The 57671-nt window shown below is 68.1% G+C and carries 47 protein-coding genes, 1 tRNA gene and 4 pseudogenes; 24 read left to right on the top strand and 28 right to left on the bottom strand.

Translation table 11 applies throughout. The annotated features are described in order from the left end of the window. Nucleotides 1-138 precede the first annotated feature (138 nt). The 6 genes from ACGFSA_RS16245 to ACGFSA_RS16220 form a co-directional block, all read right to left on the bottom strand. Nucleotides 139-1587: a hypothetical protein gene (locus ACGFSA_RS16245; protein WP_393304624.1), complete on the bottom strand. Its 1449-nt coding sequence runs from the start codon at nt 1585-1587 to the stop codon at nt 139-141. A 209-nt stretch (nt 1588-1796) separates the two neighbouring features. Beyond that, on the bottom strand, nt 1797-3467 hold the full coding sequence (locus ACGFSA_RS16240) for a DUF6119 family protein (protein WP_393304621.1): 1671 nt from the start codon (nt 3465-3467) through the stop codon (nt 1797-1799). A gap of 41 nt (nt 3468-3508) precedes the next feature. Further along, nucleotides 3509-4117 carry a hypothetical protein gene (locus ACGFSA_RS16235; RefSeq protein ID WP_393304619.1) on the bottom strand — a complete coding sequence of 203 codons (609 nt, stop codon included), beginning with the start codon at nt 4115-4117 and terminating at the stop codon, nt 3509-3511. Nucleotides 4118-4496: 379 nt separating this feature from the next. After that, nucleotides 4497-4820, bottom strand: a complete 324-nt coding sequence (locus ACGFSA_RS16230) for a hypothetical protein (protein ID WP_393304617.1) — start codon at nt 4818-4820, stop codon at nt 4497-4499. Between the two features lie 92 nt (nt 4821-4912). Then, on the bottom strand, nt 4913-5476 hold the full coding sequence (locus ACGFSA_RS16225; RefSeq protein WP_393304615.1) for a hypothetical protein: 564 nt from the start codon (nt 5474-5476) through the stop codon (nt 4913-4915). A gap of 94 nt (nt 5477-5570) precedes the next feature. Further along, on the bottom strand, nt 5571-6797 hold the full coding sequence (locus tag ACGFSA_RS16220) for a DNA sulfur modification protein DndB (RefSeq protein WP_393304613.1): 1227 nt from the start codon (nt 6795-6797) through the stop codon (nt 5571-5573). 216 nt (nt 6798-7013) lie between these two features. Between ACGFSA_RS16220 and ACGFSA_RS16215 the strand changes: the two genes are divergently transcribed. The 5 genes from ACGFSA_RS16215 (at nt 7014) to ACGFSA_RS16195 (ending at nt 16479) form a co-directional block, all read left to right on the top strand. Beyond that, nucleotides 7014-9164 (top strand): N-6 DNA methylase, encoded by a 2151-nt coding sequence (locus ACGFSA_RS16215; RefSeq protein ID WP_393304610.1) that lies wholly within the window; start codon nt 7014-7016, stop codon nt 9162-9164. A 78-nt stretch (nt 9165-9242) separates the two neighbouring features. Further along, the gene (locus ACGFSA_RS16210) at nt 9243-11252 is read left to right on the top strand and encodes an N-6 DNA methylase (RefSeq protein ID WP_393304608.1); all 2010 of its coding nucleotides are present in this window, start codon (nt 9243-9245) and stop codon (nt 11250-11252) included. Continuing rightward, nucleotides 11249-12448, top strand: coding sequence for a hypothetical protein (locus tag ACGFSA_RS16205; protein ID WP_393304606.1), 1200 nt, complete (start codon nt 11249-11251; stop codon nt 12446-12448). Before ACGFSA_RS16210 ends, ACGFSA_RS16205 begins: the two co-directional genes overlap by 4 nt. 2 nt (nt 12449-12450) lie before the next feature. Further along, the gene (locus tag ACGFSA_RS16200) at nt 12451-15648 is read left to right on the top strand and encodes a type I restriction endonuclease subunit R (protein WP_393304604.1); all 3198 of its coding nucleotides are present in this window, start codon (nt 12451-12453) and stop codon (nt 15646-15648) included. Nucleotides 15649-15810: 162 nt separating this feature from the next. Then, nucleotides 15811-16479 (top strand): hypothetical protein, encoded by a 669-nt coding sequence (locus ACGFSA_RS16195; protein ID WP_393304602.1) that lies wholly within the window; start codon nt 15811-15813, stop codon nt 16477-16479. A 162-nt stretch (nt 16480-16641) separates the two neighbouring features. Here ACGFSA_RS16195 and ACGFSA_RS16190 read toward each other — a convergent pair whose 3' ends face one another. Further along, on the bottom strand, nt 16642-16854 hold the full coding sequence (locus ACGFSA_RS16190; protein ID WP_393304600.1) for a DUF397 domain-containing protein: 213 nt from the start codon (nt 16852-16854) through the stop codon (nt 16642-16644). Further along, complete coding sequence (locus ACGFSA_RS16185; RefSeq protein ID WP_393304598.1) at nt 16851-17717, bottom strand: helix-turn-helix domain-containing protein; 867 nt, start codon at nt 17715-17717, stop codon at nt 16851-16853. Before ACGFSA_RS16185 ends, ACGFSA_RS16190 begins: the two co-directional genes overlap by 4 nt. Nucleotides 17718-18052: 335 nt before the next feature. Here ACGFSA_RS16185 and ACGFSA_RS16180 point away from each other — a divergent pair, with 335 nt between their 5' ends. Beyond that, complete coding sequence (locus ACGFSA_RS16180) at nt 18053-18409, top strand: hypothetical protein (protein ID WP_393304596.1); 357 nt, start codon at nt 18053-18055, stop codon at nt 18407-18409. A gap of 343 nt (nt 18410-18752) precedes the next feature. Here ACGFSA_RS16180 and ACGFSA_RS16175 read toward each other — a convergent pair whose 3' ends face one another. Together ACGFSA_RS16175 and ACGFSA_RS16170 are read right to left on the bottom strand one after the other, a co-directional pair. After that, on the bottom strand, nt 18753-18980 hold the full coding sequence (locus ACGFSA_RS16175) for a DUF397 domain-containing protein (RefSeq protein WP_393304594.1): 228 nt from the start codon (nt 18978-18980) through the stop codon (nt 18753-18755). Then, nucleotides 18977-19849 (bottom strand): helix-turn-helix domain-containing protein, encoded by an 873-nt coding sequence (locus ACGFSA_RS16170; RefSeq protein ID WP_393304592.1) that lies wholly within the window; start codon nt 19847-19849, stop codon nt 18977-18979. Before ACGFSA_RS16170 ends, ACGFSA_RS16175 begins: the two co-directional genes overlap by 4 nt. Before the next feature lie 148 nt (nt 19850-19997). Here ACGFSA_RS16170 and ACGFSA_RS16165 point away from each other — a divergent pair, with 148 nt between their 5' ends. Further along, nucleotides 19998-20468 carry an ATP-binding protein gene (locus ACGFSA_RS16165; protein ID WP_393304590.1) on the top strand — a complete coding sequence of 157 codons (471 nt, stop codon included), beginning with the start codon at nt 19998-20000 and terminating at the stop codon, nt 20466-20468. Nucleotides 20469-20480: 12 nt separating this feature from the next. Here ACGFSA_RS16165 and ACGFSA_RS16160 read toward each other — a convergent pair whose 3' ends face one another. From ACGFSA_RS16160 to ACGFSA_RS16145, 4 genes are all read right to left on the bottom strand, one after another. Next, the gene (locus tag ACGFSA_RS16160) at nt 20481-21329 is read right to left on the bottom strand and encodes an SDR family NAD(P)-dependent oxidoreductase (RefSeq protein WP_393304588.1); all 849 of its coding nucleotides are present in this window, start codon (nt 21327-21329) and stop codon (nt 20481-20483) included. A gap of 35 nt (nt 21330-21364) precedes the next feature. Beyond that, nucleotides 21365-22750: a hypothetical protein gene (locus ACGFSA_RS16155; protein WP_393304586.1), complete on the bottom strand. Its 1386-nt coding sequence runs from the start codon at nt 22748-22750 to the stop codon at nt 21365-21367. Nucleotides 22751-22876: 126 nt separating this feature from the next. Continuing rightward, nucleotides 22877-23521, bottom strand: coding sequence for a guanylate kinase (locus ACGFSA_RS16150; RefSeq protein ID WP_393304584.1), 645 nt, complete (start codon nt 23519-23521; stop codon nt 22877-22879). Next, nucleotides 23518-24120 carry an AAA family ATPase gene (locus tag ACGFSA_RS16145; protein WP_393304582.1) on the bottom strand — a complete coding sequence of 201 codons (603 nt, stop codon included), beginning with the start codon at nt 24118-24120 and terminating at the stop codon, nt 23518-23520. The genes ACGFSA_RS16150 and ACGFSA_RS16145 overlap by 4 nt, the downstream gene beginning before the upstream one ends. A 319-nt stretch (nt 24121-24439) precedes the next feature. Between ACGFSA_RS16145 and ACGFSA_RS16140 the strand changes: the two genes are divergently transcribed. From ACGFSA_RS16140 to ACGFSA_RS16125, 4 genes are all read left to right on the top strand, one after another. Next, entirely contained in the window at nt 24440-26029 is a 1590-nt protein-coding gene (locus ACGFSA_RS16140; RefSeq protein ID WP_393304580.1) for a protein kinase, read from the top strand. A gap of 68 nt (nt 26030-26097) precedes the next feature. Beyond that, nucleotides 26098-28230 carry a UvrD-helicase domain-containing protein gene (locus ACGFSA_RS16135; protein WP_393304578.1) on the top strand — a complete coding sequence of 711 codons (2133 nt, stop codon included), beginning with the start codon at nt 26098-26100 and terminating at the stop codon, nt 28228-28230. A 114-nt stretch (nt 28231-28344) separates the two neighbouring features. Next, nucleotides 28345-28617 carry a type II toxin-antitoxin system Phd/YefM family antitoxin gene (locus ACGFSA_RS16130; protein WP_393304576.1) on the top strand — a complete coding sequence of 91 codons (273 nt, stop codon included), beginning with the start codon at nt 28345-28347 and terminating at the stop codon, nt 28615-28617. Further along, entirely contained in the window at nt 28610-29062 is a 453-nt protein-coding gene (locus tag ACGFSA_RS16125) for a PIN domain-containing protein (protein ID WP_393304574.1), read from the top strand. Before ACGFSA_RS16130 ends, ACGFSA_RS16125 begins: the two co-directional genes overlap by 8 nt. Nucleotides 29063-29130: 68 nt before the next feature. Here the strand turns inward: ACGFSA_RS16125 and ACGFSA_RS16120 are convergent, their stop codons facing one another. Continuing rightward, nucleotides 29131-29286: a hypothetical protein gene (locus ACGFSA_RS16120; protein ID WP_393304572.1), complete on the bottom strand. Its 156-nt coding sequence runs from the start codon at nt 29284-29286 to the stop codon at nt 29131-29133. Nucleotides 29287-29615: 329 nt separating this feature from the next. Here ACGFSA_RS16120 and ACGFSA_RS16115 point away from each other — a divergent pair, with 329 nt between their 5' ends. After that, complete coding sequence (locus tag ACGFSA_RS16115) at nt 29616-30089, top strand: hypothetical protein (RefSeq protein WP_393304570.1); 474 nt, start codon at nt 29616-29618, stop codon at nt 30087-30089. A gap of 107 nt (nt 30090-30196) precedes the next feature. Here the strand turns inward: ACGFSA_RS16115 and ACGFSA_RS16110 are convergent, their stop codons facing one another. The 3 genes from ACGFSA_RS16110 to ACGFSA_RS16100 form a co-directional block, all read right to left on the bottom strand. Further along, nucleotides 30197-32278, bottom strand: a complete 2082-nt coding sequence (locus ACGFSA_RS16110; protein ID WP_393304568.1) for a hypothetical protein — start codon at nt 32276-32278, stop codon at nt 30197-30199. Nucleotides 32279-32572: 294 nt separating this feature from the next. Then, complete coding sequence (locus tag ACGFSA_RS16105) at nt 32573-34651, bottom strand: PQQ-dependent sugar dehydrogenase (protein WP_393304566.1); 2079 nt, start codon at nt 34649-34651, stop codon at nt 32573-32575. 102 nt (nt 34652-34753) lie between these two features. Next, nucleotides 34754-35716 carry a hypothetical protein gene (locus ACGFSA_RS16100; protein WP_393304564.1) on the bottom strand — a complete coding sequence of 321 codons (963 nt, stop codon included), beginning with the start codon at nt 35714-35716 and terminating at the stop codon, nt 34754-34756. Between the two features lie 352 nt (nt 35717-36068). Here ACGFSA_RS16100 and ACGFSA_RS16095 point away from each other — a divergent pair, with 352 nt between their 5' ends. The 5 genes and pseudogenes from ACGFSA_RS16095 to ACGFSA_RS16075 all read left to right on the top strand — a co-directional run. Further along, on the top strand, nt 36069-36797 hold the full coding sequence (locus ACGFSA_RS16095; protein ID WP_393304562.1) for a response regulator transcription factor: 729 nt from the start codon (nt 36069-36071) through the stop codon (nt 36795-36797). Next, nucleotides 36790-38766, top strand: coding sequence for a sensor histidine kinase (locus ACGFSA_RS16090; RefSeq protein WP_393304560.1), 1977 nt, complete (start codon nt 36790-36792; stop codon nt 38764-38766). The genes ACGFSA_RS16095 and ACGFSA_RS16090 overlap by 8 nt, the downstream gene beginning before the upstream one ends. 123 nt (nt 38767-38889) lie before the next feature. Beyond that, nucleotides 38890-39330: an LPXTG cell wall anchor domain-containing protein gene (locus tag ACGFSA_RS16085; RefSeq protein WP_393304558.1), complete on the top strand. Its 441-nt coding sequence runs from the start codon at nt 38890-38892 to the stop codon at nt 39328-39330. A gap of 78 nt (nt 39331-39408) precedes the next feature. After that, nucleotides 39409-40020, top strand: coding sequence for a class F sortase (locus tag ACGFSA_RS16080; RefSeq protein ID WP_393304556.1), 612 nt, complete (start codon nt 39409-39411; stop codon nt 40018-40020). Between the two features lie 323 nt (nt 40021-40343). Next, nucleotides 40344-40847: pseudogene (locus tag ACGFSA_RS16075) on the top strand (sphingomyelin phosphodiesterase); the annotation flags it as partial. Between the two features lie 139 nt (nt 40848-40986). Here the strand turns inward: ACGFSA_RS16075 and ACGFSA_RS16070 are convergent. Then, nucleotides 40987-41814, bottom strand: coding sequence for an SAM-dependent methyltransferase (locus ACGFSA_RS16070; RefSeq protein ID WP_393304554.1), 828 nt, complete (start codon nt 41812-41814; stop codon nt 40987-40989). 322 nt (nt 41815-42136) lie between these two features. On the opposite strand from ACGFSA_RS16070, the pseudogene ACGFSA_RS16065 reads away from it, so the two are divergent. The 3 genes and pseudogenes from ACGFSA_RS16065 to ACGFSA_RS16055 form a co-directional block, all read left to right on the top strand. Then, nucleotides 42137-42274, top strand: a pseudogene (locus ACGFSA_RS16065) (polyisoprenoid-binding protein); the annotation flags it as partial. Between the two features lie 9 nt (nt 42275-42283). Next, a pseudogene (locus tag ACGFSA_RS16060) lies at nt 42284-42392 on the top strand (DNA helicase); the annotation flags it as partial. A 156-nt stretch (nt 42393-42548) separates the two neighbouring features. Continuing rightward, nucleotides 42549-43787 (top strand): IS701 family transposase, encoded by a 1239-nt coding sequence (locus tag ACGFSA_RS16055; RefSeq protein ID WP_393304757.1) that lies wholly within the window; start codon nt 42549-42551, stop codon nt 43785-43787. Nucleotides 43788-43870: 83 nt separating this feature from the next. On the opposite strand, the gene ACGFSA_RS16050 is transcribed toward ACGFSA_RS16055, so the two are convergent. The 7 genes from ACGFSA_RS16050 to ACGFSA_RS16020 form a co-directional block, all read right to left on the bottom strand. Continuing rightward, nucleotides 43871-44632, bottom strand: coding sequence for an inositol monophosphatase family protein (locus ACGFSA_RS16050; RefSeq protein ID WP_393304552.1), 762 nt, complete (start codon nt 44630-44632; stop codon nt 43871-43873). Then, the gene (locus ACGFSA_RS16045) at nt 44629-45255 is read right to left on the bottom strand and encodes a 2'-5' RNA ligase family protein (protein ID WP_393304550.1); all 627 of its coding nucleotides are present in this window, start codon (nt 45253-45255) and stop codon (nt 44629-44631) included. Before ACGFSA_RS16045 ends, ACGFSA_RS16050 begins: the two co-directional genes overlap by 4 nt. Then, nucleotides 45252-46109 (bottom strand): carbohydrate kinase family protein, encoded by an 858-nt coding sequence (locus ACGFSA_RS16040; RefSeq protein WP_393304548.1) that lies wholly within the window; start codon nt 46107-46109, stop codon nt 45252-45254. The genes ACGFSA_RS16045 and ACGFSA_RS16040 overlap by 4 nt, the downstream gene beginning before the upstream one ends. Continuing rightward, nucleotides 46106-47371 (bottom strand): DUF4145 domain-containing protein, encoded by a 1266-nt coding sequence (locus ACGFSA_RS16035; protein WP_393304546.1) that lies wholly within the window; start codon nt 47369-47371, stop codon nt 46106-46108. The genes ACGFSA_RS16040 and ACGFSA_RS16035 overlap by 4 nt, the downstream gene beginning before the upstream one ends. A 71-nt stretch (nt 47372-47442) precedes the next feature. Beyond that, on the bottom strand, nt 47443-48711 hold the full coding sequence (locus ACGFSA_RS16030) for a hypothetical protein (protein ID WP_393304544.1): 1269 nt from the start codon (nt 48709-48711) through the stop codon (nt 47443-47445). A 217-nt stretch (nt 48712-48928) separates the two neighbouring features. Beyond that, complete coding sequence (locus ACGFSA_RS16025; RefSeq protein WP_393304542.1) at nt 48929-49474, bottom strand: hypothetical protein; 546 nt, start codon at nt 49472-49474, stop codon at nt 48929-48931. After that, nucleotides 49471-50637 (bottom strand): helix-turn-helix domain-containing protein, encoded by a 1167-nt coding sequence (locus ACGFSA_RS16020; protein ID WP_393304540.1) that lies wholly within the window; start codon nt 50635-50637, stop codon nt 49471-49473. Before ACGFSA_RS16020 ends, ACGFSA_RS16025 begins: the two co-directional genes overlap by 4 nt. Before the next feature lie 347 nt (nt 50638-50984). Between ACGFSA_RS16020 and ACGFSA_RS16015 the strand changes: the two genes are divergently transcribed. The 4 genes from ACGFSA_RS16015 (at nt 50985) to ACGFSA_RS16000 (ending at nt 56713) form a co-directional block, all read left to right on the top strand. Then, nucleotides 50985-52445, top strand: a complete 1461-nt coding sequence (locus ACGFSA_RS16015; protein ID WP_393304538.1) for an amino acid permease — start codon at nt 50985-50987, stop codon at nt 52443-52445. Between the two features lie 155 nt (nt 52446-52600). Next, nucleotides 52601-52723, top strand: a complete 123-nt coding sequence (locus tag ACGFSA_RS16010) for a hypothetical protein (RefSeq protein WP_393304536.1) — start codon at nt 52601-52603, stop codon at nt 52721-52723. 623 nt (nt 52724-53346) lie between these two features. Beyond that, nucleotides 53347-54981 (top strand): ribosomal protection-like ABC-F family protein, encoded by a 1635-nt coding sequence (gene abc-f / locus ACGFSA_RS16005; RefSeq protein WP_393304534.1) that lies wholly within the window; start codon nt 53347-53349, stop codon nt 54979-54981. A gap of 79 nt (nt 54982-55060) precedes the next feature. Beyond that, nucleotides 55061-56713, top strand: a complete 1653-nt coding sequence (locus tag ACGFSA_RS16000; RefSeq protein WP_393304532.1) for an ABC-F family ATP-binding cassette domain-containing protein — start codon at nt 55061-55063, stop codon at nt 56711-56713. A gap of 382 nt (nt 56714-57095) precedes the next feature. On the opposite strand, the gene ACGFSA_RS15995 is transcribed toward ACGFSA_RS16000, so the two are convergent. Continuing rightward, a tRNA-Leu gene (locus tag ACGFSA_RS15995) sits at nt 57096-57180 on the bottom strand. Nucleotides 57181-57306: 126 nt separating this feature from the next. Further along, nucleotides 57307-57671, bottom strand: a pseudogene (locus ACGFSA_RS15990) (IS701 family transposase); the annotation flags it as partial.

Genomic DNA, 57671 nt, shown 5'->3' with positions numbered 1-57671 from the left:
GTGGTCGGCCGCGAGCCTGTCCCGGGTTCGCTGCCAATCGGCCAGTTCGCGCTCGTATGCCTGCTGAGCACTTCGGAGCGCTGCCCGGCGACGGCGCGCGTCGGCCTCCTGACGTGCCGCTCGGACACGGGCCGCACGCTACTCGGCGGCCATCCGTGCGTTCTCCCGCCGACGGGCCCACCACGCGATGACCGCTCTGCGCCGCCGCCACAACAGAAGTCCGCCGAGAACCAGGACCAGCACGACGCCGGCCGTCCGCAGCAGGGCGTTGCGGATCTGTGCGGTGGTCCAGTCGTCCGAGACGTGGACGGTGAGATCCGTGTGGTTGACGTTGCCGTGGGCATCGGTAAGCCGGGCAATCAGCCTGTGGTTACCGGGCGCCGCGTGCCAGCGGAACGTCCGGCGCTCCGCACCCAGGGTGACGGTCCGCTTCTCGCCCGCGCCGGACAGCGCCAGGCGGGCGCCCCGCTCGCCGGTCACGGTGAGGACTACGTCGCCGTACTTGGCACGTTCGGCGTCGTACTCAAGCTTCAGTGCTGGTGGAATGGTGTCCACTGTGAAGGTGCCGGAGCTCCCGGTGCCCGCGCGTCCGAAGGAGTCATTCAGGTTCACCAGCACACGGTGGGAACCGTCGTCGACCGAAATGGACACAGCGGCGCGCCCGTCGCTGTCGAGCCGCACGGGCTCGGACTCGCCTTCGGTGGAAACGATACCTGCCGCACCGGGCGGCCCAGTGACCTCGACCTGCGTCGTTCCTCCGCCGACCGGAGGCTGGACACGCACCTGGGGCCGGAGCTCTTCCAGCGACACGGTGGCGGCAGCCTCGGTACGCGTCCGGTTGCCCACGGCGTCCCTCACCACGGCAGTGAGCCGGTACGAACCGTTGGGGAGCCAGAGCGAGCCCCGCACCATACCGTCGTCACCGACCGTGCCGCTGAGCTGTTCCTTGCGGCCCTCGACACTCACTTCGTACCGTGCGCCCGCTTCGGCCTCGAAGGAGACCTGGACCGCACCCGTCACCGCGTCGGCCGCAGTCACGACCGGCTTGCCCGCCTCGGGCCGGCTCGCGTCGACGGTTACGGAAAACTCCTCGCTCGCCTCGCTCGCATTGTCGGCCGAATCGACGGCCACAACGGAGTAGGTGTGGTCACCGTCCTTCGCGTTGAAGGTGACTGTCTGCGCTGAGCCGGTGGCCGTGGCTCTGCTCACGACCGAGTCCTCGGCGTCCCGCACCTCGATCCGCGATCCCTTCTCGGCGGTCACGATGACAGTGACGCGGCCACCGGCCACGGCCTTCGCGCTCTTGGTCCTCGGCCGGTCCGGCGCCTCGATGTCGTCGGCTTCCTCGTCTTCGGCTCCGGAGCCGGAGCCGGAGCCGGAGCTCGGCAGAGAGCTGTAGCCGCAAGAGGTGAAGTACCCAAGGTCCCCACAGACGTAGGACCCGGTGTCGGACGGACAGGAGTGCCAGCGGTGGCACCCGTCCCGGTGCGCCGCCGCGGGCAGCGCACCGAACCAGAGGACGGTCGACGCGATGAGTAGCGCGAGTACGGCGTTAAGGGCACGACGAAGGCAGGTACGTATCTGCACGTGGCTGGTCCCCCCAGCTCAGCGACGGCTCAATGCACGCCGGATGCGGGATGATGTCAGACAATGTGAAGAAACTGCAAGTTGCTTGTGGAGAAGGTCGGCTGGCTGATCCGGTCATGCAGGCGGCGGTTTTGGACGGTGTTGCACAAATGCCGGGATTCCGGCCGAACCAACAGCCCGGACGCGGCTCCCGCCGCGTCGCCCCACCGTCAGCGCCGGATCGCGACAATCTCCACCCGGGCGTTCATCGCACGCAGTTGATGGACTGCCTGGAGCAGCGACACCTGAGCGAAGGCGAAGAGCGAGTTGACGGTGATGTCCTGACCGTCCTTCAGCAGGATCGCGTAGACAAGGGTGACGGCACCCAGGTCCTCCTGGACGGGATGGTTGGGGTTGTGCTCGGCAAGGGCGGCAAGGAACTTGGCCCGCACCTGTGGATCGTTGCGCAGCACCTCGACAGCCACCCGGCCCTGCGCGAAGAGGTGGTTGAGTGGGGCAGTTTTGTCCTTTGCCTGCTTGACGCAGATGAGCTGGTTCCGTGGCCCAAGGACGTCACAGATCTCCAGGCCGCCACCGCGGAACTTCGGGGTGACGATGCTCTTCTTGTCGAAGAGGGTGTAGCCCTTCTGCTCGGCAACGTCGATGTTGTAGGCGCCCTCGTCTCCCTTGGACCACGGGGGCATCGTGACGCTCGGCTGACGATCGAACAGTTCGGTGAGCTCCTCCTCGATGGACGTGAGGTAGTCGGCGCCGATCTCGTACCAGCGGCCCTGGCAGTAGAAGTAGCGCCCCGCACCCATGGGCACATCGGCAATCAGCCAGCGATGGCCTGAGGTCTTGCCGCTGGCGGGCAGCTCGCCATCCGCGTCGCTGAACATCTGCACCTGGACGTCCTTGAGTGCCTTCAGTCGGTTCCCCGCAGGACGCTCATGCACGAGGGCCAGGAGGTCCTTCAGTTCCAAGTCCGGTGTCTGCTCGGAACGGGCGCCCTTGGTGATCCGATAGGTCTGCGCGCCCGCATAGTCGTCCAGGCACTCACTGGGAACGCTGACAGCAAGACGAGGGCTCGAGGTGTCTGCAAGAAGCTCCTCCAGGCGGGCCTCCAACCGCTGCACTACCTCGTGCTTCCCCTTCAGCGCACGTATGCGGTCAATGAAGTCGAGCTCGGGCAAGGGGTCCGGCCGGGCACACACTTCCTCGATCGCGTGCAGGTCCTTGAGGAAGTTCGCCGGACTGGTACCCAGCGGAAGTTGGATGGTGCTGTCGCTGCTGACCACACGCACGGTGCGGCGCTTCTCACCATCGAGGTACGTCAGGGGCAGTGTCGATACCATCCCGCTGATCTTGGTGATGATGGCTCCGACCCGCTCGATACCGAAGTCGCCGATGCGTTCACCGCGAGAAGTCGCGTTCTCGTCGGTGCGTCCGCGGGCGTCCATGATCTGCCGGCGCACAAGGAGAATGTGGTCGTCGTCGAGGCAGCGTGTGGCGAACTCGAGTCCGAAATCGGAGTCGAGACGGAACGGGTCGATCATGTGGTGGCCCACTCCGTAGGTAAGGGCGTACACCGCTCGCTCCGTGCGCACGAGTACCAGGCCCGCTGCGGCGTGGTTCGCCTCCTGTACGGAGATGCCCGTCAGCCTTTCCACTACGGCGCACCAGTCGGCTCGGCCTCGTGTGATGGTGCCGGACACGACAAGCCCTTCGATGCCATCGTGCTCGAAGGTGTGGGTGCTGTACCCCTCGCGCTGCAGGTGGTGTTCCAGGACGAGTTCACGGAGATCGAGTCCCGGGCCTTCCGGGGTCTTGAGCCGGTACAGGGAGCACTTGCGGGTATCGGGAACGGGCTTCTCGGCCTGCGGCTTCCGCGGCGACGCCATAGATGTTGCCTTTCACGCTGAGGAATCGGTGCATGGTCGGATCAGCTGCCGAGGGTGAGGGCAATGTCGCCTCCGCGCAGGTCGGCTTCGGTCTTGGTGATGGCTCCGCGGTGGGAGACTTCGATACGGAAGAGCTTGGAGCCGGCCGGTATGTCGTGGACGGTGAACTTGAACATGCAGGTCTCGCCCACGACCTCGCCCAGGGCGAGGCTGTCGGCGGCCACCACGGAGCCCGAAGCATCGGTGACGGTGACTTCGGTTCCGGCCTTCAAGTCCTGGTAGCCGCCCTTGCCCATGCACTTCTTGCCGCCGGAGAGGAATCCGTCGGAGTCGGCGAGGAAGATGCTGCCGGTGGTACTGAAGGTGCGGGGGCCGCCGAGGTCGACCGCGGTGAGCGTCCATGCGAGGCCGACCAGCGCGGCGCCTGCGGCAGCACCGACCGCGAGAGCGGGGACGGCTCGCAGGGTCCGAATCCGGGTAGCCAGGGTGCGGCGTGAACCCGGCTGCACGGTTGATCGCGTCGCGGCGGATGCGTGCACGGTCCCCGGCACCGTCTGGTCATCGGATGACTCGGTCCCCGCCGGTTCGGACGCGATCGGGAGCTCACCACTGCTGTCCGGTGAGGGAGAGACGACTGTGCGGTCGGGCATGGTGGTGATTCCTCTCGCGGTGCTTGCTCACGGGTGTCGTACAGAAGGTGCGGACAGCCGACACACAGCCAGGGGGCGCTGGTGGTCGGCGAGGGCGCGCCGATGGCCCCCAGGGGCACCAGGCGCGGAAGTTCAGTGCGCGGGACGGTGCCGCATACGCAGCGCAGACCGAGCTCGGCCAGCGAGTCGGCGGCTTCGTTCAGCGGGTGGCCGACGTGCGCCTTCTCGTGGACGAAGGTCAGGCCTGGGGTGTACTCGGCAAACAACTGCAGCTGGAAGAGGCTGGGCTTGCGGCCCTGGGAGCGCAAATGAGTGTCGTACCCCGCGGGCATATCCATCCCGCCTCCCTGGCCATACGGGCGGTACTGCGGGTGATTGGTCAGCCTGTGGTGCCGGCCTGGATTCGGGCGTACAGGGTGAGGAAGAGTTCGAGCTTCTCGGCCTCCTCCCCGGTCACCTGTCCGGTGGCAAGACTGTCGCGGGCGTCGTGGTGGGCGCGGCGCAGGTGGCCGGTGTGCTCCAGGTGGTGCCAGAGGAGGCGGAAGGTCTGCTGGTGGTCGTAGAGGCTGGTCTCGTACGACCGGGTGGTGATGTGCCGGGCCTGGGCCATCAGGGCCTGGAAGCTCTCCCGGTCGTTACCCTTGAGCAGCTGTGTCAGGTGGCGGTGATACACAGCCAGTTCCGGCTCACCAGTCGTGTCCAAGCGGTCCCTCCCCTTGCCGATGCGTCGTCTCTTCGCTTGTCGCGGCAGCGATGGTCATGCGGAAGCGACGGTGGAGGTGATGCGCCGGCCGGTCAGCCGACCTTCTTCCACTCCTGGCAGCGCTGGGTCTGGAAGTACTCGCCCTTGTTGAGCGTTACCCGGCCCGGGCCCTCCAGGTTGTTGTTGGCGATGATCGCGTCGAACTCTCCGCTGGCGTCCTTGAGCCGGGCCCAGTAGCAGCCGAATGAACCGTCCGAGCCCGCGGTCTTGTACGTCCCTGCCTTGATGTCCTCGCCGACCAGGTACTCACCATCACCGCTGAAGCTGGTGGCCGGACCGGGCTCCTGGGTCTTTTTCGGCGCCTTCGGCTTGGCGGTCACCGTCTTGGTCACGGTCGGCGCAGGACCGGCCTCGGCGGTCTTGGTCGCGGTCACCGTCGGCCCGGGCTTCGCGGAGGCGCCGGCCTTGGTTTCCGCGTCGGCGTCCCCGCTGGAACCGATGCCCGTGCCGATGAGGAGGGCGACGCAGGCAACAGCGCCGTGCGTAAGCCATGCCTTGCCGCGCGAGTGCTTGTCCGGCGAGGGAATCGGCGGGACCGGGACGGCGGGCTGGAGTGTGTTGTACGGTCCGGGGCCCTGATACTGCGGAGTGTTCATGGCGTGCTCCAAGTAGGCGTGATGCCAGGTTGGTTTGGGATACCGGGCGCGCCGGAACGGCGGGCCCGGTTGATGCTGTGTGTGAGATCCGGTGCTACTGACCGCGGATCCTGCGGCCCGCCTCGGTGGCGGGGTAGAGGATCGCGTCGGCGACGCGACCGCCGGAGTCCTTGACGCCGCCGCTGAAGTTGAGGCGTCCCGTGGCGCTCGCCTTGGCCGCGACGCCGTCCCAGTAGCGGGCCTCGCGGTCCCACTGGATGTCGGCCAGGAGCCGGTGCAGTTCCTCGGCGCCCAGCGCGTTCATCGGGTCGGACCACGGGGTGGCCTGGTGCACGGCGATGCCGAGGCCCGCGAGTACGGCCGGCGCGGTGATGGCGCTGCGCGAGGCGAAGTGCGGGAAGTGGTCGGAGATCAGCCGGGCCAGCAGCGGGACGACGCTCCCCTCCACCCGCTCGGAGTTCGTCCCTGCGGGAAGCTCGTCCTCGTGGACGGTCTCCGCCGAGCGGGACAGTCCGGCCCGCCCGTAGATCGCGGTGATGACGAGGGCGCGCAGCGCAGAAAGGGTGACGACCTCCGGGTCGGTCTTGCCGACCTGCCGCTTGCTGGCGTTGACAAGCTTCGTGAACGGTACGAGCTTGTCGTCGACATCGACCTTCACAGCATCGGCGAGACGGTGCGCGAGCCGGGTCGCGAAGTCCCGCTGGTCCATGGACATGGCCAGGTTCTTGGCGACGACGACGCCCTGCACGTTGCGGTCGTAGAAGATCTGCCGCGCGTCGGCGACGGACAGGTCCACGTACAGCTCGAAGGGGACCCGCACCTGGGCGAGTTCGGCGTACGTGAGTCCGTACCTCTCGGGGTCGTCGTAGAGCTCGTGCCAGGCCGTCGTCTGCGTCTCGCCGTCGATGGCGACCACGCACGTGCCGGGCGTGATGGTCAGGGTCCGCAGTCCGGTGCCGGGCAGCAGCTCGTCGCTGAGAGCGGCGAGCGGTCCGGCGTGCCAGAACGTGATCGGCGGCGTGGACCAGCCGGCACCCAGCTCACCCTTCACGCCGTCGGCGATGTACTCGGCGTACGAGCCGACGTTCTTCCCCTTCTGCGTGGACTTCAGCGCCCGCTGCACCAGGGCCCGCAGCTCGGCATGGCGGCGTACCGCACCGGCCGCGGCCTTGAGTGTCTTGGTGTCTTCCTCGCGGCGGGGCGAGGGGACGAGCTGGACGAGTGTCGGCACGGACATGGTCCCGATCACGGCGTCCGCACGGAACGGCATGACGGTGAGCTGGATTCCTTCGACGACCGTGGTCGGCAGGGTGATGTGCATGGTGTGTCCCCCCTCGGGATCAGAAGCGCGGTGCACGTCTCGGCACCGCGCTACCGGCAGGGCAGCGAGCACGCCACGGGCTCATGCCGTGACGAGTGCTGCCAACCGGAAGCTCAACCAGATAAGAATCACCATGAAAGCACTGTCAAACAGCTTGACGGATTTGACGCCCGCTGTAGGGTGTTTACTGTTCGCTCTCGAGAGGCCCAGGAACCCATGCCACAGCCATCAGCCCAGGTGACCGCCGCCGAAATCTCCCGTATCGCGGGTGTCACGCGCGCCACCGTCAGCAACTGGCGCCGTCGGCACGAAGACTTCCCGGCCCCGTCCGGCGGCACCGACACCAGTCCGCTCTACGACCTGGAGGCGGTACGGGGATGGCTGGAGGCGCGCGGGCAGTCGTCCGCCGCCACACCGTCCGAGGAGCTGCGTACCGTGCTGCGGCTCCACGGGGCGGGGTCCGGCGTCGCGGCACGCCTGTTCCCGCTCGTCCTTGCGGCTTCACGGCGCAGCGCGGACGAGCTCACCGCTCTTGATGAACTGCCGGACTCCGACGTCATCGCCCAGGCCGACAGCGCGACAGCGGAGCTGGCCGGCTCGGTCCCGGAGGCGGAGGCCGTTCACTTCCGTACTGACGACGTCGGCGCTCTCCGTGCCTTGATCCGCTGCGTACGCGATGAGGGCCCCCAGAGCACTCTCGACGTCCTCGCCGAACGTGAACTGGACGACACGGCTTCCAGCGGTACGTATCAGACACCTCTGGGGCTCGCAGACCTCATGGCACGGCTCCTGCCGGGTCGCACGGCACGTGTCCTCGATCCGGCGTGCGGCAGTGGCACTCTGCTCGCGGCAGCGGCCCGGCAAGGCGCGACCGAGCTGTACGGCCAGGACTCGCTGCCCGTACAGGCTCAACGCAGCGCCGTACGCCTGCTGCTGTCAGCGCCCGCTGCGCGGGTCACCGTGCGCGCGGGAGACACCCTGCGTGCCGATGCCTTCCCGGAGCTGAGGGTCGGCGGCGTGCTCTGCAATCCGCCGTACGGCGATCGCGACTGGGGGCACGAGGAGCTCGCGTACGACCAGCGGTGGGCCTACGGTGTGCCGCCGCGGATCGAGTCGGAGCTGGCCTGGACGCAACACGCGCTGGCGCACCTTGAGTCCGGCGGCTATGCGGTGATGGTACTTCCGCCGGCCACAGCCGCCCGTGCCTCCGGCCGCCGTATTCGCACCGAACTCGTACGCAGCGGCGCGCTGCGCGCCGTCGTCGGCCTGCCCATCGGCGCCTCCGCGCCCCTGCACATCGGCATGCACGTATGGGTCCTCCAGCGCCCCGAGCCGGGTGGCACGGACAGCAAGTCCGTGCTGTTCGTGGACGTGAGCGGAGACCAGCGCGAAGGCCCGCCGAGCTCACCGCGGGACGCGTACTCCCGGCTGCGGCACCGTCGCACGGGCGTGGACTGGAACACACTGTCCGACGAGGTCCTCGGCCACTGGACCACGTACACGGACGACCCGGAGTCCTTCACCGACGCACCCGGCATCGCGCGCGCCGTTCCGACCATTGACCTGGTCGACGATCTAGTCGACCTCACTCCGGCCCGGCAGGTGCGTGCCGCACCCGTCGACATCGATCCGGCAGAGGTGGCACAGCGCACGGAAGAACGGCGCAAACTGCTCGCCGCTTCCCTCAACGTCCTGGAGAGCGCCGCAGGTTACGGGCCGTGGAAGGCAGCCGCGGAGTCCTCGCGGGCGTGGCGTACGGCTACCGTCTCGGATCTCGCCCGAGGAGGTGCACTCTCCTTGCTGCGGGCGGCAGTCCCTGCCGGCCGCGGGGATTCCCGAACCGGGAGCCCGGACACGGACACCACGGAACGCCCGGTGCTCACCGCGTCCGACATCGGCAGTGGCGCACGCCCGTCGGGCACGGCGGAGGACCTGCGTACCGATGCGGCGCATACCGTCGTCGCAGGTGATGTGCTCGTACGCGGCATCGCCGGCGACAACGGCATCATGGTCCGCGTCGCGGATGAGGCGGACGCCGAAGCCCTGCTCGGCCACCACATTCACCTGCTGCGGCCGGACCCGGCACGGCTCGACCCATGGTTCCTCGCGGGGTTCCTCGGCGCCAAGGACAACATCGCCGGAGCCTCCACGGGCAGCACCATCCTGCATGTCTCGCCGGGCAGGCTCCGTGTACCGCTGCTGCCGCTGGAGGAGCAGCGGCGGTACGGGGCGGCGTTCCGCCGCGCCTACGAACTGCGTACCGCCGCGCGCCGGGCGGCTGAGCTGGCCGAGGAGACGGCGCAGGCGCTGCTCACCGGCCTGACCGCCGGGGCGCTACTCCCGCCGTCCGAGAGCCCGTTGGCCTGAACGGCAACACCGCCTTCACATATCGACCACACTGGATCCCAGCCGCCACCAGCCGGGCGGGCCATCGAAGGGAACGCGTTGAACAGCAGTAAGCACACGGAGCTGGCGAACCATGCCTGGTCCGTCGCCGATCTCCTGCGCGGTGACTACAAGCAGTCCGACTACGGCAAGGTCATCCTGCCGCTCACGGTGCTGCGCCGCCTGGAGTGCGTCCTGGAGCCGACGCGCGACAAGGTCGTCGAGACCGTCGCCAAATTCGCGGGCCAGGAGATCGACACCGACCACTTCCTGCGCAAGGCCTCGGGCCACTCCTTCTACAACAAGAGCGAGCTCACGCTCAAGAAGATCGCGGCCGACCCACAGAACGCGGCGAAGAACCTGCAGATCTACGTCGGCGCCTTCTCCGAGAACGCCCGCGAGGTCCTCGACAAGTACGAGTTCAACCAGCAGGTCAGGAAGCTCGACAGCGCGAACCTGCTCTACCAGGTCATCGGCAGGTTCACCGACCTCGACCTGCACCCCGATGTCGTGCCCAACCACAACATGGGCTACATCTTCGAGGAGTTGATCCGCCGCTTCTCCGAGCAGTCGAACGAGACCGCGGGTGAGCACTTCACCCCGCGCGAGGTCATCAAGCTGATGGTCAACCTGCTGGTGGCGCCCGACGCGGACGCCCTCAGCCTGCCCGGTGTCGTCCGCACGGTCATGGACCCGGCCTGCGGCACGGGCGGCATGCTCAGCGCCGCCGACGACCGCATCAAGGCCCTCAACCCGGACGCGACGGTCGAGGTGTACGGGCAGGAACTCAACCCCGAGTCCTGGGCGATCTGCCGCTCCGACCTCATGATCAAGGGCCAGGACCCGGAGAACATCCGCTTCGGCAACTCCTTCTCCGACGACGGCCACGCCCGCCGCACGTTCGACTACATCCTCGCCAACCCGCCGTTCGGCGTGGAGTGGAAGAAGGTCAAGGAGGAGGTCGAGTACGAGCACAAGTCGCTCGGCGACGCCGGCCGCTTCGGCGCGGGCCTGCCACGCATCAACGACGGCTCGCTGCTCTTCCTCCAGCACATGATCTCGAAGATGAAGCCGGTGGACGTCAACGGCGGAGGCGGCTCCCGCATCGCCATCGTCTTCAACGGCTCCCCGCTCTTCACGGGCGCGGCCGAGTCCGGCGAGTCCAACATCCGCCGCTGGATCCTGGAGAACGACTGGCTGGAGGCGATCGTCGCCCTCCCGGACCAGCTCTTCTACAACACCGGCATCTCCACGTACTTCTGGATCCTCACCAACCGCAAGGACGCCGACCACAAGGGCAAGGTCGTCCTGCTCGACGCGCGCGACCAGTGGCAGAAGATGCGCAAGTCGCTCGGCGACAAGCGCAAGGAGCTCGGCGACGGGACGAACGGCCGTCCCGACCACATCGCCGACATCACCCGGCTGTACGCGGAGGCCGTGCACGTCGCGAAGGACCCCGAGCACCCGCTGCACGGCAAGGTGAAGCTCTTCGCCAACGAGGCTTTCGGCTACCAGCGCATCACCGTGGAGCGGCCGTTGAAGCTGCGGTTCGAGGTAACGGAGGAGACGTTGGCGGCGCTGGCGGAGGCCAAGCCGGTGGCGAGGCTGGAGGGGAGCGAGGAGTTCGTGGCGGCGGTGCGCACGCTGCTCGGCTCGTCCTGGGCGACGAAGTCCGAGGCGTTCATCGCGCTCAAGGACGCGGTGGTCGCGGCCGGTCTGACGTGGCCTGCGGGCGCGCCGTTCGCGAAGGCGGTACGGGAGGCGGTCGGGGTACGGCACCCGGAGGGTGAGGTCCAGAGGGTCAAGGGGGCCTCGGAGCCGGATGGGGACCTGCGGGACTACGAGAACGTTCCGCTGGGGGAGGACGTCGAGGAGGACCTCAAGCGCGAGGTGCTGCCGCACGTGCCGGACGCGTGGATCGACCATACGAAGACGAAGATCGGGTACGAGATCCCGTTCACGCGGCATTTCTACGTGTACAAGCCGCCGAGGCCGCTGGCGGAGATCGATGCGGAGCTGAAGTCGCTGGAGGCGGAGATTCAGGCGCTGCTTGGGGAGGTGACGGAATGAGCTCCGTCCGCATCAAGTCCATCGTGCGCAACGCCGTAGAGAAGTCGGATGGCTCTCCGGAGCCGTTTCTCGGCCTGGAGGATCTTGCAAGCGGGACAGGTTGCCTGCTAGTAAATGAGTTGCCCCTCAAGGCAGCCGAGGACAGCATCAGGCATAAATCTCACGACGTACTTTTCAGCAAGTTGCGCCCTTACCTGGCAAAGTCATACCTGCCCCAGGTACCTGGAACTGGAACCGGAGAACTGCTAGTCCTCCGACCTAGCGGACTCATCGATGCCAAGTTTCTGCTGTACGTCACACTGTCGCAGCCATGGGTTGAGTGGGCTAATACCACAGCATATGGAACCAAGATGCCCCGCACATCCTGGGAACTCATGGGTGACTATCGCACGTGGCTGCCTCCGCTGGAGGAGCAGCGCCGCATCGCTGCCTTCCTCGACGCCGAGACCGCCCGCATCGACCACTTGGCTGGTCGTTACCAAAAGTTGTCAGATTTGGCGGTTGAGCGGGCACGAGCAGTAATCGACAGGGCTTTGAATGGGTTCTCCGCAGAATTTTCTGTCCCAGCATCTGCTGTCTGTAGCGCCATTGTGGACTGTGTGAACAAGACAGCCCCAACGTCGACGGAGGTCACGCCATACAAGATGATCCGAACTTCCAATATTCGGAACGGAGACGTGGATCTATCGGAGACTTTCTCCGTGGAGCGTCGAGTATTCATCGAGTGGAATCGTCGCGGCGCCCCCCGAAACGGAGACATCCTCTTCACGCGCGAAGCTCCGCTCGGGCAAGTGGGCATGTTGCGCACGGACACCTCGGTCTTTCTCGGACAGCGCATCGTGCTCTATCGGGCAAATGAAAATGTAATCAAGAAGGAGCTGTTGCTCTATAACTTCTTGGGATCACACATGGACAGGCAATTGCGGCTCCTCGGTGCAGGTTCGTTGCACGAGCACATGCGTGTTGGAGATTGCCTGAAGCTGCGCATCTACTGTCCGCCACGTACACAGCAAGATGGACTCGTGGCAGGAATTGAGGCCGGTAGGGCAAAGAGCCTCCGCCTCGCCAAGCTCGCAAAGCGACAGCTTGCTCTCCTCGCTGAGCGCCGCCAAGCCCTCATCACCGCCGCCGTAACCGGCCAGTTCGACGTATCCACCGCCAGCGGACGCAACGTGACGGACGGAGTGAGCGCGTAGCCATGAGCCCCATCCACACCGAGTCCGCCTTCGGGGACGCCATCGTCGCCGACATGGTCGAGCGCGGCTGGCGCGAAGCGCGCCCGCAGGACTACCGGGCCGATCTCGGCCTGGACACCAACGAGTTGTTCACCTTCATCGGCGCGACCCAGCCCGACGAGTGGAGCGAGCTGCTCACCGTCTACGGCGGCGACCCGAACGAGGCGCAGCGCGGGTTCGCCGGCCGCCTCGACCAGGCCATCGCCACCAACGGCCTCCTCGACGTCCTCCGCAACGGCGTCAAGGACCGGGGTGTCCTGCTCCGCGTCGCGTACTTCAAGCCGAACCTCGTCGCACACGAGTCCGTGCTCGACGGATACCGGGCCAACCGCCTCACCGTGGTCCGCGAACTCGAGTACGCGACCAAGCAGGCCGACTGGGGCAACCGGCTCGACCTCGCCCTCTTCCTCAACGGAATCCCGGTTGCCACGGCCGAGTTGAAGAACCCGCTGACCAAGCAAGGGGTGGAGCAGGCCAAGGAGCAGTACCGCACGGACCGCGACCCCACCGAGCTGATCTTCACGCGCCGGGTCGTCGCGAACTTCGCCGTGGACCCGGACCTGGTCTTCGTCGCCACCCAGCTCAAGGGCAAGAACACCCGCTTCCTCCCGTTCAACACCGGCTCCAACGGACCCGGCCAGCCCGGCGGCGCCGGGAACCCGGCCCCGACCGCCTACGGCACGTACGCGACCTCCTACCTCTGGGAGCAGGTCTGGCAGCCGGACAACTGGCTGGACCTCCTCCAGCGGTTCGTGCACCTGCACAAGAGCAAGACGCCCGGTGGCGGCACCACCAAGACGATGGTCTTCCCCCGGTTCCAGCAGTGGGACGCCGTCAAGAAGCTCACCGCGCACGCCGCCACCCACGGCGCGGGCCACGACTACCTGGTCATGGCCTCGGCCGGCTCGGGCAAGTCAAACACCATCGGCTGGCTCGCGCACCGCCTCAGCGACCTGCACACCTCCACCGATCCCCGCGAACTCGACACCGAGGCCCTCGCCAAGGGTCCCAAGCCGGGTGTGCCGGTCTTCGACAAGGTCATCGTCATCACCGACCGCCGCAACCTGGACGCCCAACTCCGCGAGACGATCGGCAACTTCGAGCAGACCGCGGGCCTCGTCGTGAAGATCGACGAGAAGTACGGGGCGAAGGGCGAGCAGCTCGCCAAGGCGCTCTCCCGCGACACCGGGAAGATCGTCACGGTCACCCTGCACTCCTTCCCGGCACTGCTCGACTACCTCCAGCGGAACCCCACCGAGATCCGCGGCAGCCGCTTCGCGATCATCGTGGACGAGGCACACTCCTCGCAGTCCGGCGACGCCGCCACCGCCGTACGGTCCGCCCTGCGCGACCTCGGCCTGGACTCCGACTCCGACGACGCAGGCGCGACCACGGTCAAGGCCTCGGCCGCCGCCACCCTCGACGAGCAGCTCAAGAAGAGGGCCGAGCAGCGTTCCCGCGCCGCGAACCTCTCCTACTTCGCGTTCACCGCCACGCCGAAGGCCAAGACCCTCGAACTCTTCGGCACGCTCCAGGACATCGACGGCAAGGCGACCTACCGGCCCTTCCACACGTACTCCATGCGACAGGCGATCGAGGAGGGCTTCATCCTCGACCCGCTGCGGAACTACGTCACGTACAACACGTACTGGAAGCTGGTGAACCAGAACCCCGACGAGCGAGAGGTCGACCCGTCGAAGGCGAACGGCCTGCTCGCCCGGTACGCGCTCACCCATGACTCGACGGTCGCCCAGCACGCCCAGGTGATCGTGGAACACTTCGTGGCGCACAGCCGGGGCCGCCTCGGCGGGCGGGCCAAGTCCATGGTGGTGACCGCCTCCCGCCAGTCCGCCGTGCAGATGGCACGCGCGATCAAGAGCTACATCAAGGACCGGGACTACGACACCAAGTACCCCGACCTGGGCGTCCTCGTCGCCTTCTCCGGCTCACTCACCGTCGACGGCGAGGAGACCACCGAGCCGAAGGAGAACGGCGGGCTGTCGGAGAGCGCACTGCCGAAGGCGTTCGCGTACACGCGCGCCGACGACAAGGCCGCCCGAGCCGGCGGTGCGGGCCAGCGCGAGTACAGGATCCTGGTCGTGGCGGAGAAGTACCAGACCGGCTTCGACCAGCCGCTGCTGACGACGATGTACGTCAACAAGACGCTGACCGGCATCTCCGCCGTCCAGACCCTGTCCCGGCTGAACCGGACCGCCGAGCGCAAGACCCAGGCGGACCTGGCGGTACTGGACTTCGTCAACGACGCCAACGACATACAGGACTCCTTCCGCCCGTACTTCGAGGAGGCGATGACCCTCCCCTCCGACCCCAACCTGCTCTACACCGCGCAGAGCCGAGTCATGCAGGCGGCGATCCTGTCCGGGCAGGAGATGGACGACTTCGCCGCCGCGTACTTCGCCGCCAAGGAGAAGGCGGCAGGCTCACAGTCCAAGTGGGAGAAGCTGCACGCCGAGCTGTACCGGCTGCTCTCCCCCGCCGTCGCCCGCTTCACCGCTCTGCTCGAAAGCGACGACGAGGACGACCAGGAGACCGCGGAGAGCTTCCGCGCCGACCTCAACGACTACGTCAGGAAGTACGGCTTCCTCGCGCAGATCGTCCCCTACCGGGACGCCGAGCTGGAACGGCTGCACCTCTACGGCCGCTACCTCCTCAACCGGCTGCCGCGCCGCGCGGACGGCGGCGTGGACATAGGGGAGGTCGACCTCAGCCATATGCGGGTGGAGAAGACTGGCGAGTACGACGTCTCCCTTACCGCCGAGGGACCGACGACGATGCAGGGCTTCGGCGACGGCTCGGGCGGCGCGAAGGAAGCGGAGAAGTCGCTGCTCTCGCAGTTGATCGAGAAGTTCAACGAACGCTTCGGCACCGAGTTCACCGAGCAGGACGTCATCCGGCCCTTCGAGGAGGCCAAGGCCGACCCGAAGGTACGGGCGGCGGCCGTCGTCAACGACGAGGACAACTTCGGTCTCGTCTTCGACAACGTCTTCGCGGACAAGATGGCCGACCACATCGACACCATCGCGGGCATGGGCCGCCAGTACTTCGGCCCCGACAAGGGCTTCAAGTCCAGCCTGGACCGCAGCGCCCGCAAGGCCGCGTGGCGGATGATCCGCCGCGAGGAGGGCCTGGACGACGTCTGACGCGTACGCCCCGGCTGGATGTGCCGGCCGGGGCGCCCTTCCGAACCCGTGAAAGTCAGGCTCGGGGATCGACTGCACATGTCATTGGATGCCTGCGTACAAAACTGTGCGCAGTGCAAGTTGTCCTCTTCGTGAGGCGCAACGGATCTTGAGGGGGGAATTATGAACCACGCGGCGGGCGAGTTCGACGGGTCTCGGCTCCAGAAGGCCGTCGAGACGATCGTCATCACACCGGAGGCGGCCACCAAGCTCGTGGGCGGTTACCGTGCGACTTTCGACGCCAAGTTCAAGCGGGAGCCCGAGAGCCTGGAGGACAAGCGCCGGATCGCCGCCAAGATAATTGGCCGATACTCCAAACTTTCGGCAGCCGCTGGGGCGGCCACCGCGGCCCCGAGCGTGATTCCGGGGATCGGGACGGCGGTCGCGGTCTTGGGCGGTGGTGCCACCGACATTGCCGTGGCACTCAAGCTCCAGGTCGACATGTGCATGTGCCTGGTTGAGGTGTACGAGACCGAGCTGAGCAGTGAGGACAAGAAGCACCTCGCCTTCGTGCTCGCGTTGGCGGGTTCGGCAGAACAGATGGCGACAAAGGGCGGCAAGGCAGCGGTCCAGAAGATCGCCGAGAAGTTGGTCTACCAGTACCTGAAAGGTCCCGCCTTGATCACGATCAAGCAGTTGTTCAAGCGGGCTTCCGTCACCTTCACCCAGAAGGCGATGGCCAAGGCTATTCCAGCCGGCGTAGGTGTCGCTTTCAGTAGCTCAACCAACTACGTCCTGACGACGGTGGTGGGCAAGGTCGCCGTCGCTGTCCTGGCCAAAGACGTGAAGTAGCAACGCCATCGGATCCGGTCGCCAAGTGCCCTGGGTCCGAGCTGGTGGTTGGCCCCCGGCTCTTCGGAGCGCGGGCGTCGTTCCGTCTCAGGTAACCGTGCAAGACGTGGGAGCCCAGCCGCCTGTGCGACTGGGCTCCCACAGGGGTTACGAACGTACGGCTCAGGTGGTCTGGTCGGCGGCCAGCCGGACGAGCCCGGCCCACGCGTCGGGGGTGACCGTCAGAACCGGTCCGGATCGGACCTTCGAGTCCCGGATGTGTACGGCGTCCGCTGCGGCTGCGATCTCTACACACTCGCCACCCCCGCCGCTGCTGTAACTACTCTTGAACCAGGCCGACTCCGACACAGTCAACTCGGTGCTTCGCAAGGTCATTTCACTCCCAGCAGTTCCTCGATGAAGTCCAGCGACTCACGAGGGGTGAGCGCCTGTGACCGGAGGATGCCATATCGGGCTTCGAGCTCACGGATCTTTCCGGCGCTGGTGTACAGGCGACTGTCGTCCTGGACCTCGGTGTACGCGATCCGTCGCCCTTCGGCGTTGTCGATCAGGTTGAAGGGCCCGCCCAGCCCCGCATGGTCCTCTCGGTCGGTGGGCATCACCTGAATCTCCACGTTGCGGTTCTGCCCCACGAGCAGGACCTGCTCCAGCTGTTCTCGGAGTGTTGCCAGTCCACCGATCGGCTTGCGCAGCACCACTTCCTCGATGATGAAGCTCAGAAGGGGGGCTGGGCGACGAGTGAAGATTTCCTGCCGCGCCATCCGTGCCGCCAACCGCTGTTCAATGACGTCGTCATCCAGCAGAGGGCGCTGCATCTGGAAGACGGCCTTCGCATACTCCGTTGTCTGCAACAGGCCCGGCACCGCAAGAGCCGCGTACACGGACAGGCCAACCGCGCTCGCTTCCAGCCGCGCCATGTCCCGGAAGAACGCCGGATACTGTGCCCGCCCCACCTCCTCCTTCAGCGCCTTGAGGACGCCCCCGGCGTCGAGCACCTCGTCCGCGCGATCGATGAACCGGGGCGAGGGAATCCGCCGCCCCTGCTCGAAGGAGGCGATCGACTGGCCTGCATAACCCGTGAGCTTCCCGAACTCCGGCCGTTCCAGGCCCGCCCGTACCCGCAGCAGCTTCAACTGCCGCCCGAACGCCGTCACCACGCCCGATCCCGGCTCGTCCTCCGGCCTCGGCCCGGCGTCTTCCCGCTCGCCCTCGCCCTCGCCCTGCTCCACCGACTCCATCCTCCCCGGCCCGGTTCCCCGGCCCAACGCGCCCGCCCCGAGCCGGTCACGCCGCGCACCTCGTACACCTCCCGCTCCGTCGCGCACAACCGGAATGCGGCGGAGCGTCACCACTGGTCACGCTACGCCACCGCTGGGAGCGTCGGGGCATGAACAGCGAGACCGCACCCCCCCGACCGCGTCCCCCGGCCCACCAGCCCCACAGGCCACTTCGCGATGCCGTTCAGCTCCACCCCCTATGGCGGATGATCCGCCGCGGGGAGGGCCTGGACGACGACGTCTGACGCGTAGGCCCCGGCTGGATATGCTGGCCGGGGCACCCTTGGGAGGACATCGTGAGCACACAGCCGGACCACGGCACGGAGCTGGTACCGCGCCCCGAACGTACCCCCGACGCCGTCCGCGTGGCGCTCGCCCGGATCGCCCCTCACCGCCTGGACGAGATGGAAAAGCACAAGGAAGAAGCACTCGCCGCCGCCATCCGGACCAGCAAGATCGGGCACCTTCAGCACTGGCTGACCCACTGGGCCGCGCAGGTGGAGATCGAGCGTCGGCCCGATCTCTCCGGACGCCGTAGCCGTGCTCTCGCCACGATCCACGGCACGACCAGCAAGGACGACCCCGCATTCCGATCCGCCATGGACGAGCTGCGGGCCGTCGAGGACGCGGCGACGCAGGCGGTGTCCGAGTGACGTGGAGGTGGGAGTACGACCCCAGCGAGGCGTACGTCATCGGCGGAGCACCGCCGGCGTTTGTCGCCGAGGTCGAGAAGAAAGCTGACGAGCTGGTGCGGGCTGCTACCTCGACGGAACGCAGTACGAAGGGCTGGGCCCGAAGGGAGACACCGCACATATCGACAGCGGATTCTTCGTCTACCTCATCGTTCCCCGGCATGAATGCGTATACGTTCGCCAAGTGACCTGGATCTGATCCGGCGGTCGGCCCCCGGCTCTTCGGAGCGGGGGCGTTTTTGTCTCGGCTAACCGTGCAAGACGTGGGGGCCCAGCCGCCTGTGCGACTGGGCACCCACGGGGGTTACGAATGTAGGGAGCAGATGGTCTGGTCGGCGGCCAGCCGGACGAGCCCGGCCCACGCCTCGGGGGCGACCGTCAGAACCGGACCGGATCGGACCTTCGAGTCACGGATGTGTACGGCATCCACGGCGGCTGCGACCTCCACGCACTGCCCGCCCTCGGCGCCGCTGTAGCTGCTTTTGCACCAGGCGAGTTCCAGAGCGGCATCCGAGCTACCTGCGGTGTTCATGGCTCTCCCAGCAACTTCTCGATGAATCCCAGGGACTCTCGCGGAGTGAGAGCCTGCGATCGAATAATCCCATAGCGCGCGGCAGCGAGGCGCACCTCTTCTCGGTCCGTCAGGAGGTTGCTGCGCCCTTGGACCTCCATGTACGTGACCTGCTCGCCGCCCTTCCGCGTAAGAACCGTGAACGGGCCGTCCACTCCTGCGTTGTCCTCACGGTCGAGCGGCATGACCTGGATCTCCACATTGCGCTTCTGGCCGATGAGCAGCAGCTGTTCGAGCTGCCCTCGCAAGACTGATTTCCCGCCGAGGGGCTTACGCAACACAGACTCTTCGAGCACGAAGCTGAGCAGTGGCGCAGGCCAGCGATCGAAGATCACCTGCCGAGCGAGCCGCGCTGCCACCCGCAGCTCGATCGTCTCCTCGTCCAGCAGCGGGCGCCGCATGGCGAGCAACGCCCGCATGTACTCCTCCGTCTGCAACAGCCCGTTGACCACGTGGGAGTCGTAGGCGCACAGTTCGACCGCTTCCGCCTCCAACCGCGCCATGTCCCGGAAGAACGCCGGATACTGTGCCCGCCCCACCTCCTCCTTCAGCGCCTTGAGCACGCCCCCGGCGTCCAGCACCTCGTCCGCGCGGTCGATGAACCTGGGCGAGGGAATCCGCCGCCCCTGCTCGAAGGAGGCGATCGACTGGGCCGCGTAGCCCGTGAGCTTCCCGAACTCCGGCCGTTCCAGGCCCGCCCGTACCCGCAGCAGCTTCAACTGCCGCCCGAACGCCGTCACCACGCCCGATCCGGGCTCGTCCTCCGGCCTCGGCCCGGCGTCTTCCCGCTCGCCCGGCTCGCCCTGCTCCATCGGTTCCGAAGTGTCCATCGGCCCCACCACCTCACCGGTCCAACGCCGCGCTCCGGACTCTGTCACGCTGCGTGCCACGTACGCACCGCGCACCGTCGCGTACAACCAACGCTCGACGGCGCGTCACCACTGTTCACGCTACGCCACCAAGCGGCAACGTCGAGGCATGAACAGCGACCCGTCACCCCTCCCCGTGCGTGCCGTCCGCCCCAGCCAACCCCGTTTCCTGTGGCACCACTTCACGATGCGCTTCAGTTCCACTCCACGCGGCGCCCGTCTCGCCCGACGCCTGGCCGGGGAACGCCTCGACGCCTGGGGCATCCCCTACGGAAGCGACGCCCACGACGTGCTGACGCTGATCGTGGCGGAGCTCAGCGCGAACGCCGTACGCCACGGGCGCGTACCCGGGCGCGACTTCCGCCTCCGGCTCTCGGCCGAGGGCGCGACCCTGCGCGTGGAGGTCACCGACTCGCGCGGCGAGAGCATCCCGGCCCTGGCCGAATCCTTCAACGACGACCTGGACGGACGCCGCGGCCTCCTCCTGGTGGCCGCACTCACCGACCGCTGGGGCTGGTATCCGTGCGTCGACGGACCGGGCAAAACGGTGTGGGCCGTACTGGGCGGTGGACTGTCGTAGGCGCTCGTCCACTCACGTGGCCGCCCCGCCCTGCCGGACCGGAACCGTCCCCAGCCCCGCCTGCGGCTGGCCGCCGTCAACCGGGATGTGGGCACCGTTCACCGCACCGGAGGCCGGTGAGAGGAGGAAGGCGACAACTCGGGCGACGTCCTCAGCGTTCAGCAGGCGCCCGCTGGGGTTGCGTTCTGCGTACGCCTCATACGCCTCGGGGTCACGTCGGCGCAGGCGGTCCCAGCTCTTGCCCGGCAGGAGAATCGAACCAGGGCTGACGGTATTGACCCGGATTCCGTACGGGGCGAGTTCCTGACACAGGGCACCCGCGAGGTAGATCTCCGACGCCTTGGCCGCCCCGTACTGTGCCGGGAAGCGAGGCTTCCAGCCGGAGATGGAGGCGACGATCACCACGGAGCTGCCCGGACGCAGACTGTCCAGCGCCGACCGCACGGTGCGCACCGCGTGGCCGCCGTTCAGCTCCCAGGTCGCCTGCCAGTCCTCGCGGGTCGAGTCAAAGAGGCCGCCGCCCCGCTTGCCTCCGATGTTGGCGACCAGGCCGTCGAGGCCGCCGAGTATGTTTCCGGCCTGCCGGGTGAAGTCCTCCAGTTCATCCGGCGCCAGGACGTCCACGGATCCCGTCACGACCTGGGCGTCGAAGTCCTTGCGCAGCTCGGACGAAGCCCGGGCCAGAGTGTCTGGGTCGCGACCGCAGATCGCAACAGACGCTCCCTCGGCGGCAAGGAGTCGGGCGACCGCGTACCCCAGCCCCCTGCTGCCACCGGTCACCAGGAACGATTTGCCACGCAGTCCGTACGCGACAGCCGGTGCTGCCACCGCGCTCTCTTCGGCCTCTTCACGCTGGTCCATGGGCCTCACTCTGTCACCCGGCCATCCCCAGGGACTCAACGCACCAGCTTGCGGATGACGATGCCCACAATGAGAGTGGTGAACAGCATTCCCGCTGCTGTGAACGAGACCGCAATCGCCGACCATTCGGCCGTCTTGAGCTCGGACGGCATGCCGGTGCCGACGTTCAGCCACAGGGCGAGGGCCAGAACGAAGCTCTTGCCGGCGGCGGTCACGTCCGTAAGATCTCGTCCTGGTTCGCGCACCGCCCCCACCAGATGGAGCACCACCCCCGTCAGCACGACCCCCACTGCCAGCACACGAGCCGGGTTGCGGGCCCGCACCCCCCAGCCGAGGACCCCGCCAAGGATGCCCTGCCCGATGGCGCGCCGCAGCGGCGGCAGGGCTGCTGCCTCGCGCTGGCGCGCAAGGTAGTAGAGCTCGTCGACTTCGCGGTTCCGGTTCCTTCTGGCCAGTGCCGACCGTACGGACTCCAAGGCAACAGCGGTCACTTCGGTGAAGGAGCGTTCCAGGAACGAAAGGGCTTGGGAGCCGTTGCGGAAGACCTCGCCGGCCAGTTCCATGTCACCGACGCTGGAGAAGCTGTCGAGGCTGTAGCGGGAGCTGCCGGACGGAAGTCCGAGGGTTCCCGTGACCGAGGAGCCGTGGAGGCTGATCACCGAAGTCGATTCGGACGATGAAGTGAGGGACATGAGCGTCGTGTTGTGAAGGGCAAGGCGGGCAGTCGTATCGGCCCGATCGCTGCCCGAGCTGTCACAGAGCCGGAGGTTGCGGACCTCCACGGGTCCTCTGACGGTGCTGTTCGTGATCGTGCTGTCCTCGACAGGAATGACCAACCCGTTCACTCGCACCGTCTCACTGCAGCGCAGCTCGTTCGCCCGCAGCGGCTCGTCGAGTCGCACACGCTGCAAGATGAGCTCGCGTGTCTCGACATCGTCGAGTTCGATTGCAGACAGCCAGAGATCGTCGAACGTGACGTCCTCGCGGGCACGCAGCCCTCGCACGACCACACGCGGTCGGCCGAGGCGGCCGCCGGTGGCCTGGCTGCGGACCGCGAGCGCGGATACGCGCGTGTTGCTGATCCGGATCGGTCCGCGCAGAGCGTTGATCTGTACGAGCTCCTCCACGCGGAGGCGCTCCAGCCGAGTGTGCCCGCACGAGTGCAGAGCAAGAAAGTCCAGGGCGGAGTCGATGATCGTGACCTCACAGCCCATCGAGGCATTGCGGATGGTCAGGCGGCCGATCCGGGAATTCACCACCAGGAGCGCGTCCGCCTCCACGTGATCGACGACCAGTTCATCGATGTGGCAGGAACGTACGGTGAGCGCCCCGTCGATGCTCATACGGTCCAGGGAGACTCGGTCGGCCGAGACTGTGTCCAGCAGCAGGTCCGTCGTGACCTCGTCCTGATGCAGGTGCACGCTGCGATCACTGACGGTGCGCTGGCGACCGATTCTCGCCAGGTCCTCCAACGTCCGGACAACTCCCACCGGCATCCCCCTGCTGCTTGTGGCCGTTGATGTCGCTGTGCATGTGCTCGGATGTGCTCACGCACGGCGCTGAGTCGCGCTCCGGCGAGCCCCGCTTTCGTCCGTGCCGAGCTCGAGAGTCGCGAAGAGCTCCTCCGCACTCAAGACGTCCGGTGCCCCGTCGAGCGCGTAGGCGATCTGCTTGGCAGCCGTCTCCCGATCCGTACGGTCCATACGCACCACCAGGTCGAACAGGTTCCGTACGTCGGAGTCGAGAACGTCCTGTGCGGTCTCGTCCCAGGCGGTAAGCCGCTTCGGTGTATCGGTATCTCCCCGTTCGCGGGACCGTGCCTCGCACACGTTCCTTGGAACCCAGAGGAGGACGCGCAGCCACGAGGTCGCCCGACTGCGGTCCAGCAGCGTGCGCATGTCAGTGACGTTGCCGATGTGGGTGATGGGGGTCCGGCCCCGCTCCTGCGGCTGCGTGAGGGAGAGGTCATCGACTGCGTAGATGTTGCCGTATCGCCGGGTCTCCACAACGATCCTGTCCTGGTGGCGCAGGTCATCGAGTTCCTCAGCGGTGACGAACCGGTATCCGGCTGACCGGCCGGTCCCGTGCTTGAGCTTGATGACCGATTCGAAGCGTGTGTCCGCGGAGCAGAGGGCTGCCGTCACCGTGTCCTTGCCTGCGGTGGGGGGCCCGTACAGAACGATCGCGCTCACGAGTCCCCCAGCAGCCGCTGTGCGATGGACTCGACCTGCTCGGCCAGCGGGCGTGAGGTTCCGATGCGGTTGTCGATGACGTGGTGAGACGTCATCGGCCGGAGGCCGAGGTCGAGTCCGTTCGTGTACGTGGGCCAGTGCGTCAGCTTCCACGTATCGCGTGAGGCATTGCGCGAGATCAGCCGGTCTCGCATCGAGTCCAGGTCGCTGTCCACCCAAAGAGTCTCGAAACGGGCTCCGGCTCTGCGACACCGGCGTTCCACTCGAGACGTCCATTGCGCATCGGCGCTCTCGACGAGGAACGGCGCCACGGCGACCACGGACGTTCCGCACTCAAGGTTCTCCCAGACCGCCTTCATCAGGCACTCGTACTCCAGAGGCCTGGCGTGCTCCAGGTAGGCGGGACTGTGGCGGTCGTCCGGATCCCCGCCAAGCGCGAGCAACAGTCGCTCGGTCATCGGGCGGCTGATGGTGTCCTTGTCGAGCATGGCCCATCCGGTTGCCGCCGCCAGGAGCTTGCCGGCCTCGGACTTGCCCGACCCGGCATACCCGGCGACAAGAACAAGGGTGATAGTGCTGGTGCCTAACGCAGTGGTCACGCTGTCCGCCCCCGAGACGTCTCGATACAACTGCGCCCACCTTAAGGGCGGCTGGGGACTATACCGCTCACACTCCTGGCATGTTGGTGGCAATCAAGCCGCGAAGGCCGCGGACTCACAGGCCGCTGAAGTGCTCCGAACGCCAGGACCTGCGACCAGCCTGGTAACGAGCCACCCGGCTGACCGGAAAGAGACGCCTCAGCCCCCACCAACGCGCCGCCGCTGGACCCGGATCGCTCTACCGGAGAGACTTGACCCGACCATGTCGGGGCAAGCGCCGCAGCGTGCCCCGGCCAGCACACGCACGCACGGGGGCAAAGTGCCGCAGCAGGTGATCTCGGGCCGTTACGAGCTGCTGGAGCAGTTCAACGAGGGCGGCATGGGCGTCGTATGGCGCGGCTATGACGCTGTCCTCGACCGGCCCGTCGCCGTGAAGGTCATCCGGCAGGCGTCGATCACCACCCCGCACCTGGCCGAGGAGTTCGCCAAACGGTTCCGCCGCGAGGCCCGTATCACCGCGCGCATCCAGCACCCCGGGGTGCCGCAGGTGTACGACGCGGTCCTTGACGAGTCGTATGAGCGGCTGTTTCTCGTGATGGAGCTCGTCGACGGCATGTCGCTGTCGGCCTACCTCCACCCCGACCACCCCTTGCCCATCAGTTGGGCGGTCGCTGTCGCCGCGCAGGTCGCGACCGTGCTGTCGCATGCGCACGACGTGCCGGTGATCCACCGCGATCTCAAGCCGGGGAACATCCTGGTCGCCCGCGATGGCACGGTGAAGGTCCTCGACTTCGGTATCGCGGCGATCCTGCGCACCGACGTCACCAAGCTGACAGCGACCGGAAGCCCCGTCGGCACCTACCAGTACATGTCGCCCGAGCAGGTCCGGGGCGGGCGCATCACCCCACAGACCGACCTGTACGCGCTGGGCTGCGTCCTGCACGAACTCCTCAGCGGACGGATCGTGTTCACGGCGGAGAGCGATTACCTGCTGATGTTCCAGCACGTCAACGCCGCCCCCACCCCACTGCGGCAGCTGCGGCCCGACATACCCGAGGCGCTGGAGGAGCTGGTGCTGCACCTGCTGTGCAAGGCGCCCGAGCAGCGGCCCGCCGACACGCAGGAGGTGTACGAGCGGCTGCTGCCGTTCCTCCCGCCGCCCGGCAAGGAGCCCACCGCGGCCGAGGCCGGACCGGTCGGTGTTCCCGACCCGACGGGCCTGTTCCGCCACCCGTACGCGCCCCGCGCCCGCGCCCAGGCGTCGCCGGCCGGAGGTGCTGCGCCCGTTGTCCCCGCCCCGCACGCCCAGCCGGTGCCCGTTCCCGCCCACCTGCGCCAGGACATCAAGGAGGCGTACGACCATTCCGACGCCCTCCTGGAAGAGGAACGCTTCGCGCAGGCGGCCGAGGTGCTCAGTGAGGTCATCGAGCCCGCGGCCCTCGCCCTCGGCTCCGAGAGCAAGCAGGTGCTGGCACTGCGCCGCCGGCGCGCGGCGGTCCGCCTCCTCGGTGGCGACTACCGGACGGCTCTGCCCGAGTTCGACAGCCTCGCCGACGCCTACGCCCGCATCACCGGCCCCACGGGCGAGCAGGCACGGTCCTGCCGCGCCCAGGCCGCCCGCTGCCGTGCCGAACTGGGCCAGGTCACCGACGCGCTCGCCGCGCTCCAGGGCGTGCTGAACGTCGTACGGACCCTCGACAGCGACGTCAGCGAGGAGGCGGTCGAGCTGCGGCACAACATCGGGATGCTGCTGCTCGCCCAGGGGCGAGCCGCCGAGGCCCGGCAGATCCTCGAACCGCTCCACGAGGACATGTGCATGCTGTTCGGCCCCAAGGACGAGATGAGCGTCGAGATCGCCGAGGCACTCGCCGTGATCCACCTCGGGCTCGACGGCGACGGCGCTGGATGAGCGACACGTACCTCTCGTAGCAACGTGAACTCCTAGGACTTACGCAGCACGTACCAGAACGGATCATCATGCCGCACCTCGCCTTCGACATAGGCTTCTGCGCCCAGCTCAGCAAGCTCCAAGGCACCGTCAAACAGGGGGTCTTCGATGCCTGGGAGAAGTTCGAGCGCCTCACCCTGGACCAGCTCTTCAAGGACCAGGGGCTGAAACTGGAGGCGCTGAAGCAGGCCAAGGATCCGCAGATCCGGACCATCCGCATCGCCCAGGGCACCCGCGGCGTGGTCCTCGCCCCCGACCGTGGGGACACCTTCGTTCTGCTGCGCGTGATGCCGCACGACAAGGCCATCGACTGGGCGATCAAGCAGAAGGCCAGCATCAACGCGGTCACCCGCGCCGTCGAGATCCGCGACATCGAGATGCTCGACGAACTCACCCCCGCCTACGAGCGGATCGCACCCGCACCCGACCAGCGACTGTTCTCCAAGGTCTCCGACGGCGACCTGACCGCCCTCGGCATCGACGAGACCACCCTTCGCCAGGCCCGCGTCCTCACCAGCAAGGAACAGCTGACCGTCTTCGCGCCCTACTTCCCGCAGGACCAGCGGGAGGTGCTGGAGTACCTGGCCGAGGGCTTCACCGTGGAGGAGGTCTGGCGCGACCTGGTGTCCCTCAACCTCCCCACCGCCTCCGCCGATCCGGTGGATACGACCGACTACGCGACCGCCATCGGCCACACCCGCACTCGTATCGCTCTCATCACCGCCTCCGACGAGCTGCGCGACATCCTCGACAAGCCGTTCACCGCCTGGCGGGTCTTCCTCCACCCCTCCCAGCACAAGGTGGCCTACCGGGCCAGCTACTCCGGACCGGCGCAGGTGACCGGCGGCCCGGGCACCGGCAAGACCGTCGTCGCTCTGCACCGCGTACGACACCTGCTGACCTTCCTGCGCGACGGCGAGCGCATCCTGCTGACCACGTACACCAACGCTCTCGTTGCCGCACTGCGCAGTGGGCTCGCCGCCCTCGTCGAGGACGAGGAGCTGCGCGACCGCGTGGACATCACCACCGTCGACGCCCTGGCCAGCCGGGTCGTCTCCACGTCACGCCGCCCGCTGCGGGGCGGCGAGGAGGAGACCCGCTGGGAGCAGGCCGCGCTCGCCACCGGCTTCACGGGCACCGCCCAGTTCCTTGCCCAGGAGTACAAGCACGTCGTCCTCGCGCAAAACCTGCGGAGTCCGGAGGAGTACGAGGTTGCCGACCGGCGTGGGCGAGGCAACCGCCTCCCAGCAGCCGACCGCCCCCTGGTGTGGAGTACGGTCCAGGAGTTCTCCGACCGGCTCGCCGCCGACGGCCTGCGCACGTACTTGGGAACGTGCGCCGAGGCCGCCGACCTGCTCGAAGCGAAGGGGCCCCTGTACCGGCACATCGTCGTCGACGAGGCCCAGGACCTGCACCCCGCCCAGTGGCGGCTCCTGCGCGCCGCCGTCCCCCCGCGCCCCGACGACCTGTTCATCGCCGGCGACCCGCACCAGCGGATCTACGACTCGAAAGTGTCGCTGAAGGCGCTCGGTATCAAGGTCGCGGGCCGCTCGACGAAGATGCGGAAGAACTACCGCAGCACGCACGAGATCCTCAGCTGGTCCACCGCACTGCTCGTCGGCCGCCCCATCGCACAGTTGGAGGACGACGACCGCAACGAGACCCTGCTGGGATACCGCTCCGCCCTCCACGGCAGCGGCCCCGCCGTGCACGCGGCCGCGTCGGAGAAGGCCGAACTGGTCGCCCTCGTCGCACAGATCCGCACCTGGACCGAGGCCGGTGTCAGCCCCGGCGAGATCGGCGTCAGCGCCCGCTTCAACAAGAACTGCGCCAAGGCAATCGAACGCCTGACGGCCGCCGGCATCCCCGCAGCACAGTTGCGGTCCGACGCCTCCGAGGACGCGCCAACCGTCCGCGTCGGAACGATGCACTCCTTCAAAGGGCTGGAGTTCCGGTGCGTGGCCGTCATAGGCGCGCACGACGCGGCGCTGCCCTATCCGGGTGCCGTGACGCCGGCCGACGTGGACCGCCTCCAGCACGAGGCGGATCTCATGGCTGAGCGCTGCCTGCTCTTCGTCGCCTGCACCCGGGCCCGCGACGGGCTGTACGTGTCCTGGTCGGGAGGGCCGAGTCCGTTCCTGGTCGAAGCGGGAGCGGCCTGAGGTCATGCCGGAGGGGCATACCCGCGCGGGTATGCCCCTCCGGACACCAGCCATGCAATGGCGTCCTCCGCTCGCATTCCGGCCGGAATGTAGAACGAGTAGTACGCTGGTGTCATGAGCGACAACAGGGATGTTCCTCTCCGGGAGCTGAATCAGCAGACCTCGCGCATCATGGCCCGCGTCGAGGCCGGGGAAACCGTGACCATCACCAAGGACGGCGTTCCCATAGGGGACATCGTTCCCCGCGGCTCCCGCCTGGGGCGGCCCTCGTATCCCTTCCGTACCGACCCGATGGGGCCGCTGGACCTTCCCGACCTGGGTGGGCCCGTGCTCACCGACGACGAGATCGACGAGGCGCTGCGGGGCATGGGTGCGGTCGATGAATGAGATTCCGGTCGCCATCGCCGACACGAACGCCCTGTACCGCCTGTTCACGCCCAAGGACCCACACCATGCCGCGCACCGAGATGCACTCAGTGCCATGGGCCACCTTGTGGTGTCGCCGATGGTGCTTACCGAACTCGACTATCTGCTGACCGCGCGGGTCGGTGCCGGTGCCTCGATGAACGCACTCGACTTCGTCGCTCGCCAGGTCGAGGCGCGGCGCTTCGAAGTACCCGAGGTGGCACCGCATCTGCGCAGCGCCATGGCGGTCATGCGCGGGTACCAGGACGCGGACGGCGGCCAGGGGGTGGGGCTGGCTGACGCGATGAACGTGGCGCTCGCCGCCGCATTCCAGACCGCTGACCTGTTCACCACCGACCGGCACTTCCGGATGGTGCGGCCACTCACCGCCCATGGAGCGTTCCGGCTCCTGCCCGACGACCTCTGAGGGCGGACCCGAAGCGGCCGGACCTGCTCCGCCAGCTAATCGGGCAGGCAGTCGGAGCTCTCCGCCCGTCACGCAGCGCTGCGCTTACTCGCCTCGCGCAGATCGCGCGCCACGGCCCGGTGGTACGCGGAGTCCGGCTCCCCCACCGCCGTGCCGGGCCGCCCAAACCGCAGCAGCCGGCGCCACCGTTCCTGGCTCCTGTCGGCCGGGGCCGTGGTGCGCACGAAGTCCTCGACCAGGGCGCGGAAACGTGCGGGGTCGCTGTGGAATACGCGGCGAGGCCCCTGGCTCGTGGAAGATCGCCCCACTTGTCGACGTGCGCGAACACAGTGTGGTGATCGGTCCGCTGCAACCAGTTCACGTCGTCGCAGCTGAAGAGGACCTCCACGCCGTCGTACTTCGAGACGCCGTACCCAGGGGGTTCCCCCAGGGGACATCTGGGGGTTAACCCCCAGCTGAGTCGGGGATTAACCCGGTCGCTCGGACGACGCCCGGTCCGTAGGTTCTGGGGTGGAATCGGAACACCGTTCCACTCAGCCTACGGAGGCCCCTCGTGACCGCCCCTTCGCGCTCGCAGACGCGCACTCTTCATCCGCTCGTCGCGGCCTTCGTGCGGTTCGTCGTGTGTGGTGGCGGTGTCGGGCTGGCGTCCAGCGGGGTACTCGTACTGCTCAACGACCGTATACCGATGGCCGTTGCCAACGCGCTGGTCACCGTCGTCTCCACGGTCATCGCCACCGAATTGCACGGACGGGTCTCCTTCCGGAGCCGGCGGAAAGGGTGGGGGGTTCATCTTCAGTCCGGGGTGACCGTCGCCGTGAGCTATGCGTTCACGACAGGGGCGCTGTTCTGCCTGTACGCCGTCCGGTCCGAGCCGTCGGCCCTGGTCGAGCAGACGGTCTATCTGTCGGCGTCCGCTCTGGCGGGCATCGGACGGTTCGCGCTACTGCGGGTCGTCGTCTTCGCCGACCGGGCCCCCGCGCCCGACGCCTCGCTCAGCAAGGCTGCGGTGGCGATGGCTGCGTGAGGTCGCCACCTTCCGGGAAACGTGGAGTGCGTCGCTGCGTAAGTCGCTGCGTAATTGGCTCCCGGCCCGCGGCCTTCGCTGCTTCCTCGGCCTCGTTCTCGGCGGCGTCAGCGCCGCCGCCTGCCGCCCCTGCCCCGGCCGCTCGCGCCCGGTCGGCGCCGCTGATGGCTGCGGCCGAGATGCGCGGCCGGCCGCCGACGGGCCTGCTCGGCGACCGTCCTCAGATCCGCCAGACCCGCCTGGTCGGGGTGACCGGATGCGAGAGCGGCCTCAAGTGCCTTATGGGCAGAGACTTCCTGGCTTCCCAAGATTTCGAGCAAGCCTTCGGGGCCCGCTGTCTCCAGGAGCTGGAGCAGACTCTCGGCGACCATGACGAGGCTCTCGGGCTCGTTGAGGTCCTCGGCGCCGAGGACCTCCCGGCGCACCAGGACACTCAGGGCAGTGGGGCCGAGGAGCGGGTCGCCGCGCAGGCCGCGCAGCAGGGCCTCGCCGTCCGGGTACGCGTCGACGAGTGCGTCCAGCATGGCTTCGGCGCGGGTACGGAACGGGGTCGTGCGCACCGCGTCGGTCAGCTTCTCCAGCGCCTCGGCAGGGCTCTCCCGGGCGGCGACCCAGGCAGCGAGTTCGGTGCGGGCGGCGTCCGGGTCGTAGTGCTCGGCGACGACACCGAGGAGCCCGGCGGCGGGGGCGTGGGCGAGTTCACCGACGCGCGGGGCATCCCGCCCCTCGGCAAGCAGCCGACGGCGTACGGAGTCGTGGCCGAGGGCCGTGAGACGGATCAACTCGACGGGCCCGGTGGTCAGTTCCGCCCGTTGCTCCTTGCTCCGCTCTTCGGCATCCTCGCTCTCCCCGTGTCCACCGGCGACTACGCCGAAGAGCTCGGCGAGCTCCGGCGGCATCCCGGCGGGTGGCAGCACGGACTCCTCGAGCGGTATGTCGAGGAAGACCGGGTCGGCCATGCCCTCGTGCCGCTTGATCGCGCCCAGGTCCTCCAGCACGTCCAATGCGGTGCGCAGATCACGGTCCGCATGTCCGAGTTCCATCTGCCAGGCGTAGGGCCCGGTCAGTTCGTACTCGGCGCGGTAGCGCAGGTGCAGCGAGTCGCGCAGCCGGGGCCAGGGCATGGCGTGCGGCAGGCTGTAGAGGGTGTTGAGAACATCTGGCACGGTGTCCTCGAAGCTGTCGAAGAGCATCGACTCGGCGTGTCGGCCGCTGCGGGCGCCCAGGAGTGGCACGCGCAGCTCGGAGAAGGTCTCGAAGGCGTGCCGCCACAGCGCGAGGGGGTCCTTCAGCAGGGGCTGCGCCTTGGCGACCGCGTAGAGCCGCCCCTTGACCACCCGTACCAGCCGGGCCTTCTTCGCCCACTCGACCGCAAGCCTCAGCCGCGGCAGCTGCGTGGAGGAGCGCACCGTATCCACCGCGTCGCCTGTCCCCAGCTCGGCGACGAGGGCTCGCGCGTCCGCCATTCGCAGGTTGCCCGTCGCGGTGAGCACGCGCCCCTCGGGGCCCGCCCAGTCGGCGATCCCCCGCAGCCACCGCAGCGCGCGGGACGTCTCGGCGCGTGCACGCAGCTCCTTCTCCGCGGGCAGCAGGACCGGCAGCTGCGGTTCGGCGCGTGTCACTGCTGCCGGGCCACGCGTCAGGTGGTTGCGCACCACCTCGTCCAGTACCTCCCGGTCGTACGGCACCTCGCCTTGCTGAGCTTGCTCCACGAAGCATTGAAGCGCCGCCGGATCCTGGACATCGACCCCCTGCTCGGCTGCGGTGACCGCCCAGAACTTCGCCATTCCCCAGCGGCCGCGGTCAGCCATGGCGGGGGCGTACCGCGGTGCGAGGGTCTCGACCGCAGCAAGGTTGTCGGCCGACGAGGCCCCGCGCGGGTCGCTGAGGCCCATCGCATCGAGGTAGCGCAGCAGGGCTGCAAGCGTGCCGGGCGCATCCGTCGGCTCTTCGCCGGGCAGCACGGTGGCCGTGCGCGGCAGCCAGTCCAGCAGATACTCCTCGATGTGCCGGGGCTCCCACAGCCCCAGCCGCCCGTCGCAGGTACCTCGGTGGCGATAATCGAGCGCCGTCCCGACGACAAACGGGTCCACGCTCTCGCCCCGCTCGCGGGCCCACTGACCCATCCGGCGGATCAGCAGCGAACGCGCTGCCTCGTATTCCTCGGTCTCCTCGGGCGCGAAGAACATCCTCATCACACCGGCCCTGCCTGTCCTGTCGTACGGCCGCCGCCCCACAGCATGCCAGCGGCCCCGGGCCTGGTGAAAATCACGGTTCCGCGGGACCAGGCGGTCACTATTGAACCGTAACCGGTCCGCCGGCGGCCGCAGGGGCTGACGGGGGGGACGAGATGATTCTGCGCTGTCGGCAACGGGTCCCCGTTGGGTTCAGGGCGCTGTGAAAAGTGCCGGGAAGCGGGAGCGAGGGCTTGGCCCCGTGCCGGTGCGGGAGCGGGCCGACGGTGACGGCCCGCTCCCGCGAGATCAGTCGCCGACCGGAGTGCCCGTCACCTTCAGGTGACGGACGCGGCCCTCGTTGTCGAAGGATCCGAAGCCCACCCGGCCCGAGGCGAAGACCGGGTCGGTGGCCGTGATCAGCGGGTTGCGGCTGCCGTCCAGGTAGACGGCGGTCTCACCGGTGTCGGCGCAGTGGGTGAGGCGCACCTTGTGCCATCCGTCGTCCTTGATCGCCGGAGGTGCACCGACGGTTCCGTTCCACTGGTCGTCGATGCGCAGCCGGTCGGCATCGTTGACGGTGAACATACCGTTGTGCGGGTAGATGCTGTTGTCGCTCGACAAGTGCGCGTACTGGAATCGGGTGTCCGACTGATAGTCCCAGATGAGAATGACGTCGCGGTTGGTGATCTCGACGGGGGTGTCGATCCGGACCTCCGCCTCGACGGTGACGGAGGAGTAGCGCGGACCCGCGGTCAGGACGGCGTACTCGAAGGGGCGGCGCGGTCCCGGGCGGGCGACGCCCGGCTCGGCCAGGATCGTCTCCCGTTCGGTGTACGCCCACTTGGCCGGGGTGACCGGCGCCCAGTTGTCGGGCCCGGTGGTGTGGGTGGTGGGGGTGTTGCCGATCTCGCAGTCGGCGAAGGTGCGGGTCCCGGTCACCTTCCAGACCTTGCCGTTGGCCTTCGAGACGATGTACAGGCCGCCGCTGCGGTCGGAGCCGAAGCGCAGGTCGACACGTTGGTCACCGGCGAGGTCGCGCATGGTGACCGTCTTCCCGGTGGACTTGTCGAACAGCATCAGCTGCTCGAGCGGCGCGAGGTCGGCGCCGCGGTGCATGTCTCGGGTGTTCGCGGCCAGGATCCGGCCGTCCACGAGGTCACCGAAGATGTACTTTCCACGTAGCGCAGGCGCGTCCTTGCCTCGGTAGACGAAGCCTCCGGCAATGGCGCGGCCCACATCGGACCGGCAGTTCCAGTCGCGTCCCGGGTCGTGGTCGTAGGCGGCGACCGGGTAGGTGTAGCCGTACCGGGCGTCGTCGGCCGGCAGGGGAAGGATGCGGGCACACGGGTCTGTGGTGTTCTTGTCGAATGCGAAGGCGCCTTCGCGCTCGCTCCAGCCGAAGTTGTCACCGGCCTTGACCTCGTACACCGACTCGATGGCGTGCTCGCCTATGTGGCCGAGATACATACGGTGGCTGCCGCCCGCGTCCCAGCTGAAGCGGTGCGGGTCCCGCATGCCTATCGCGTAGATCTCCCCGAGCGAACCGGGCTCACCGACGAACGGATTGGACGCGGGGATGCCGTACCGGCCGTTGGCGCTGTTACGGCCCGCGGGGTCGATCCGCAGAAGTTTGCCGTGCGGGAGCGTCAGGTTCTGCGGCTCGCTGTTGCCGACACCCTGCCCTCCGTCGCCCACCGCGAGGTAGAGAAGGCCGTAGTCCTCGTCGTGGGGCTTGGCCGTCGAATTGAAGTCGATCTGCTGAATGCCGTGGACCTGGCCGCTGAAGCCGATACGCAGCACCTCGCGATGGGTGCCGTGGAAGACGGCGGCGGAGGGGTCGTCGGCGGTCCACTCAGTGATGATGCCGTGATAGGTGGGCGTGCCGGCCTGCTGGTAATCGGGAGTCTCGGTGGCCTGCGAGGCGAGCTCGGTGTGGATGGTGTAGAAGCGCCCGTTCGCTCCGAACTCCGGGTGGAATGCGGCGTACCCGAAGCCCTGACCGAGACCGCGGCCCGAGAAGAAGTGCGGGAATGCCGCCTTGACGTCCAGGTAGGGGTGCGGGGTGCCCCCGGAGGTGCGCGTCGCGGCGCCGGGGTCGGTGAGATACAGGGTGCCGTTGAGGTCGGGGGTCGCCATCCGGCCGGAACCGTCGGGCAGTTCATTGATGGTGTTGATCCGGGCGTGGCGCATCAGGCGCGGATCCGTCGGCGCCGGGTCGGGTTCCGACTTGGGGAACTGTGCGAACTCCTGCAGGACGAGGCCCGTCCTGGACTGGACGGGCTTCTGCGGAATGGGGTCGGTCAGGGCGGCTGTCGCCGCGGCGGGCTCGTCGGCATGGGACGGCGCGGCGAGACCACCCAGGGCGAGGGCCGCGCTGACGGCCACGGCCGCCCAGTTCCTTCGATATGTACGTCGTGACGCCATGTGGGTCCCTTCGGGCCGGCGCGACAAGTAGGCAGGGTAAGAACGATTCAGGGATGACACCGGTCAGCGGCCCCCCGTCATGCGCCGGTACTCCGCCGCGACCGCTCCGGCCGGCACCGGGCGGTCCAGGAACAGGAGGTCGTCCATGCGGCAGTCGCAGGCGTTGTTCTCCCGGGTGTTCTGGGGGAAACTGCCGCCGATCTTGATGCCGCGGGGATCGGTGGGAGAGGCGCGGTGGGGCGCCGGCGTGGTGGCGAGTTCCCAGGGGTCGCCCGGCGTGACGTAGAAGCCATCCAGGGGCTTGCCGTCGCGGTAGAGGGCGAGGGTGCCGTCGCGGAAGTCGAACGTCGCGGCCAGGTGGACCCATTCACCGCGGGGCAGCAGTTCTTCCCAGGGGGCGCCGGCAGCGAACGTCTGGGAGGCGCCGCTGTCCAGGCGTCTGCCCAGCGCGACCAGCTTCAACTCACCATTGACCTGGATGAGTTCGAGCAGCGCACGCACCGCGTGACCGTCAGAGGTTCCGGACAGTACGCCGGCCAGCCCGATCGCGTTGTAGCGGTCGCTCGGGTTGGCCGTGTTGGAATTGAGGGCGGGATTGTCGCCCGTCATCTTGAACCAGCCCATGACGGTGGCACCCCGGGCACTGCGGAAGGCCCCGAGGGATGACATGCCCTCGGCGTCCCAGGCCCCGGCCTTCCAGTCGTCGTTGCCCGCGGTGGCCGGATTCTGCTGACGTACCTGCAGGGCGGGCGAAGCGCCCGGGTAGGCCTCGTCGGCCACGCGCATCGCGGAACCGCCGTTGATCAGGCTGAGCGTGGTGCCGGAGCGCCCGATGTCCTGCTCGCGACCGGGGTCGGCGGGGTCCGGGTGTCCGAAGTCGTACGCCGCCACGGCCTGGGCTCGCAGCGGAGTGTGGGCGGTTGAGGGGCGGGCCGCCTGGGCCGGAAACGTGGCGGCGGCAAGCGAGGCGGTCGCGGCGAGTGCGGCGACGGCGAGTGAGTAGCGTCTGGTGCGGGGCGGTGACATACAGCCTCCCAGCGGCAGCAATGGGGCAGCGAAGGGGCAGTCGACCGGGGTCTCCCGATCGACAGAAAGCGCTTTCGTCCGTGTGCGGGGACCATGTAACCCCTTCGCCGCGACCCTGACAATGGGCGTGTACTCGCCAATTTCTTGGGCGCTCTTCGGCGGCGCGCGGACCTCCTTGCGGACCAGGACGCAGACCGCGAGCAACCCATCGGGGCGCAGACGCCACCACCGCCGACAGCGTGTGGGCAGCGTTCGCGTGAACCAGTCGTGCACGGCGGCCCGCCGGCGGGCGGCATCTCCGCCGATGGCTTGCCCACCGGACCGCGCCCCGCGCTCACCTACGATCGACCGCGTGTGCGCAAACGTCATCGTCGCCGAAGACGACAAGAAACAGGCCGAACTCGTACGCCGCTACCTCGAACGCGAGGGCCACGCGGTCACCGTCGTCGGGGACGGTCTCGCCGCGCTCGACGAGGTGCGGCACGGGGAGCCCGACCTGCTGGTCCTCGATGTGATGATGCCGCGGGCGGACGGGCTCGATGTGGTGCGTGTCCTGCGCGCCGAGCACCGCGAGCTGGCGGTGCTGATGCTGACGGCCCGGACCACCGAGGACGATCTGCTGCTGGGTCTCGACCTGGGTGCGGACGACTACATGACCAAGCCGTACAGCCCGCGCGAACTGATGGCCCGGGTCCGGACACTCCTGCGCCGCACGAATCGGCCAGGACAGGCGGCCCCCTCCGCGGACGCCGTGGATGAGGTGCTTTCCGTGGGCGCACTCAGAGTTGACCCCGCCCGGCACGAGATATCGGTCGACGGTACGTCGGTGGAATGCACGCCGGGCGAGTTCCGCATCCTCGCCGCGATGGCCGCCGAGCCCGACCGGGTCTTCAGCAGGCAGCGGCTCCTGGAGGAACTGCACGGCTTCGACCGGTACATCAGCGACCGCACGGTCGACGTGCACATCATGAACCTGCGCAAGAAGATCGAGCCGGCCCCGCGGAAGCCGTCCCGGCTGCTCACCGTCTTCGGAGTCGGATACAAACTGACCGACCCCGCAAGGGGCACGTCGCGTGCGTAGCCGTGGCCGGCTGGACCGCCGGCGACTGCCGCTCCGCAAGAGTCTGCTCGTGCGGCTGCTGGCCGTATCTGCGCTGGTGGCGGCCTGTTCGGTGGCGGCCACTGCCTGGCTCGCCGTACAGACCACCTCCGGTGCCATCAAGCAGGAGCAGGGCCAGAACCTCACCGCGGATGCCCGGATCTACAACAAGCTGCTCGGCTACGCGGCGGGCCATTCCAGGTGGGACGGTGTCGAGAGGACGGTGCGCGAACTGGCGACGCGGTCGGGCCGCCGGATCGCCCTGACCACCGAGGGCCGGGAGATCATCGCCGACTCCGCGGCCGGGGCGTCCCCGCCCGCGCTTCCCACGCAGGCGTCGGCCGTGGTCGACCCGCTCTCCGTGGACACAGCTCTGGCGGCGCAGTCCTCCGGAGCGACCGGCACCGCGGCCGACCGTGTCGACCCGCGGGCCGTCGGACCGTTCCGCCTGCCCCCGGCCGAACGCACGCAGTTGCGTCGCACGGCCGACCGGGGTGTGGCGTGCCTGAACAACGCCGGGATCGCCTCGGACGTCGTCGAGGAACCGAGCGGGCGCCCCCGCATCCAGATCGTCGGCAACGACCCCGACCGGATCCTGGGCACCAGATGCTCGACCGACGCGCTGGACAGTCCCACCAAAACCGAGAAGAAGGCGCTCGGCGCGCTCAATCAGCTGGCCGACGCCTGCCTGGACCGGCAGGGCCGCGCGGGTGTCCAGCTGCGCCTGGACCTCTCCTGGGGCCAGGACACCAAGCTGGAACCAAGCACGGGCCCGGCCCGCCGCCTCGCCACCGCCGCCCCTGCGCCGGCCGTTCAGAGCAGTGACAACGACCGGGCGATCGCGTCGTGCGTCGGCGCCGCCCGCCGCGAGCAGCTCAGTTCGTACGTCGCCTCGCCCGCACTCCTGTTCATCGGGGACGCGGGCGGCGCCACCGTCCCCGGTTTCGATCTCTCACCGGCGAACACCGCCCGTATCGCAGGTGTCGCGGCCCTGGTCCTCGCTCTCACCGTCGGCGCCTCGGTGCTGGCAGGAGTCCGGCTCGTACGGCCGCTGCAGGCGCTCACCGGTGCCGCCGAGCGAGTGCGGGACGGTGAGGAGTCGGCGCCCGTACCGGTCACGGCGGACAACGAGATCGGACGACTGGCCGCCGCCTTCAACGACATGACGGCGCATCGCGCACGCCTTGAGGAACAGCGGAAGGTGATGGTCAGCGATGTCGCCCACGAGTTGCGCACCCCGCTGAGCAACATCCGTGGCTGGCTGGAGGCGGCGCAGGACGGCGTGGCCGACCTCGACGCGGCTTTCGTCGCCTCGCTCCTGGAGGAGGCCGTTCAGCTGCAGCACATCGTCGACGATCTCCAGGACCTGGCCGCGGCCGACGCCGGCGCGCTGCGTCTGCACCCGGCGCCGGTACGGATCGACGACCTCCTCGGCCAGGTCGCCGCGGCGCACCAGGCCCGCGCCGAGACGGCCGGAATGACGCTGACGGTACGCACGGCCGACCCCGGGCCCCCTCCTCTTCCCCTGACCGCCGACCCGGTACGACTGCGGCAGGCCCTCGGCAACCTGGTGTCCAACGCGATACGCCACACACCTCCGGACGGACACGTGACCCTGCGAGCGTACGGCTCCGAGTCAGGTGACGAGGTGGTCGTGGACGTCGAGGACACCGGCAGCGGCATCTCGCCCGAAGACCTCCCGTACGTCTTCGACCGTTTCTGGCGCGCGGAGAAGTCGCGGAGCCGCCGCACCGGCGGCAGCGGCCTCGGCCTGGCCATCGTCCGCAAACTCGCCGAGGCCCATGGTGGCGCGGTGAGCGCCGCGAGTACGGAGGGGAAGGGCTCGGTCTTCACGCTGCGCCTGCCTGCGAGCCCGCATCGCACACCGGCGGGCCGACCACCGAAACCGTCGGACCGTCCGGACGAGGTCGCCCCGGACCATCGGAGCTGATGCGATGACCACAGCGATCTGACAGCTTCTTCATAAGTTCACGCGAGGCTGACGGCATGCCCGGCGCCTGGTGCGAATCGGCATCCAGGCACCACCAAAGCCGGGCTGGAACTGGAGCCATGTATGTCCCACCGTCCCCGTCCGACCCTGCGCACCGCCGTCCTCATCGCCGTCGCGGCGGGCGCAGTACTCCTCCCCTCCGCCACGGCCCTCGCATCGGTCCCTTCCAACGCAACACCCAGCCCTTCGGTGACGTCCACCGTGCGGACCCCGGCGCCCGCTCTGGAAGCCGGGTCGAGCAGGCCCGCGCGTGGCGAGGGACCGTCGGTGGCGCCCCGCGGCGGCGTGGCCGCGGGCGACAAGCCCAGCGCGGCCCCGGCCGTGCGCTTGAAGGGTAGCTCCGCCGAGCCGCGTGGCGGCGTGGCCGCCGGCGAGCGTCCGATCGGCACGACGAGCAACACCACTGCCACCGTCGCGGGTTCGGTCGCCGCCGCGGCGCTGCTCGGAGGCGCGGGCACTCTGGTGCTGCGCCGCCGCCGCACGACCGCACACGGCAACGGCTGACCCTCGCAGTGGCGCCGCCCTTCGTGGGCGGCGCCACTGTCCGTCTCCGCCTCTCCTGTCGCCTGCTCTGGAGCCCGTATGTCCCCTGCGCACCACACACCCCGGCGATCCGCCGCGCTGACGACTCTCGCCTGTCTCACCCTCGCTCTCGCCACCGGCTGCACATCCCACGCCGCGGAGCCACCACCCCCCGCCCGCTCCCCCATGCACTCCCCCACTGCCCCCGCCTCCCCCGGGGCGGAACAGCCCGCGGCTCCCGCTCAGGTGGCCATCCCCTCGATCGGAGTGACCAGTTCCCTGATGCCACTCGGTCTCAACGCGGACGGCACCGTCGAGGTCCCACCGGCGGAGAAGGGCATGACAGCAGGCTGGTACAAGGGAAGTGCGATCCCGGGCGAGCGCGGAGCAGCCGTCCTCATCGGGCACAACGACACCCGGTTCGGCAGGGCCGTCTTCCACGACCTGAAGAAGATCGGCAAAGGCGCGGACATAGTCGTGCGCAACGAGCAAGGCCAGGCAGCCCACTTCACCGTTACCGGCACGGAGTCCGTGAGCAAGAAGGCGTTCCCCACGAAGAGGGTGTACGGCAGGACCGACGACCGCGCCCTCCGTCTGATCACCTGCGACGGCGCATTCGACGCCGAGGGCCACCCGGTGGACAACCTCATCGTCTACGCCACCGCCCGCTGACGACTTCCGCATGGCGTCACTTCTTCGGGGTGAGCGCTTGAAGCTGCGGCCGGCCCTGACAGATCGGATTGTCGAAGCCCGTCGCACCAGCGGTGAGAGTCCCGTCCTTCGACCTCAGGCTTTCTGCCGTGCCCGGGTGAGCAGCCCGGCACGGTGGAGGACGCCCAGGTGCTGGCTCGCCGCTCCAGAGCTGAGGGCCAGCCGGTGGGCAAGGTCTCAGCCGGACCATGAGCCGCACGCATGCATCCGCGCCGACCACGGGTTCGTTCGTTGGTACGCCCACGGAAAGAGTCCCGGCATCCGGCGTCTATCCACGGGTAACTTTCGTCTACGCCGAACTGAACGTCAACGGCGCCAAGGTCCATGCGGTGGGGACCCATGCCCAGTCGACCGACCCGGGATACAAGGCGGGCGAGGCGGCGCAGATGCGCAGCCTGCAGTTCAAGCAGATCGACGCCTTCCTCGACGCCAAGAACATCCCCGCGTCCGAACAGGTCATCGTGGCAGGCGACATGAACGTCGACTCCCGTTCCCCCGAGTACGCGTCGATGCTCGCCGACGCCGGACTGACCGGAGCCGACGCCCGGACCGGGCACCCGTATTCCTTCGACACCCAGGACAACTCGATCGGCGCCTACCGCTACCCCAACGACCCGCGCGAGGACCTCGACTACGTCCTTCACCGCACCGGGCACACGAAGCCGACGAGCTGGACGAACGAGGTGGTCAAGGAGCAGAGCACGCCCTGGACCGTCTCCAGCTGGGGCACGGACTACACGTACACGAACCTCTCCGACCACTACCCGGTGATCGCTTCCGCCCGATAGCGGATCCGAGCCCCGCACGCTCGTCACCCCAGTCGCCCCCTCGAACACCGCAGGTAGACAATCGGATATGACGAGGCGGAGTGCCGCAAGCCCGGCACTCCGCCTCGTCGATGGAACGGTCAGCCCGCGCTCTCCGGCCTCACTCCTTGAAGCCGATCCCTCCGAAGGCATCCACGTCAGCGGGTACGTTCGCGCTGTCGGCGTCGGGGTGCCACTCGCTGAGTCGCACAAAGCCGGGCTCGACAAATCGCAGGCCGTCGAAGAGGGTCGCGATCTCGCTGGGTTCGCGGACGTAGTACGGCACGGCGCCGCTCTCGATGTACGCCTTCTCGGCGGCGATCATTCCCTCGCTGGTGCGAGTGCCGTCGTACACGACGAGGTGGCTGCCCGTCGGAAGACCGGTCATGAGCCGGCTCACCACGTCCCGGGCCTGGCCGAAGTCACCGGCGTGCCCGAGTATGCCGAGGAGCATCAGCGCCACGGGCCGGTCGAAGTCGAGCGTCTTCGCAGCCTCGGCGAGGATGATCTCCGGCTGGTAGAGGTCGGCGTCGATGTAGTCCGTGAATCCCTCGGGAGTGCTCGTGAGCAGGGCACGCGCATGCGCCAAAACCAGCGGATCGTTGTCGACATAGACGATGCGCGACTCAGGGGCGATGCCCTGGGCCACCTGGTGCGTGTTGTCCGCGGTCGGCAGTCCGGTGCCGATGTCGAGGAACTGTCGGATGCCCCGCTCCTCCACCAGATGACTCACCGAACGGCGCAGGAACTGCCGTCCCGCTACGGCGACATCGACCAGGCCGGGAAAGAAGGCCTTGATCTGGTCGCCGACCTCACGATCGACCTCGTAGTTGTCCTTACCGCCCACGAAGTAGTTCCAGAACCGGGCGGAGTGAGGCCTCGTGGTATCGATCCGGTCCGACAGCGGCCTCTCGGCCGGGCTGACAGACGACTGCTGTTGCTTGCTCATGGAGGTCTCCAGGCGCGACGGTGAGTCAGTAATTGCCCCAACCTACCTGCATCTCACCAGAGTTACGTAGGAGCTCCACAACTACCGGACGGGGGGCTTGTGAGGCACCGAGGCGTTCACCAGCACACGGACCTGAACGGTGAACGGCGGTGATTTCTCAGCGTCGAGGGCGTTCACGCGAAGCAGCAGGCGGAATCCGCTGCCTGAACCCCCACTCCGCGATACGCAGTCGCCCCAAGCATGCGACCGGAGGTCCGCAACCAGCCGTTCAACGAGGCCAAGGATGCCGCGAAGGTCCGAGCTGCCGATGTCGTCAAATGACGAGGACACCACCACCATCAACCGTTCCGACTGGGGCCTGACCTACAGCGCCAGGCTGGCCGAGTGCGGGGCCATGGTAAGTGAGATGCTCCGCCTTCTGTTCGACATCGCAGCCATCCGTTCCACCACCTCCAACTAACCCGTCGGAGACATCGACCGCATCCAGCACTGCGCGGATCTTCTCGCGGAGCGCTGCCTGCTGTTCGTCGCGCGCTCGCGACGAGCTGTACGTGTCGTGGTCGGGCCGGCCGAGCTAGTACTCCAGCCGTAGATCGTGATCTTGCTGGTGGGGGGTCGCTGTGGGAACGCGAACGGCCACCGCTGATCATCGGTGTGTGAAGACAGAAGATCATGCGGTGGCCGCAGTGCACAGCGTAGACCCTGCCCGTTGGCAGGAGGCGTTCGAGGGTCTGATGGGCCGGATCGCGGGACGGTTCGCGAGGGTCGAGCCGAGGCGTCGGGTAAGGCAGTTGGTGCTCGGGCTGCTGTCGGACCTGCCGCGCAAGAACTGCTGGACGATCGCCGAGTGGGCGGGAGAGGCGACTCCGGACGGCATGCAGCACCTGCTGGGCCGGGCCAAGTGGGATGCCGATCTGGTACGTGACGAGGTGCGCGACTACGTAGTGGAGCATCTGCGCGACGACCGGGCGGTGTTGGTGGTCGATGAGACCGGGGACGTGAAGAAGGGCGTGCACACGGTCGGAGTCCAGCGCCAGTACACCGGCACCGCGGGCCGGATCGAGAACTCGCAGGTCGCCGTCTACCTCGTCTACGCGGGTCGCCACGGCCACGCCGCGGTGGACCGGGAGTTGTACGTCCCGCGCTCGTGGACCTCCGACCCCGACCGCTGCCGGGCCGCCGGACTCGGCGACCAGAACCCGTTCGCCACCAAGCCGGAGCTCGCGGCCCGCATGATCGACCGGTTCCTGGACGCCGGCCACCGCGCCCCGTGGGTCGCCGGCGACGAGGTCTACGGCGGCAACCCCAAGCTGCGGGCCGCACTGGAGGAACGCGGCTGCGGCTACGTGCTTGCCGTCGCCCGCACCCACGAAGTCCCCACCCGTGCCGGGAAGTTCCGAGCCGGTGCCCTGGCCGGGAAGCTGCCGAAGCACGCCTGGCAGAAGCTGTCCGCCGGGGCCGGCGCGAAGGGACACCGCTTCTACGACTGGGCCGTCATCGACCTCGCCCACCCCGGCCCCGGAGTCCACCATCTGCTGATCCGCCGCAACCGCAGTACCGGCGAACTCGCCTTCTACCGCTGCCACTCACCCCGCCCGGTACCGCTGACCGAGCTGGTGGGAGTCGCGGGATCAAGGTGGCGGGTGGAGGAGTTCTTCCAGTCCGGCAAGGGCCTGGCCGGACTCGACGAGCACCAGGTCCGCCGCTTCGCGTCCTGGTCCCGCTGGGTCACCCTCGCCATGCTCGCCCACGCCTTCCTCGCCGCCGTCCGAGCCGACGAGCACGCCCGGCAACCCACGCCGGCCGACCTGCTACCGCTCACCTGCAACGAGATCCAGCGCCTGCTCACCATGCTCGTCGTGCGGCCCGTCCGCGATGCCGCCCACCAACTCGGCTGGTCCGACTGGCGACGCCGCCACCAAGCCCGCGCCCAGGCCAGCCACTACCGACGGCAAGCCGCGAGCCAGGCATGAAGATCACGATCTACGGCTGGAGTACTAGTTCCTGCTGGAGGCCGGTGGGTGACGCCGCGCGTCACTGCTCGCGGCACCCGGAGTCAGAGCTGCGCCTCCCAACGATCCATCAACTCTCCCGCCAGGGCTTCACGGCCCGCCGCCAGAACCGGTGAGTCGAAGGTGAACGTCCGGCCGCCCGGTCCGAGGACCGCCATGCCTCGTTCTCGTACCAGCGCAGTCCCCGCCGCGACATCCCATGGCTTCGGACCGATGCAGATGCAGGCGTCGAGCCATCCTTCGGCCACCCCCACCAGGTCCATGGACATGGCCCCCTGCATCCTGATCCGATACGCCTCTCCGTACAGGCGCCCGATAAAGGCCTTGTGCCGGGGGTTCCCAGAGCCGGCACCGGTGATGCCGATCACCGCCCGGGACACCTCCCGGGCGCCGGACGGTTCCGTTGCCGGGCCGGTCGTGCGTCGCGTGATCCAGCGGCGGCCGAGGGCCGGTGCGTCGATCACGCCCAGGGATGGCCGTCGGTCCTTCACGAAGGCCAGCGAGAGCGCGTAACCAGGCGCCCCCCGGGTGAAGTTCATCGTTCCGTCGATCGGGTCCAGCAGCCAGCACGTGGGCGGCAGCGGACCGCCGGTGGTGGACTCCTCGCCGATGATCGGAACCTCGGGCGTACGTCGGCGCAGGACGCGTGACACCCGGCGTTCGACTTCGATGTCGGCGTCCGTGACCTCCTCGCCCGACGGTTTAAGTCTCCGCTCCCGCCACTCCGCACCCGCCAGGGCAAGCCACTCCACCCCCGCGTCCATCGCCTCCTCAGCGGCGGACCGCAGCTCCGAGTCCTCTGTCACGCCGGGTCCAGTGCCCTTTCCACCAGCTTCTCCGCGTGGGCCCCGTGTTCCCCCATCACATAGAAGGTAAGGCGGTCGAAGGTCCACTCCTTCTGCACAGAGGTGCGCTCGGGGGCGGATCCAACCAGCTTCAGAGCGATGTCTTCCTCGGCACGGCCGAGCGTGATGTGGGGCGCATACGCGTCCCCGGTGTACCGGTACCCGTACTCGGCGAAGCTGGCCCGCTCGTCAGGAGAGAACCGCGAGGTGTCCTTGGACGTGTCGAACGCGGCGCGATCCAGGTGGGGCGCGAGCACCGACAGAACGGCTGCTTGCAGTTCGCTCAGAAGCCGTGGCCTCTCCAGCGAGAGGAACACCCAACCGGTGGGCTGGTAGACGATGCCTGTGGAGGCGAGCCGGATCTCCTCCGGAAGGCTCATCGAGTCCGCGATGGCCGCCAGCTCCCGCTCCGGGGTCAGGGAGTCCAGGAATGGTCCCTGGAATACGGTGACGTGAGGGAGATTGCCGTCGGGGCTCAGAGGGGGTTGCAGTCGATGCTCTTCCCCCACGTCCGTCTGCAACTGGATCGCGGAACGGGTGTGTTCCGCGGACGGCAGCAAGGCAACACCCAGCCATCGGGTCACGGTTGAGCTCCTGTCTTCGTAATCACGTGCAGCGCGGCGTCGAGTCCTCTGCGCATGCATTCCGCCGGTGACTCCCCGTAGAGCCAGCCGGCGATCACTCCGGCGTTGAAGGCGTCACCGCCTCCGGTCCGATCCACCGGCTCTACAGGGATCGTCGGCTCCTGGACGACTCGGCCGCAGGGGGACACCCAGAGTGCACCATCGGACCCCAAGGTCAGGATGACATCCCCGGAGAGCAGCTTCGCGTACCGCTGTGCTGTGCCTGCCGTGTCGCCCGGTGACGCCTCGGGCAGGCGGCTTGCCTCGTCCGAGTTCATAAGGTTCAGCGATGCGCCCCGGGCAAGTGGGCTCATGTCCCTGCCGTTCCATTCGACAGAGACCGAACGGTCGGTCCGGTGAGCGAGCTCCGCCAGGCGCCCGAGCGAGGGTGTGGGGTCGCCGACCAGATGTACGTGATCCACTCGGCGGATGTCCTCCTCCGTGACGGCGTTGAAGGCCAGGTCACGGTCTGCTCCCGCGAAGGTCATCATGCGTTTTCCGGTGGTGGAGGAAAGAACGATCGCCATGCTCGTCCGCGTGGTTGTGTCGACGCGCATCAGCGACGTGTCCACCCCGCCCGCCCGCAGGCCGTCGAGGCAGACAGTGCCCAGGGTGTCATCGCCGACGACAGACACCAGCTCGGCCGTACATCCCTGCTTCACCAGTCCCAGAGCGGTGTTGGCCGCGGATCCTCCGGGAAAGGCCGCGTAGTCGTTGCCGCGGAGCTTCTCATGCTCCTCCGGGAGTCTCGTCGCCTGGACGATGATGTCGAAGTTGGTACCACCGGCTATGAGGACACGCTTCCCGGCGATCACGGCTGCCCCAGGCGATAGCTCTCGAACAGGACATGCCGCACCAGCCGTTCCCTGCTGTGAGGGCTGCTCTGCTGCGGAAACGTTGCGTGGGCGACCAGGTCGTGGACCAGCTCCTCGAACCTGTCGTCGTCGGAGCCGATGTCGTGGAATCCACGCATGAGTTCCCGGTGGAACTCCCCCGGCTGCATCCTCAGTTCGTTGAGCCAGGACCGGTTGGCCATGAGAACGTTGGCCGCCGCAGAGCGAAGTCCCGCCTGTGCGCTGTTCGGAAGCATGTCGGAGTTGAGCAGCTCGAAGTAGTCGTCGTCATCACGCGCGTGCATCCGGAGATTCTGTCCGCCGACCGCCAGGACGTCCCTGTTCAGATGGAAAAGTTCCAGACCGAGATGGTGCGGAACATCGAGGATACTCACGCCGCGCTCTGCCAGACCCGCTTCGTCGGTCGAGAACGCCGCCAGAATGTTGGCGAACATGTCGCTGTGTTTCGGCACTGCGATCTGAGCTCCCGCCGGATCTGCGAGAAATTCCTCTGCCGTCATCGCTCCCCAGCGGCCGCCGCGGGCTGCCAGAAGATAGAAATTGCGGCCGCCCATCGAGTATCCCACTCGCCCGACGGGCACGACCTGGGACCGGATTTCCTCTTCCGCGTCGAGCATTCGGAGCAGGCGTTGCTCGTTGTAGATCGCGAGATCCAGGGTCCGCTGGGCCACGTCCCTGACCAGGTGGTCGGACCAGGGCAGCTGGACGGCAACTACTCTGTGATTCCGCTTGGCCAGCACGTCCTCGAACCCGCACCCGAGGAGGAGCGCCTTCACCACGATGAGGGTGGAGTCGGCAAGGCGGGTCGCCCCTCTGGCACGCCCTGCAGCCGCCAGCGCCTGCCGTGCCTCGTTCTCGGCAAGAGAGGTACTCGTCTCGCCGTACCAGACAGCTAATTGCGTCAGCGCGTTGAGACACGGCTGCACGTCCTCGGCGGAGATCTCCTCGCCCGAACCGTCCAGGGCATGGCTGCCGAAGTTGCCGTAGTTCTGAATGGTCCGAATGGCGAGGACGACCTTGGGCGGGACCAGCCCTCTGGTGGTGAGCACCGTGAGTAGGGATTCCAGTGTCGGTTTGGAACCGACAGCTTCCTGCATGGCGATATCCAAGAGGATCGACTCCGCCGCCCTTCTCGCTGTGCTGAGGAAGACCTCGGGATCCGACTCGGCGTATCTCAAAGCCTTCTTGTAAAGCCGGAGCGACTCGCCCTCGTTAACCGTCACGTCGTCCGTGTCCTCTGCGGAAGTTTTGGCCCGACACTACCAAGTGGGTTTTTGGGGAAGCCAGTTCACATTCAGCCATCGCCTCGGGAACTGCCACGGAGGGATCCCAGCACGAGACGCCCATAGCGGGTGCCCAGGGCGGCCGCCGTCGATGCGAGGGCGATACCCAGCCCGATCAGGAGATGGACGAGGTCGTCGTCACCGAGCACCTGGAGGATGCTCAGGGCGGTTCCGAGCGGCAGCCCGAGGATGGTGAGAACACCGAGGGCTCCGGCGATCTGTTGACCGTCCTGGGTCTGGACGAGGCGAGAGTAGTCGGCCGCCTCGGCGAGGATCTCCGCGAAGCGGGCGGGTAGACGATGCTGCCCCTGATAGGCCAGGAGCAGTTCATTGGCCGGGCCGTGGGCGGTCAGATGCTGCCGCCAGTAGGTACTGCGGAATCCTGCGATGTCCTGTTCGAGTGCCGTGACTCGGCGGGCAAGCCCTGGGCCGTCGAATACGTCGGCGAGACCGTCGGTCAACTCGTCGATGTGGTCGCGCTGGATCGTGCCGAGAAGAAGCGCGTCGAGGTAGACCGTACGGAAATGCAGGTCCGCGAAGTCGTAGAAGTCGCCGTCCCCCTGGTCGGGGCGGTGACCGAGGAAGGCCGCCCCGTGCCGCAGCACAAGGGCGCTCCAGTCGGCGGAAATGCGCGCAATGTGCTCGGTCTGGTCCCGCAACTGCTCGGGGGTCGTCGGAAAGTCGGTCTCGTTGGAGCGGGAGGCCAGGGACCAGAGCCAGCTGTCGGCGGAGTCGGGAAGCCGGCCGTCGCTCCGCAGAGCGGGGGTGTGTGTGGCGTCCGGGGTGAGGAAGGCGACGGTATAGGGGCGGGCGAGAGCGAACGGGGCTTCGACACCTCGGGGTTCCGCGACTCCGGCCAGGAGTGTGCCGGGCGCCAGTGGCCCGTCCAGTGGATCGTCTCCGGCTGTGTGCCGATGGCCGATGGCACGCAGGACGTCCAGGAGGACTGGTCCTTCGACGGTGAAATGCAGGACCGCCAGGGCGTGTTGCTGCTCCTGGGTCTTGACCGTGCGCAGGAGTTCCATGCCGTGCAGGTGCAGGGACCGATGCGTGATGTCCGTGAACCGGTGCCAGCGACGGGGTCGTTCGCGGGTTCCGTAGAGCGCGCGTGCGGCGGCGGGGGTGTAGTAGGTCTGCCTGGTTTCGGCGTCGGTTCTTCGGCTGCCGAGCTCGAAGGGTATGGGGCCTTCGGCCCAGGGAGGAGAGGAAGGCAGCCGGACGGGGAGGACTACGGTGACCGTCTGCCGGACACCGGTGATGGAATCGATGTCGGTCGTCACTGGCCTTGTCCCCGTCCTCGCACATCCGCCACTGTCATGCCTGCGCCTGCCCGACGGATCGGATGAACGCCGTACGGCGCTCACCAGTAGCCGCCATTGGGATACTGACTGCCTGGCAAGGCTACCCAGTTGGGGATCACTGAGCACATGTACCCCGCCCGCCGAAGCGGTAGGAGTTGCCCGCCGGCCCGGCCGACAGCGGAACGCGCCGGAGGCTTCAAGGCGACAAATCCTCCGGACTCTGTGGGACACCCCGCAGGTTGCGGCCGGCCGTTTCCATCGCGATCAGGAGTCGATAGCCGTCGCCGGCCACGATCAGGCCGCCGACGACGGCCTCCCGCATGAGGTCGACCGTGTTCTTGACGCGGATGCCTTTGCGGCGGGCGTAGCGGCCCGCTTCGCCGTCGTCCGTGATCCATACGGAGTCTGCTAACTCTCCGCGGTGCCCGATGATGACCAGCGTCTCCGCCTCGCCCAGGTGTTGCAGCGGCCGGGACGGTGAGCCGCCGAACACCACGCGGCGCATGCGGTCCACGAGTGCGGTTTCGGCCGGGTCGTCGATCTCGATGGGATCGCCGAGCCACCCGTCCTCGGTGACCCGGCGCAGCCGCGGCCAGTACCGGGTCGACTGCTGGGCCTCCGCCGCAACCGCCTGCGTCCAGCGGCCGCGGCCGTCCAGGATCTTTTCCAGCAGGCTCAGACGGTCGACCGCCGCGAAGTTGCACAGCACCGTGTTGTCGGGGAACCAACAGTGGCGTGTCATGGCTGGAAGACCAGGTCCCCTTCGTCCACGTCGGCTGTGGACGGTGTGAAGTCCTCCGGCTCGGGTTCGAGCGTCGCGCGGATCTCGTCGACGTCCAGGCCGGTGTAGGCGGCCAGCGGGCGCAGGGTCGTCTCTCCGGCGAGGTAGGCCTCGTAGAGCGACCGGATGGGGCGGAAAGGCAGCCGTGCGGCTTCCGCCCAGGCAGTGCGGGCTGCGAACGCGTCGCTCTGTTCGGTCAGCAAGTGGCAGGCGTCCGTGGTGAGTTCACGCAGTCTGCCTCTCGTCTCCGCGTCGATGAAGCCCAGCTGGGAAAGCCGGGCGGCGAGTGCGCTCGGCGACACCTTGAAGCGCACGACGAGCGATCTGAGCTCTTCGTCCGTGAGGTCACGCCCTTTCGCGGCAGCGTTCAGCTCGTCCTGGGGCATCAGTAGGTTGGCGGCGAATACATTGGCGCGGATCTCTGTCAGGTCCTTCTGCCGCCCGGGCGCGAGATGAGTCTCCGTGCGGAGGTCCTGGGCGTCCCGGGCCAGGATGTGCCCGAGTTCATGGGCGAGCGTGAAGCGCTGGCGCGTCGGCACGTTCGTCCGGCCGATCATGATGAGCCGGAATCCGTCCGCCTGCCAGGCCGCACCGTCGACACCGTTGGGCAAGCCGATCTTCGCCACGTCCACGCCGAAGGCACGCTCCATGACGTGGACCAGCTCGGACGTCTCCAGATCGCTGACCGCCGGTGTCCCGGCGGCGGCCAGGGCGTCCTCGGCCAGAGCCACACCCTGGTCGACGTGGCGCTCCACCTCGCTCCGGACGGACGGCAGCTCCGGCAGCTCCGGTGACCGGCCGAGAAATTCCAGTACCTCGTGGGCCGTCGTGAACCTTTCGACCAGGTCCCTGAGCCTGTCGCGTCCCTGGCCATCGGCTTCCGGGGCGCTTGCGCGGGCCGCGAAGGCAGGACGGAGCGGCTCGCGGCCGGTCAGGAGCCAGTCGACGGTGGTGTCGCCGAACTCGGCGATCCGGGCGAGGTCAAGAGACGTGAATCGTCGGACGCCACTGAGAGACTTCGACAGTTTGTCGGGGGTCACTCCTATGATCTCGGCGAACGCTGCCTGGTGGACCGAGGCCGCGTCCATGACTTTTCGTACACGTTCGCTCACAGTCTCGCCCATACGGCCAGCGTACGAGGGGGTTGCGAAAATCGCAACGCTCACTGCTTGCGCCACGGTTCCGGCGCCGGCGATATCGCAGTGTCCGAACCGGATGTGCGAACACCATCGCCTCCCCGAAGGTCTTCACCATCGCCCGCGGCACATCGGGACGCGCGGAGGCGTACACACCCCCCTCGCTTCCCGCCCCGTAACCTCTGACGCACCTCAGATGTGTTCCTGAGTGACGTGGAGCACTGTGAAAACCACAGGATTCCGCGATGATGGCCGTCGAGCCATGCCACGGTGACGACCCCCTGGCCCCCACGGCCAGGACCGCCCACCTCCCCCCACAAAGGCGAATCCCCTCCATGAGTGACCGCTCCACTGCGGCCGAAACGGTCGCCGCCGTCCCACCGGCGACAAGCTCCCCCCACCGGGACGCCGGTGATACCGGTTACAGCAAGGGCCTCAAGTCCCGTCACATCAACATGATCGCCATCGGCGGCGCGATCGGCACCGGCCTGTTCCTGGGCGCGGGCGGGCGACTGGCCGGTGCGGGTCCCTCGCTCGCCCTCGCCTATGCGGTCTGTGGTGTCTTCGCCTTCTTCGTCGTCCGCGCGCTCGGCGAGCTGGTCCTCTACCGGCCCTCCTCCGGTGCCTTCGTCTCGTACGCCCGTGAGTTCATGGGCGAGAAGGGCGCCTTCGCCGCTGGCTGGCTGTACTTCCTGAACTGGTCGACCACCGCCGTCGCCGACATCACCGCGGCCGCCACCTACGCCCACTTCTGGGCGATGTTCAGCGACATCCCGCAGTGGATCCTCGCGCTGATCGCCCTCGCCGTCGTGCTCACCGCGAACCTGATCTCGGTGAAGTACTTCGGTGAGATGGAGTTCTGGTTCGCGATCATCAAGGTCTCCGCTCTGGTCGCGTTCATGCTCATCGGGATCTTCCTGGTGGTCACGCAGCACCCGGTGGACGGTCACACGCCCGGCTTCTCCACGATCAGCGACAGTGGTGGCATCTTCCCCGTCGGCATGCTCCCGATGCTGATGGTGATCCAGGGTGTCGTGTTCGCGTACGCCTCCGTCGAACTGTGCGGCGTCGCCGCCGGTGAGACGGAGAACCCCGAGAAGATCATGCCCAAGGCGATCAACTCGATCATGTGGCGCGTCGGCCTCTTCTACGTCGGCTCGGTGGTGCTGCTGGCTCTCCTGCTGCCGTACACCTCGTACTCGGGGGACCAGAGCCCGTTCGTCACGGTCATGGAAAAGCTGGGCATCCCGGGCGCGGCCGGTGTGATGAACCTCGTCGTGCTGACCGCGGCGCTCTCCAGTCTGAACTCCGGTCTGTACTCCACCGGCCGCATCCTGCGCTCCATGGCGCTGGCGGGCTCCGCGCCCAGGTTCACCGGCCGGATGAACAAGGGGCAGGTGCCCTACGGTGGCATCCTGCTGACCGCCGGTTTCGGTGTTCTGGGGGTCGTGCTCAACTACGTCATGCCGGGCCAGGCGTTCGAGATCGTCCTCAACTTCGCGTCGATCGGCATCCTCGGCACCTGGGGCATGATCATGCTCTGTTCGCTGCTGTTCTGGCATCGCTCGCGGGACGGCCGGGTCACCCGCCCCTCGTACCGGCTGCCCTGGGCCCCGTACACGCAGATCGTCACGCTGTTCTTCCTCGCCGGTGTCGTCTTCCTGATGTGGTGGGGCGGCGGAGTGGGCCGTACGACCGTGCTGTGTCTGCCGCTGATCGCGGCGGCGCTGGTCGGTGGCTGGTTCGTGGTCCGTGGACGGGTGAATGACCTTGCGCGGGCGCGCCAGGACGCCTGACGTTTCCAGGCAGCGGCGACGGCCCGTGCGGGTTCAATTCCGCGCGGGCCGTTCGCGTGGATGGGGAATGCCGATCTCGTCGACTGGTACTCGCTCACGCTCCGGGAGCCCACCGAACACTGTCAGCGTGGTGGGACGGCGTCGCTTCACAGGCCGTGCTGGTCGAGGAGTTCGACGCCGTCTTGCCGGACGCGGGGATCGAGGTTGTGCTCAGCGGCGTGCGGATGCGGCAGATGAACTCGATCACGGAACGGGTGGGTGCAGACCTGCCGGTGTGAGCGGCTGGACCGCGCCTTGATCTGGATCCAGCCGCACCTGCTGCACGCACTACGGGAGTTCGACGACTTCTACCACACCCACCGGTCCCACCAGGGCATCGCCAACGCCCGTCCGCTGCACCCGCTGCCGGTGCCGATCACCGATCCGCAGCAGATCACCCACCTCAACATACGAAGACGCGAACGAGTCGGCGGCATCCTCCACGAGTACCAACATGCAGCCCGAACTGGACGGATGAGGTTTTCGGCACGTGTGAACTCTGCCGAGCCTTGCGCAGCATCGTCACCGGTCCAACTGGTGGCGATGCTTCATGGAGGCCTCGGAGCTGTGAACAACAAGCTGTTGACAGCACGACGACGTACACACGTATAAGACCGGCCGGCCACACCACGACCGAGCAGGAAGACGACGACTGCTAGGCTGTGAATGACGTAGAACGTGTATCGAGGAGTCACAGACGTGGTGGGTGAAGACGACATCTCCGGGTGAGATCCGGATCTGACGGCCACCGGCCGGCGCTCAGGAGCGCTGCCGAGGTGGTCCGTCTTGTCGTACCCCTTTTCCCACGTCTGCCCAGGGCAGAAGTCTGATCTCTGCCCTCAAGCCGTTCGAGGTCACCTCCATGTCCGACGCCGCCATCGTCTGCTCGAACCTCTCCTTCGCCTGGCCCGACGACACCCCGGTCTTCCACGACCTGTCCTTCACCGTGAACAGCGGCCGCACCGGCCTGGTCGCCCCCAACGGCTCCGGCAAGAGCACCCTGCTCAAGCTGATCGCCGGCGAACTGAAGCCCGCCACCGGCTCGGTGTCCGTCGGCGGCACGCTGGGTTACCTCCCGCAGAGCCTGCCCCTGACCGGCAGCCTCACGGTCTCCGAGGTACTCGGCATCGCCCCGATCATCCAGGCCATCGACGCCGTGGAATCCGGGGACGTCGACGAAAAGTACTTCACCACCATCGGCGACGACTGGGACATCGAGGAGCGCACCCGCGCCCAGCTCGACCGCCTCGGTCTCGCCGACCTCACCCTGGACCGCAGCCTGAGCACGCTCAGCGGCGGCCAGGTCGTCTCCCTCGGCCTCGCCGCCCAGCTGCTCAAGCGCCCCGACGTACTGCTGCTCGACGAGCCCACCAACAACCTCGACGCCGAGGCCCGCCACAAGCTCTACGACGTGCTCTCCGACTTCACCGGCTGCCTGCTGCTCGTCAGCCACGACCGCGCATTGCTCGACCGCATGGAACGCATCGCCGAGCTCGGCCACGACGAACTGCGCCTGTACGGCGGCAACTTCACCGAGTACGAGGAAGCCGTGCGCGCCGAGCAGGAGGTCGCCGAGAAGAACGTCCGCAACGCCGAACAGGAACTGAAGCGCGAGAAGCGGGAGATGCAGCAGGCCCGCGAACGCGCCGAGCGCCGCGCGAGCAACGCCGCCAAGAACCTCAAGAACGCCGGCCTGCCCAAGATCTTCGCCGGCAACATGAAGCGCGGCGCGCAGGAGGCCGCGGGCAAGTCCGGCACGATGCACGCCTCCCGGGTCAGCGAGGCCAAGGCCCGCCTCGACGAGGCCGGACGCGCGCTGCGCGACGAGCGGCGCCTGACCCTGGAGCTGCCCGACACCCAGGTGCCCGCCGGGCGCAATCTCTTCCTCGGCGAGGGGATGCAGGTCCGCCTCGGGGACAAGGAAGTCTTCGCCGCGGGCGGCATCGACCTGACCGTCCGCGGCCCCGAGCGCATTGCGCTGACCGGGCCCAACGGCGCGGGAAAGACCACCCTGATGCGTCTGATCACCGGCGAACTCACCCCGGACGGTGGGGAGATCAAGCGCAACGACGGCCGGATCGCCTACCTCTCGCAGCGCCTGGACCTGCTGGACCTGGACCGCACCGTGGCGGAGAACTTCGCCGCGTTCGCCCCCGAGCGGCCCGAGGCGGAGCGGATGAACCTGCTCGCCCGCTTCCTCTTCCGGGGGGCGCGGGCTCACCTGCCGGTCGGGGTGCTCTCCGGCGGCGAGCGGCTGCGCGCCACCCTGGCCTGTGTGCTGTGCGCCGAGCCGGCGCCGCATCTGCTGCTGCTCGACGAGCCGACCAACAACCTCGACCTGGTCAGCGCTGGCCAGCTGGAGAGCGCGCTCAACTCCTATCAGGGCGCCTTCATGGTGGTCAGCCACGACGAGCGGTTCCTCGCCGAGATCGGCGTGAACCGCTGGCTCCGGCTGGCCGACGGAACGCTCAAGGAAACGGGAGCCCCTGGCATGTGAGCCGTCGGCGTGTGACGTGGCCCGCGTCCGAGGCTCCGTGCCCGGCGGGCCGAACACCGATCACGTTGGACGGTTCCCCATGCCCCAGCCCGCTCTGCTCGCCCACGACCTCGTCCGCAACCTGGGCGGCCGACGCGTCCTCGACGGCATCTCCCTGACCGCCTCCCCCGGCCACCGCATCGGCCTGATCGGGGAGAACGGCGTCGGCAAATCCACCCTGCTGCGCGTGCTCGCCGGCGTGGACGAACCCGACGCGGGAGGCGTCACCCGCCCGGGCGACCTCGGCTTTCTCCACCAGGAGATGCCCTTCGACGCCGACTCGACCATCGCCACGGTGCTGGACGAGGCGCTGCGCGAGGCCCGCGAGGACCTCGCCGAGCTGGACCGGCTCGGCGAGGCGCTCGCCCGCGTCCCGGAGGACGACCCCGGCCACCAGGAGCTCCTCGACGCCTACGGCACGCGGCTGGAGCAGGCCCAGGGCCGGGAGTCCTGGGACGCCGACCGCCGCGCGGCCCTGGTGCTGGACGGCCTGGGCCTCGGCACCTTCGGATACGACCGCACGCTCGGTTCGCTCTCCGGCGGGCAGCGCGGCCGACTGGCCCTGGCCGCGCTGCTCGTCCGGCGGCCGTCGGCGCTGCTGCTGGACGAGCCGACCAACCACCTGGACGACGGCGCCGCCGCCTTCCTGGAGGAGCAGAGCCGCGGCCTGCCCGGAACCGTGATCGTCGCCAGCCACGACCGGGCACTCCTCGACGCCGTCTGCACCGACCTGATCGACCTCGACCCGGCGGTGGACGGCCCGGTCCGCTACGGCGGCAACTACAGCGCCTACCTCTCCGAGAAGCGCGCCGAACGGGAGCGCTGGGCGCGGCTGTACGCCGAGGAACAGGAGGAACTGGCGGAGCTGCGACACGCGGCAGGGGTGACCGCACACCGGGTCGCGCCGGACCGGGGCCGCACCGACAACGAGAAGATGGGCTACGGCCACCGGGCGGGCCGGGTACAGAACCAGATCTCCCGCCGGGTCCGCAACGCCACCCGGCGGCTGGAGGAGCTCGAGCGCTCGCAGGTCGCCGAGCCACCGCGCCCACTGCGGTTCGCGGCCGGGGAACTGGCCACGCGTACCGAGGAGGGCCCGCGGCCCCTGGTGTCGCTGCACGACGTCCGGGTGCCAGGCCGGCTCGCACTGGGCGGTCTGGAGGTGTCGGCGACGGACCGGCTGCTGGTCACGGGCGGCAACGGGGCGGGCAAGTCGACGCTGCTCGCCGTGCTCGCCGGACGTCTCCCGGCCGAGGGCGAGGTGCACCGGCAGCGCAGCCTGACGGTGGGGATGCTCACCCAGGACACCGTGTTCGAGCGGCCCGACCGCACAGTCCGGGACACCTACGAGCTGACGCTGGGCCCGGCACGCGCCGAGAAGGTGCCGCTGGGCTCGCTCGGCCTCCTGCACGAGGCGGACCTGGACAAGCCGGTCGGACAACTGTCCGTGGGTCAGCGCCGGCGCCTGGCGCTGGCACTGCTGGTGGCCCACCCGCCCCAGCTGCTGCTGCTCGACGAGCCCACCAACCACCTCTCCCCCGTCCTGTGCGACGAACTGGAGGCCGCGCTGGGGCAGGGCCCCGGCGCGATTGTCGTGGCGAGCCACGACCGCTGGCTGCGCCGACGGTGGCAGGGCCGCGAACTCCGCCTGGAACCGGGGCGGTTCAATCCGCTCCAACGAGCCCGCCCATGAAGCGATCATCAGCCTGAACCGGTTCGACACCGTCCAAACCCTCCGCAGACAGCGGGCCCGCTACCAGTCCGCCCTCGAAGCCGGAGCCGACCCCCTCGTCGTCACCCAGTGGATCAACGAGGCGCAGTGAGACGAGGGGGCGGCGCGGAAGAGACTCGACGTGCTCCCCGCCGTCACTCGGAAGAAGGAATCCCCACCCGACGCCCAGCAGATCCGAGAGATCACCGAGAGGCTCGGAGACATCGCGCAGCGTATCCATATGCGGACGCCGACAAGAAAGGCCCGCTCTACGAAGCCCTAGGCTTCACAATCAGTTACGAACACGCAACGAGGACCCCGACTGTAAGGTCGAGGCCCTCTTCTGCGTATCGATCATTGGTTGTGTCCGAGGGGGGACTTGAACCCCCACGCCCGATAAAGGGCACTAGCACCTCAAGCTAGCGCGTCTGCCATTCCGCCACCCGGACTAGGTGATCGGCCCCGGTCTCCCGCGGCGACAAAGAAAACAATACCAGGGGTTTGGGGTGCCTCTCACCTGCATATTCGGTGGTCAGTCCCGGCAGCTGTAGTTCTTGATCGTCATGGTGGTGGTGTCATGTGGTCGCGGCGGCGGTGACGTTGTTCCAGCGCCGGTGGCAGGCTTGTGCGATGGCTTGGTGGCGGCGTCGCCAGGCGGACCAGCGCAGGACATGGTCGATGTCGTGGCGGAGCGGGGGCAGGGCGGTTGCCCGCAGGATGATCAGCAGCTCGCGTGCGCTGACCGGGACGAGGCCGACGGCCATGGTGGTGGTCGCGGTGCGGGCGCGGGTGACGGCCAGGACGGCGGTGGCCAGGATACTGATCAGGGTCCAACGCATCCAGGAGTTCCAGCAGGTCGTCTGGCCCTGGTCGAGTCCGGTGACGCCCTTGGCCAGTTGGAAGTCCTCTTCCACCCGCCATCTGGTGCAGATGATGTGTA

The sequence above is a fragment of the Streptomyces sp. NPDC048496 genome (assembly GCF_043200055.1).
GTDB lineage: Bacteria > Actinomycetota > Actinomycetes > Streptomycetales > Streptomycetaceae > Streptomyces.
This window is presented reverse-complemented; position numbering and strand designations above follow the sequence as displayed.

Excerpts from the sequence above, each read along its gene's own strand:
- ACGFSA_RS16240 (WP_393304621.1), bottom strand. The coding sequence starts at position 3,467 with ATGGCGTCGCCGCGGAAGCCGCAGGCCGAGAAGCCCGTTCCCGATACC.
- ACGFSA_RS16235 (WP_393304619.1), bottom strand. The coding sequence starts at position 4,117 with ATGCCCGACCGCACAGTCGTCTCTCCCTCACCGGACAGCAGTGGTGAG.
- ACGFSA_RS16225 (WP_393304615.1), bottom strand. The coding sequence starts at position 5,476 with ATGAACACTCCGCAGTATCAGGGCCCCGGACCGTACAACACACTCCAG.
- ACGFSA_RS16220 (WP_393304613.1), bottom strand. The coding sequence starts at position 6,797 with ATGCACATCACCCTGCCGACCACGGTCGTCGAAGGAATCCAGCTCACC.
- ACGFSA_RS16215 (WP_393304610.1), top strand. The coding sequence starts at position 7,014 with ATGCCACAGCCATCAGCCCAGGTGACCGCCGCCGAAATCTCCCGTATC.
- ACGFSA_RS16205 (WP_393304606.1), top strand. The coding sequence starts at position 11,249 with ATGAGCTCCGTCCGCATCAAGTCCATCGTGCGCAACGCCGTAGAGAAG.
- ACGFSA_RS16200 (WP_393304604.1), top strand. The coding sequence starts at position 12,451 with ATGAGCCCCATCCACACCGAGTCCGCCTTCGGGGACGCCATCGTCGCC.
- ACGFSA_RS16195 (WP_393304602.1), top strand. The coding sequence starts at position 15,811 with ATGAACCACGCGGCGGGCGAGTTCGACGGGTCTCGGCTCCAGAAGGCC.
- ACGFSA_RS16190 (WP_393304600.1), bottom strand. The coding sequence starts at position 16,854 with ATGACCTTGCGAAGCACCGAGTTGACTGTGTCGGAGTCGGCCTGGTTC.
- ACGFSA_RS16185 (WP_393304598.1), bottom strand. The coding sequence starts at position 17,717 with ATGGAGTCGGTGGAGCAGGGCGAGGGCGAGGGCGAGCGGGAAGACGCC.
- ACGFSA_RS16175 (WP_393304594.1), bottom strand. The coding sequence starts at position 18,980 with ATGAACACCGCAGGTAGCTCGGATGCCGCTCTGGAACTCGCCTGGTGC.
- ACGFSA_RS16170 (WP_393304592.1), bottom strand. The coding sequence starts at position 19,849 with ATGGACACTTCGGAACCGATGGAGCAGGGCGAGCCGGGCGAGCGGGAA.
- ACGFSA_RS16165 (WP_393304590.1), top strand. The coding sequence starts at position 19,998 with ATGAACAGCGACCCGTCACCCCTCCCCGTGCGTGCCGTCCGCCCCAGC.
- ACGFSA_RS16160 (WP_393304588.1), bottom strand. The coding sequence starts at position 21,329 with ATGGACCAGCGTGAAGAGGCCGAAGAGAGCGCGGTGGCAGCACCGGCT.
- ACGFSA_RS16135 (WP_393304578.1), top strand. The coding sequence starts at position 26,098 with ATGCCGCACCTCGCCTTCGACATAGGCTTCTGCGCCCAGCTCAGCAAG.
- ACGFSA_RS16130 (WP_393304576.1), top strand. The coding sequence starts at position 28,345 with ATGAGCGACAACAGGGATGTTCCTCTCCGGGAGCTGAATCAGCAGACC.
- ACGFSA_RS16125 (WP_393304574.1), top strand. The coding sequence starts at position 28,610 with ATGAATGAGATTCCGGTCGCCATCGCCGACACGAACGCCCTGTACCGC.
- ACGFSA_RS16110 (WP_393304568.1), bottom strand. The coding sequence starts at position 32,278 with ATGTTCTTCGCGCCCGAGGAGACCGAGGAATACGAGGCAGCGCGTTCG.
- ACGFSA_RS16100 (WP_393304564.1), bottom strand. The coding sequence starts at position 35,716 with ATGTCACCGCCCCGCACCAGACGCTACTCACTCGCCGTCGCCGCACTC.
- ACGFSA_RS16085 (WP_393304558.1), top strand. The coding sequence starts at position 38,890 with ATGTCCCACCGTCCCCGTCCGACCCTGCGCACCGCCGTCCTCATCGCC.
- ACGFSA_RS16080 (WP_393304556.1), top strand. The coding sequence starts at position 39,409 with ATGTCCCCTGCGCACCACACACCCCGGCGATCCGCCGCGCTGACGACT.
- ACGFSA_RS16070 (WP_393304554.1), bottom strand. The coding sequence starts at position 41,814 with ATGAGCAAGCAACAGCAGTCGTCTGTCAGCCCGGCCGAGAGGCCGCTG.
- ACGFSA_RS16055 (WP_393304757.1), top strand. The coding sequence starts at position 42,549 with ATGGGCCGGATCGCGGGACGGTTCGCGAGGGTCGAGCCGAGGCGTCGG.
- ACGFSA_RS16025 (WP_393304542.1), bottom strand. The coding sequence starts at position 49,474 with ATGACACGCCACTGTTGGTTCCCCGACAACACGGTGCTGTGCAACTTC.
- ACGFSA_RS16020 (WP_393304540.1), bottom strand. The coding sequence starts at position 50,637 with ATGGGCGAGACTGTGAGCGAACGTGTACGAAAAGTCATGGACGCGGCC.
- ACGFSA_RS16015 (WP_393304538.1), top strand. The coding sequence starts at position 50,985 with ATGAGTGACCGCTCCACTGCGGCCGAAACGGTCGCCGCCGTCCCACCG.
- abc-f (WP_393304534.1), top strand. The coding sequence starts at position 53,347 with ATGTCCGACGCCGCCATCGTCTGCTCGAACCTCTCCTTCGCCTGGCCC.
- ACGFSA_RS16000 (WP_393304532.1), top strand. The coding sequence starts at position 55,061 with ATGCCCCAGCCCGCTCTGCTCGCCCACGACCTCGTCCGCAACCTGGGC.